The 57,671-nt window shown below is 43.0% G+C and carries 49 protein-coding genes, 1 tRNA gene and 1 pseudogene (1 of these 51 running past the window's edge); 20 read left to right on the forward strand and 31 right to left on the reverse strand.

The window, feature by feature from the left end:
* The 15 genes and pseudogenes from IEY09_RS04765 to IEY09_RS04835 all read right to left on the reverse strand — a co-directional run.
* Window positions 1-94 (reverse strand): annotated as a pseudogene (locus tag IEY09_RS04765) (flagellin FliC); the annotation flags it as partial.
* 459 nt (window positions 95-553) lie between these two features.
* A complete protein-coding gene (locus tag IEY09_RS04770) occupies window positions 554-1,372 on the reverse strand; it encodes a flagellin N-terminal helical domain-containing protein (RefSeq protein ID WP_188870094.1) in 819 nt (272 codons plus the stop codon).
* 94 nt (window positions 1,373-1,466) lie between these two features.
* Complete coding sequence (gene flgL, locus IEY09_RS04775) at window positions 1,467-2,678, reverse strand: flagellar hook-associated protein FlgL (RefSeq protein ID WP_188870096.1); 1,212 nt, start codon at window positions 2,676-2,678, stop codon at window positions 1,467-1,469.
* An 11-nt stretch (window positions 2,679-2,689) separates the two neighbouring features.
* Window positions 2,690-4,615 (reverse strand): flagellar hook-associated protein FlgK, encoded by a 1,926-nt coding sequence (gene flgK / locus IEY09_RS04780; protein WP_047539506.1) that lies wholly within the window; start codon window positions 4,613-4,615, stop codon window positions 2,690-2,692.
* A 40-nt stretch (window positions 4,616-4,655) separates the two neighbouring features.
* Complete coding sequence (flgJ, locus tag IEY09_RS04785; RefSeq protein WP_188870098.1) at window positions 4,656-5,810, reverse strand: flagellar assembly peptidoglycan hydrolase FlgJ; 1,155 nt, start codon at window positions 5,808-5,810, stop codon at window positions 4,656-4,658.
* A gap of 17 nt (window positions 5,811-5,827) precedes the next feature.
* Window positions 5,828-6,919 (reverse strand): flagellar basal body P-ring protein FlgI, encoded by a 1,092-nt coding sequence (locus IEY09_RS04790; RefSeq protein ID WP_037420597.1) that lies wholly within the window; start codon window positions 6,917-6,919, stop codon window positions 5,828-5,830.
* Between the two features lie 11 nt (window positions 6,920-6,930).
* The gene (gene flgH, locus IEY09_RS04795; protein ID WP_011716401.1) at window positions 6,931-7,605 is read right to left on the reverse strand and encodes a flagellar basal body L-ring protein FlgH; all 675 of its coding nucleotides are present in this window, start codon (window positions 7,603-7,605) and stop codon (window positions 6,931-6,933) included.
* Window positions 7,606-7,617: 12 nt separating this feature from the next.
* A complete protein-coding gene (flgG, locus tag IEY09_RS04800; RefSeq protein WP_011716400.1) occupies window positions 7,618-8,406 on the reverse strand; it encodes a flagellar basal-body rod protein FlgG in 789 nt (262 codons plus the stop codon).
* 10 nt (window positions 8,407-8,416) lie between these two features.
* Window positions 8,417-9,160: a flagellar basal-body rod protein FlgF gene (gene flgF / locus IEY09_RS04805; RefSeq protein WP_011716399.1), complete on the reverse strand. Its 744-nt coding sequence runs from the start codon at window positions 9,158-9,160 to the stop codon at window positions 8,417-8,419.
* A 171-nt stretch (window positions 9,161-9,331) separates the two neighbouring features.
* Window positions 9,332-10,693, reverse strand: coding sequence for a flagellar hook protein FlgE (gene flgE / locus IEY09_RS04810; RefSeq protein WP_188870100.1), 1,362 nt, complete (start codon window positions 10,691-10,693; stop codon window positions 9,332-9,334).
* Window positions 10,694-10,762: 69 nt separating this feature from the next.
* The gene (gene flgD, locus IEY09_RS04815; protein WP_037420602.1) at window positions 10,763-11,542 is read right to left on the reverse strand and encodes a flagellar hook assembly protein FlgD; all 780 of its coding nucleotides are present in this window, start codon (window positions 11,540-11,542) and stop codon (window positions 10,763-10,765) included.
* A gap of 24 nt (window positions 11,543-11,566) precedes the next feature.
* The gene (flgC, locus tag IEY09_RS04820; RefSeq protein ID WP_011716396.1) at window positions 11,567-11,983 is read right to left on the reverse strand and encodes a flagellar basal body rod protein FlgC; all 417 of its coding nucleotides are present in this window, start codon (window positions 11,981-11,983) and stop codon (window positions 11,567-11,569) included.
* A gap of 2 nt (window positions 11,984-11,985) precedes the next feature.
* On the reverse strand, window positions 11,986-12,390 hold the full coding sequence (gene flgB / locus IEY09_RS04825) for a flagellar basal body rod protein FlgB (protein ID WP_037424822.1): 405 nt from the start codon (window positions 12,388-12,390) through the stop codon (window positions 11,986-11,988).
* A gap of 143 nt (window positions 12,391-12,533) precedes the next feature.
* Window positions 12,534-13,373 carry a CheR family methyltransferase gene (locus tag IEY09_RS04830; RefSeq protein ID WP_037420607.1) on the reverse strand — a complete coding sequence of 280 codons (840 nt, stop codon included), beginning with the start codon at window positions 13,371-13,373 and terminating at the stop codon, window positions 12,534-12,536.
* A 102-nt stretch (window positions 13,374-13,475) separates the two neighbouring features.
* On the reverse strand, window positions 13,476-14,396 hold the full coding sequence (locus IEY09_RS04835) for a chemotaxis protein CheV (RefSeq protein WP_037420608.1): 921 nt from the start codon (window positions 14,394-14,396) through the stop codon (window positions 13,476-13,478).
* Between the two features lie 205 nt (window positions 14,397-14,601).
* On the opposite strand from IEY09_RS04835, the gene flgA reads away from it, so the two are divergent.
* The 3 genes from flgA to IEY09_RS04850 all read left to right on the forward strand — a co-directional run bounded on the left by flgA (window position 14,602) and on the right by IEY09_RS04850 (window position 16,138).
* The gene (gene flgA / locus IEY09_RS04840; RefSeq protein WP_188870102.1) at window positions 14,602-15,309 is read left to right on the forward strand and encodes a flagellar basal body P-ring formation chaperone FlgA; all 708 of its coding nucleotides are present in this window, start codon (window positions 14,602-14,604) and stop codon (window positions 15,307-15,309) included.
* A gap of 74 nt (window positions 15,310-15,383) precedes the next feature.
* Window positions 15,384-15,710 carry a flagellar biosynthesis anti-sigma factor FlgM gene (gene flgM, locus IEY09_RS04845; protein WP_037420613.1) on the forward strand — a complete coding sequence of 109 codons (327 nt, stop codon included), beginning with the start codon at window positions 15,384-15,386 and terminating at the stop codon, window positions 15,708-15,710.
* A 2-nt stretch (window positions 15,711-15,712) separates the two neighbouring features.
* Entirely contained in the window at window positions 15,713-16,138 is a 426-nt protein-coding gene (locus IEY09_RS04850) for a flagella synthesis protein FlgN (protein WP_037424828.1), read from the forward strand.
* Between the two features lie 122 nt (window positions 16,139-16,260).
* Here the strand turns inward: IEY09_RS04850 and IEY09_RS04855 are convergent, their stop codons facing one another.
* Both IEY09_RS04855 and IEY09_RS04860 read right to left on the reverse strand, forming a co-directional pair.
* Window positions 16,261-16,710 (reverse strand): LPP20 family lipoprotein, encoded by a 450-nt coding sequence (locus IEY09_RS04855; protein ID WP_037420620.1) that lies wholly within the window; start codon window positions 16,708-16,710, stop codon window positions 16,261-16,263.
* Window positions 16,707-17,339: a FlgO family outer membrane protein gene (locus IEY09_RS04860; RefSeq protein WP_188870104.1), complete on the reverse strand. Its 633-nt coding sequence runs from the start codon at window positions 17,337-17,339 to the stop codon at window positions 16,707-16,709. The genes IEY09_RS04855 and IEY09_RS04860 overlap by 4 nt, the downstream gene beginning before the upstream one ends.
* A 278-nt stretch (window positions 17,340-17,617) precedes the next feature.
* On the opposite strand from IEY09_RS04860, the gene IEY09_RS04865 reads away from it, so the two are divergent.
* The 11 genes from IEY09_RS04865 to IEY09_RS04915 all read left to right on the forward strand — a co-directional run bounded on the left by IEY09_RS04865 (window position 17,618) and on the right by IEY09_RS04915 (window position 27,579).
* Entirely contained in the window at window positions 17,618-18,793 is a 1,176-nt protein-coding gene (locus tag IEY09_RS04865; protein WP_037420626.1) for a flagellar assembly protein FlgT, read from the forward strand.
* Between the two features lie 55 nt (window positions 18,794-18,848).
* A tRNA-Arg gene (locus IEY09_RS04870) sits at window positions 18,849-18,924 on the forward strand.
* Window positions 18,925-18,972: 48 nt separating this feature from the next.
* Window positions 18,973-20,280, forward strand: coding sequence for a motility associated factor glycosyltransferase family protein (locus IEY09_RS04875; RefSeq protein WP_188870106.1), 1,308 nt, complete (start codon window positions 18,973-18,975; stop codon window positions 20,278-20,280).
* A complete protein-coding gene (locus tag IEY09_RS04880; RefSeq protein WP_188870108.1) occupies window positions 20,277-20,570 on the forward strand; it encodes a hypothetical protein in 294 nt (97 codons plus the stop codon). The genes IEY09_RS04875 and IEY09_RS04880 overlap by 4 nt, the downstream gene beginning before the upstream one ends.
* A 28-nt stretch (window positions 20,571-20,598) precedes the next feature.
* Entirely contained in the window at window positions 20,599-21,579 is a 981-nt protein-coding gene (locus tag IEY09_RS04885) for an NAD-dependent 4,6-dehydratase LegB (RefSeq protein ID WP_188870110.1), read from the forward strand.
* Window positions 21,580-21,596: 17 nt separating this feature from the next.
* Window positions 21,597-22,274: a class I SAM-dependent methyltransferase gene (locus IEY09_RS04890; protein WP_188870112.1), complete on the forward strand. Its 678-nt coding sequence runs from the start codon at window positions 21,597-21,599 to the stop codon at window positions 22,272-22,274.
* 4 nt (window positions 22,275-22,278) lie between these two features.
* The gene (locus IEY09_RS04895; protein WP_188870288.1) at window positions 22,279-23,439 is read left to right on the forward strand and encodes a LegC family aminotransferase; all 1,161 of its coding nucleotides are present in this window, start codon (window positions 22,279-22,281) and stop codon (window positions 23,437-23,439) included.
* A 1-nt stretch (window position 23,440) separates the two neighbouring features.
* A complete protein-coding gene (locus tag IEY09_RS04900) occupies window positions 23,441-24,439 on the forward strand; it encodes a GNAT family N-acetyltransferase (protein WP_188870114.1) in 999 nt (332 codons plus the stop codon).
* Window positions 24,439-25,443 (forward strand): N-acetylneuraminate synthase, encoded by a 1,005-nt coding sequence (gene neuB, locus IEY09_RS04905; protein ID WP_188870116.1) that lies wholly within the window; start codon window positions 24,439-24,441, stop codon window positions 25,441-25,443. The genes IEY09_RS04900 and neuB overlap by 1 nt, the downstream gene beginning before the upstream one ends.
* Window positions 25,440-26,609 carry a UDP-N-acetylglucosamine 2-epimerase gene (neuC, locus tag IEY09_RS04910; protein WP_188870118.1) on the forward strand — a complete coding sequence of 390 codons (1,170 nt, stop codon included), beginning with the start codon at window positions 25,440-25,442 and terminating at the stop codon, window positions 26,607-26,609. Before neuB ends, neuC begins: the two co-directional genes overlap by 4 nt.
* Window positions 26,590-27,579, forward strand: coding sequence for a hypothetical protein (locus IEY09_RS04915; RefSeq protein ID WP_188870120.1), 990 nt, complete (start codon window positions 26,590-26,592; stop codon window positions 27,577-27,579). Before neuC ends, IEY09_RS04915 begins: the two co-directional genes overlap by 20 nt.
* 24 nt (window positions 27,580-27,603) lie before the next feature.
* On the opposite strand, the gene IEY09_RS04920 is transcribed toward IEY09_RS04915, so the two are convergent.
* Genes IEY09_RS04920 through IEY09_RS04930 form a run of 3 tightly spaced genes read right to left on the reverse strand, consistent with a single transcriptional unit; the run spans window position 27,604 to window position 31,855 of the window.
* Window positions 27,604-30,078, reverse strand: coding sequence for a 6-hydroxymethylpterin diphosphokinase MptE-like protein (locus IEY09_RS04920; protein WP_229777702.1), 2,475 nt, complete (start codon window positions 30,076-30,078; stop codon window positions 27,604-27,606).
* A 22-nt stretch (window positions 30,079-30,100) separates the two neighbouring features.
* Window positions 30,101-30,796, reverse strand: a complete 696-nt coding sequence (locus tag IEY09_RS04925) for an acylneuraminate cytidylyltransferase family protein (protein WP_229777704.1) — start codon at window positions 30,794-30,796, stop codon at window positions 30,101-30,103.
* Between the two features lie 6 nt (window positions 30,797-30,802).
* Window positions 30,803-31,855, reverse strand: coding sequence for a nucleotidyltransferase family protein (locus IEY09_RS04930; RefSeq protein WP_188870122.1), 1,053 nt, complete (start codon window positions 31,853-31,855; stop codon window positions 30,803-30,805).
* A 213-nt stretch (window positions 31,856-32,068) separates the two neighbouring features.
* Here IEY09_RS04930 and IEY09_RS04935 point away from each other — a divergent pair, with 213 nt between their 5' ends.
* Both IEY09_RS04935 and IEY09_RS04940 read left to right on the forward strand, forming a co-directional pair.
* Window positions 32,069-32,554 carry a DUF2947 domain-containing protein gene (locus tag IEY09_RS04935; RefSeq protein ID WP_229777706.1) on the forward strand — a complete coding sequence of 162 codons (486 nt, stop codon included), beginning with the start codon at window positions 32,069-32,071 and terminating at the stop codon, window positions 32,552-32,554.
* A 244-nt stretch (window positions 32,555-32,798) separates the two neighbouring features.
* Window positions 32,799-33,359, forward strand: a complete 561-nt coding sequence (locus IEY09_RS04940; protein WP_037424887.1) for a chalcone isomerase family protein — start codon at window positions 32,799-32,801, stop codon at window positions 33,357-33,359.
* Here the strand turns inward: IEY09_RS04940 and IEY09_RS04945 are convergent, their stop codons facing one another.
* A complete protein-coding gene (locus tag IEY09_RS04945) occupies window positions 33,360-34,235 on the reverse strand; it encodes a DUF6268 family outer membrane beta-barrel protein (protein ID WP_229777715.1) in 876 nt (291 codons plus the stop codon).
* A 175-nt stretch (window positions 34,236-34,410) separates the two neighbouring features.
* Window positions 34,411-35,031 (reverse strand): TetR/AcrR family transcriptional regulator, encoded by a 621-nt coding sequence (locus tag IEY09_RS04950; RefSeq protein ID WP_037424895.1) that lies wholly within the window; start codon window positions 35,029-35,031, stop codon window positions 34,411-34,413.
* A 137-nt stretch (window positions 35,032-35,168) separates the two neighbouring features.
* Here IEY09_RS04950 and IEY09_RS04955 point away from each other — a divergent pair, with 137 nt between their 5' ends.
* Window positions 35,169-36,284 (forward strand): efflux RND transporter periplasmic adaptor subunit, encoded by a 1,116-nt coding sequence (locus IEY09_RS04955; protein WP_188870125.1) that lies wholly within the window; start codon window positions 35,169-35,171, stop codon window positions 36,282-36,284.
* A gap of 2 nt (window positions 36,285-36,286) precedes the next feature.
* A complete protein-coding gene (locus IEY09_RS04960) occupies window positions 36,287-39,367 on the forward strand; it encodes an efflux RND transporter permease subunit (protein WP_188870127.1) in 3,081 nt (1,026 codons plus the stop codon).
* Here IEY09_RS04960 and IEY09_RS04965 read toward each other — a convergent pair.
* On the reverse strand, window positions 39,352-39,597 hold the full coding sequence (locus IEY09_RS04965; protein WP_047534029.1) for an HP1242/YdcH family protein: 246 nt from the start codon (window positions 39,595-39,597) through the stop codon (window positions 39,352-39,354). The two genes, IEY09_RS04960 and IEY09_RS04965, sit on opposite strands and share 16 nt — an antisense overlap.
* 270 nt (window positions 39,598-39,867) lie before the next feature.
* Between IEY09_RS04965 and IEY09_RS04970 the strand changes: the two genes are divergently transcribed.
* Window positions 39,868-41,871, forward strand: coding sequence for a methyl-accepting chemotaxis protein (locus tag IEY09_RS04970; RefSeq protein ID WP_037420650.1), 2,004 nt, complete (start codon window positions 39,868-39,870; stop codon window positions 41,869-41,871).
* Between the two features lie 537 nt (window positions 41,872-42,408).
* Here the strand turns inward: IEY09_RS04970 and cydX are convergent.
* From cydX to purL, 4 genes are all read right to left on the reverse strand, one after another.
* Window positions 42,409-42,525: a cytochrome bd-I oxidase subunit CydX gene (gene cydX, locus IEY09_RS04975; RefSeq protein ID WP_011622029.1), complete on the reverse strand. Its 117-nt coding sequence runs from the start codon at window positions 42,523-42,525 to the stop codon at window positions 42,409-42,411.
* Window positions 42,526-42,543: 18 nt separating this feature from the next.
* Complete coding sequence (gene cydB, locus IEY09_RS04980) at window positions 42,544-43,683, reverse strand: cytochrome d ubiquinol oxidase subunit II (RefSeq protein ID WP_037420654.1); 1,140 nt, start codon at window positions 43,681-43,683, stop codon at window positions 42,544-42,546.
* A gap of 15 nt (window positions 43,684-43,698) precedes the next feature.
* On the reverse strand, window positions 43,699-45,255 hold the full coding sequence (locus IEY09_RS04985) for a cytochrome ubiquinol oxidase subunit I (protein WP_037420657.1): 1,557 nt from the start codon (window positions 45,253-45,255) through the stop codon (window positions 43,699-43,701).
* A 1,239-nt stretch (window positions 45,256-46,494) separates the two neighbouring features.
* Window positions 46,495-50,376, reverse strand: coding sequence for a phosphoribosylformylglycinamidine synthase (purL, locus tag IEY09_RS04990; RefSeq protein WP_188870294.1), 3,882 nt, complete (start codon window positions 50,374-50,376; stop codon window positions 46,495-46,497).
* A gap of 278 nt (window positions 50,377-50,654) precedes the next feature.
* On the opposite strand from purL, the gene mltF reads away from it, so the two are divergent.
* Window positions 50,655-52,091: a membrane-bound lytic murein transglycosylase MltF gene (gene mltF / locus IEY09_RS04995; RefSeq protein ID WP_188870129.1), complete on the forward strand. Its 1,437-nt coding sequence runs from the start codon at window positions 50,655-50,657 to the stop codon at window positions 52,089-52,091.
* Between the two features lie 74 nt (window positions 52,092-52,165).
* Here the strand turns inward: mltF and IEY09_RS05000 are convergent, their stop codons facing one another.
* The 4 genes from IEY09_RS05000 to guaA all read right to left on the reverse strand — a co-directional run.
* Complete coding sequence (locus IEY09_RS05000) at window positions 52,166-52,309, reverse strand: hypothetical protein (protein ID WP_188870131.1); 144 nt, start codon at window positions 52,307-52,309, stop codon at window positions 52,166-52,168.
* Between the two features lie 222 nt (window positions 52,310-52,531).
* Window positions 52,532-53,077 (reverse strand): tRNA adenosine(34) deaminase TadA, encoded by a 546-nt coding sequence (gene tadA, locus IEY09_RS05005; RefSeq protein WP_268240568.1) that lies wholly within the window; start codon window positions 53,075-53,077, stop codon window positions 52,532-52,534.
* 424 nt (window positions 53,078-53,501) lie between these two features.
* A complete protein-coding gene (locus IEY09_RS05010) occupies window positions 53,502-56,477 on the reverse strand; it encodes a KAP family NTPase (RefSeq protein ID WP_188870135.1) in 2,976 nt (991 codons plus the stop codon).
* A 239-nt stretch (window positions 56,478-56,716) separates the two neighbouring features.
* A protein-coding gene (guaA, locus tag IEY09_RS05015; RefSeq protein ID WP_188870137.1) for a glutamine-hydrolyzing GMP synthase crosses the window boundary here: on the reverse strand, window positions 56,717-57,671 show its 3' portion. It continues 623 nt past the right edge of the window; only the last 955 of its 1,578 coding nucleotides appear in the window; the start codon falls outside the window, past its right edge; its stop codon occupies window positions 56,717-56,719.

The following is a 57,671-nucleotide window of genomic DNA, read 5'->3' on the forward strand; positions in this document are numbered from 1 at the left end:
AACGCTCCATTGAGGTTGCCAAAGCATTACCCGATGCATTCAAGTTCTTCTGTGCCTTCATTGAAGTCACGTTTGTGTTTACTGTAATTGCCATGATTATACCTCATTAAGCCTGGTTAAGAGCTTGTCCGCATTTTAGGCGAATCAATCTATCTGCCCTAGGTAACGGCAATGGGAATAAAAACTTTAGTCATCTTTTTATTTTTAAGGAGGGCAAATTCATCAGTACTACGTATCATACTGAGAAATAAAGAAATGGTTCTATGCCAGCATGAGGAGTACTATGCTGACAAAAACGTCTTGCCGAAATAATACTTGGTTATTAGGGCGAGAAAACTGACCTTTCGCATAGCAACAATGCTAAACCAAATAAATTAAAGCAGTTAACCCAAAAAACGCTTTAGGCTAAGTTATCTAAACGAGCATGCCTGAAAGGTTAGCTTATCAAGCACAGGAGTTCGAGCTGAGTGGATGCAGAGATATCTTTATGAAAAATAGAGATGCCCATCCTACGCATTCGAGGAATGGGCATTTTAGCTCTTCAAGTGAAAAATTAACCCAACAGAGATAATGCAACTTGTGGCAGCTGATTCGCTTGCGCCAACATTGAACTACCAGTCTGCTGTAGTACTTGATTTTTGGTCATTTGGGCTGTTTCTTTCGCAAAATCGACATCCACAATACGGCTCTTCGCATCGGCTACGTTTGCCTGTGTGTTGGCACTGTTACTGATGTTATGTGCTAGACGGTTTTGAACAGCACCAAGAGTCGCACGTTGTGTATCGATCAGTTTCAATGCCGCATCAATTGCTCCAATCGCAGTTGATGCACCTACATCAGTAGATAATGCAAGGCCACTAATCCCGAGAGTGGTGGCATCTGTTGCAGAAATTGAAATTGAAATATTTTCGCCTTCTTGATGGCCAACTTGGAAGCTCTTAGCTGTAAAACCACCACTGAGCAGTTTAGTATCACCAAATGCCGTTGAAGATGAAATTGCTGTAATTTCAGAAACTAATTGGTCTAGTTCCGCCTGTAACGCTTCCCTGTCACTGGTAGAGTTAGCACCGTTAACCGACTGTACAGATAAATCACGCATACGCTGTAACATGTTGGTTTGCTCTTGCATTGCACCTTCAGCAACTTGTGCAACAGAAATACCATCATTCGCATTTCGCATACCGACTTCTAAGCCTCGAACTTGGCTATTTAAGCGGTTAGAAATCGCTAGACCTGCAGCGTCGTCTTTAGCACTGTTAATACGCAAGCCACTGGATAATCTTTCCATTGATGTAGCTAACGCATTACCAGAGCTATTTAAATTTTTCTGTGCCTTCATTGAAGTCACGTTAGTATTAACGGTAATAGCCATGTTGAGTTCCTCTTCCTAGTTATACTGCCAAGGCTTGGAGCTTGGCTAAATTTTTAACAATTTATCTTACAGAGGGTTAGGTCTTTGCTTTCTGTTAAATAAAGTCAAACAGGGAAACAGAACCCACCTTACTAAACACGTTAGAGACTGCGTTCAATGCAAGCTGCTGCTTTTCAAATTCCGTAATCGCTGACGCATAATCCAGATCTTCCAGAAGTGATAGTGCCGAAGTATTCACCACTTTCTCCTCTGTATGAGTATCCTTGTAACGCTCGACGGTTTTCAGACCATTTCCTGCCACACTTCTGGCTGAACTCATCTGATTGACGCCACTATCGATATTATTCAATAACTGTGCCAACTGAGCTTTTCCTTGGGGAGAATTTGCTGCGTTAGGATCTTCGATCAAAGCGATCGCATTACTGATCGTGTCAAATATACTGACCTCAGCCTGAGGTTCCATGCTGAAACTATCTCCAGCGCTGGGTTTTCCGTCTATCTTGACCTCAATGCCATTAAAACTGACAGGATTCGTCGCATCGAAGTTAGCAACGTTTGCGACTGGATTATTTGCTGAATCAAGCACCTGTAGATTGACGCCGCCAGAACCGTTATCAGAGAAATTAAAGGTATAAGTATCAGCCACATAAGTCGCTTGATCGGCTATTTTGGCTGTATCAACGTTAAATCCACCTTGCTGACTGGCCAAATAATTGACGCTATAATCGCCAAGCCCATTGGGAGCCTTCATAAACGCGAGATCGCCAGGAATATTGGTTCCAATGGCAACACCTGATTGCACTAAGCTATCGCGAACCCCAGAATCGCCGCTGTATACGATCTTGGGTGGAGTGGAATTATCAAAAGAGAAGGGTTGTTTGTCGGTACTAAACCCAGAGAACAGATAATTACCCGATTCATCTTTGCTATTGGCAATAGAGAGTAGTTCTTCAAGACTATCTTTCATCTCATCGGCAATCATTTGCCGCTCTGAGTCAGATAAAGTGCCGTTGACAGCACGCATCAACTGTTCACGAATAGAACCTGTTAAGTCTTCCGCACTGCCCAACTTGCTTTCTGTAACGGCAAGGCGGTTATTGGCATAGTCGATATTCTTCATAAATTGATCGACTAAGGCATTACGTTGATTTAGGTTGTCGATACCTAAAGCCGCAACAGGGTCATCCCCAGAGGTGTTGACCTTTTTGCCAGTACTAAGCTGTTCTAAAATTTTGCTCGTTGCGGTTTGCTTTTGCAGCACGCTAGTAATACTTTGATTAAAGAGCTGCGCGGTTGATAATCGCATCGTCACTTCTCCTAACGCACTGAAGTCAATAGACTGTCAAAAATTTGCTGCGCGGTTGACATAATTCGCGCAGAAGCCTGATAAGCTTGTTGAAAACGCATCAGGTTGGCCGCTTCTTCATCTAAGTTCACGCCTGATTCACTTTCAACTCGGGTATAAGCTTGCTTATAAATGGCTTCTGCAGACCCCACTCGTACTTCAGCTGCTTTTGTTTGACTGCCAATATCCTGTTTGGTCTTTTGAAATACGTCTGCAAGCGTTGACTTACCACCATTCATCACTTTGGTTTCACTCAGTTTTGCCATCGCAACGGCGTTGGTGTTATCGCCCTCTGCAAAAGATAAATCGAAGGTAAATTTGTCACCCGCGGCTGCGCCGCTACTCTCAACTTCAAAGGTAAAACCAAATGCACTGATGCTCGGTGGCGTATAAGGCGCAGCAGCACCGAGTGATGCGCCTGAGGCATCAAAGGCTTCAAAGGTCGGCGGCACGGCAGTTGTATTTAACTGAATAGTCAGCTCCCCCCCTTTTACAGGGAAATTCGCCGCATTACGGTCAGTAATTTGCGTGAGCTTAACTTGAGTGTTACCTGAGTTCGCAGTATCTGCGGTAATTTTGGGTGCCGCGGCAGCGATACCTTTAGGATCGGTCATCACTACTTCAATGCCATTCGCGGCCCCTGCGGTTGGACGAATGGCAAATCTGTCTCCAGAGGCCATGGCGCCAGCTTTAATATCAATAGAAAATCCAGCACCGCCTTCTAACTTAGTGCCGTTTAAAGTAAGCGGCGTTATCGCGCCGGTTTGCGTATCTCTAAGTTGATAGGTCGACGGCGCCGTAAACGACAGCTCATATGAGCCACCCGTTAAGGTACTGGTATCATCAATATTGACGCCTAAGGTCGCGTTACCTGTATTACCAGAAAGACCAGCAACACGGCCTAAGGACATTAGAGGATCGTTAATATCTTTGAACATATTTGCGCCAACTTGACCATTAAGATCAAATCCTTGCGCTTGCAGTTTATTAAAGCTGTCTGCAACCCCTAAGGCCAATTGATCAAGCTCTAAGCTCGCAGGCATCAAGGTTTGGTCACGGTATTCAAACAATGCCCCCAACTGCCCTCCTAACTTGCTAGGATCGGCTTTTACGCTTTGTGAGCCAATGGTCGATACCAATTGCAATTCGTTGGGGAAGGGATCGCCCGTTGTCGTGCTCATCGACATCGCCACTTCCCCCGAAACCAACATGATAGAACCGCCTAACATGATGCTCTTTGCCCCATTATCCAAGGGGATCACATTCACCTGCGCATACTGACTTAACTCTTGCACGAGCGCGTCTTGCTTATCTAATAAAATCGGATCTTGATTAGGCGATTTCATCAACTCAAGATTGAGATTAGCAAGTTCAGTGCTGATCTCATTAATGCGCTTAGTCATCCCAGTGATTTGATCATTGGTTTGATTTAGCTGCCCGTTCAAGGTTGACTGCATTTGATTCAAGCTATTTGCCAGTTGTTTGGCATCATTTAAGGTTGAGCTACGAATACCTAAATCAGCAGGTAAGTCTGCCAAGCTATTTAAGCCTGCAAACAAATCGTTCAAGCTCTGTGGTATCACTTTACCAATTTGGGAGAAAATTTGGTCCAGCTCACTAAGCTTGCCATAGCTAGCCTCAGCCGCACTCAGGGTCGTTTGGCCAATACGCAGTTCGCGCGAGGCATAGTCATTATAAATACGTTTTACATCAGAAACATATGTCCCAGTACCGTAAAAACCATTTCCAAGACGTTGAGAATCTAAGGTGGTTTGGGTTGCCACTTGTCGGTGATAACCCGCGGTATTGGCGTTAGCAATGTTATTACTGGTCACCCCTAGTTGCGACTGAGAAGCGAGCACCCCTGTACGGGCAATGTTTAATAGATCGATAGCCATTAGCCGATACTCCTCAACACTAATGTCTTATGAAGAATGATCATTTGTCTTCTCCTGGCAGTATCGATTTCAGCTCTTCACTGATGGACTGCATGACTTTAATCACTTTTTCAGCATATTTTGGATCGGTAGCGTAACCCGCATCCTGCAATGCACGGATAAACTGAGTCGGTGACGCTGCCACTTTCTTGGCATCTTGATAGCGCTCACCGTCAGCAATAAAGGAAACAAAATCGTTAAAACTATGCTCAAAATCGTTGTAAACCCGGAAATCGGCTTTTTGTCTAACGGCAATACCCTGCTCAAACTCCAAGGTACTCACGTTAGCTTTATCACCCAGCCAACGACGATCCGCTTTAATATTGAATAAGTTATGGCTAGGAGCGCCGTTATTTCCGCGAACAATTTTTTGCCCCCAACCAGTCTCGAGGGCCGATTGAGCCAATAACACTTCAGGTTTAGTGCCAAGGGCTTTAGCGGCTTTTTCTGCATGGGGATATAACGTCGCTAAAAATTCTTCACGGCTACCAAACTTAAGCGTCTTTTGCGTTTCTCTAAATGCCACTGTCGGCAATATTTGGCCGCTGATAACAGGTTCTATCGGTGATAAGGGTTGCTCAGACCAGGTAGGCTTAGGTGTATCTATCGCCAACAAGCGTTCAGGTCGGTCAATGTCTAAGTAAGAAGTGACACCATCGGCCTTTTCAAATTCAACATTTGGACGCGCTATCGATGCAGGTACACCTTGTGCGGCTTGTTCTGAAGTGTTGCTATTTATAGCTTCAGCAGTCGATGGGGCTTGAACAGGAATATTAAACGCTTTAGCGTCATGTTCTAGTTTCATGCCACCATCATTACGTAGCACCGATGCAGGTGTTAGCTGGCTTGACTCAGGAGACAACTGCTGCACCATCATGTCAGCCAGCCCCAGCACACCTTTATCCGATAAGTCGACAGATAATTGCTGATCCCGCATCTGCTCATAAAATTTGGTGTATTGACTATTGAGAGGACTGTCAGACTCAAACACCGCATTAGCATCACGCATGCTCTTCATCAGCATTTGCACAAAAACGCCTTCAAATTGCTGAGCAACTTTTTTCAAAGCGCCCTTTTCATCTTTCTGAGCCTGGGCGCGCAGGTTATCCAGCCCGCCCAGGTCAAGAAAATGTGATGAACTTGAAAGCTTTTCCATGATTTTCCCGACAGAAATTAGATGATGATAAGTTCACCATGCAAAGCACCTGCCACTTTTAACGCTTCCAGAATGGCAAGGACATCTGAAGGGGCTGCACCGACCAAATTCACGGCGCGCACTAATTCATCTAAGGTCGTGCCAGGATTAAACATAAACATCCGGCGATCACTTTCAGTCGCATTTATCGTGCTATTGCTGGTCACTGTTGTTTGGCCATTGGCTAGCGCATTTGGCTGAGACACCTGAGTCGCTTCGGCGATCGTCACAGTCAAACCACCATGAGTCACAGCCGCAGGTAATAACTTGACGTTCTGCCCAACGACTATCGTGCCAGTACGCGAATTCACAATCACTTTGGCAGACTCCTCAGCAGGTTCCACCTCAATATTTTCGAGCGTAGCTAAAAAAGACACCCGTTGTGATACATCCCTTGGCGCACTGACCTGAATCGACGTTGCATCCAATGGGCGCGCCATATCAGGGCCGAGCAGATCATTAATCGCATCGGCCATACGCTGCGCGGTCGAAAAATCCGAGCGACGTAGGTTAAACGTCAAATAATCGCCAGTAGAAAACGGCGTAGCCACACTGCGTTCAACAATTGCGCCGTTAGGAATACGGCCAACCGTTGGCGTGTTTTGAATCACTTTCGAACCATCCAAACCATCGGCACTAAAACCACTTACCACTAAACTGCCTTGGGCAATCGCATATACATTGCCATCAACTCCTTTGAGAAAGGTTTGCAGTAACGTACCACCACGTAAGCTTTTTGCTTCACCTAGGCTTGAAACGGTCACATCCAATTCTTGGCCCGGTTTAATAAACGCTGGCATATCGGCATGTACAGCAACCACGGCTACGTTTTTGATTTTGGGTCTAAAATTTTCAGGCAAATTGATGCCGAAATTTTTAAGCATGGTGGTGAATGTTTGCTCTGTGTAATTGGTTTTCTCACCCGTACCAGGTAACCCCACGACTAAGCCATAACCAATTAACTGGTTATTTCGCACCCCTTGCACATTAGCAATATCTTTAATGCGTTCAGCCTGGCTTGGCATCGAAAACGCCAACATAACAACGGCCAAAATGAGTTTATATTTCATGATATGACTCCTTAGAAGGGCCACCAATCGCTCATAAAGAACTGGCTTAACCAGCCCACTTTTTGCGCTTCGGCGAAAGTACCAGTACCGCTATATTGAATACGCGCATTGGCCATACGGGTTGAATCAATGGTGTTATCTGGCTTGATATCTTGCGAGCGCACAATACCGGTCACGCGGATAAACTCATCACCATTGTTGATTGAAATCCACTTTTCACCGCGCACAACTAAGTTACCGTTATTGAGAACTTGCATAATATTGGCGGAGATACTGCCATCTAAGCTATTGCTTTGATCTGCATCGGATTCACGCTTAGTATTCATGCTGTCTTTGTAGCGTAAATCGAGGGGAATACCGCCTAAAGACACATTGCTCCCGCCAGCATAAATGGGGTCGAGTGTCATATCAGAACCTTTTTTGATCTGATTACCTGCACTCTTTTTCGCCTGAGTCGCTTCTTTCAACACGATAGTGATAATGTCACCGACTTTATGGGCACGAATATCCGAGTAAAGACTCGCCGCTTGGCTATCTTGGTAAATCGACCCCGTTGCAGCAATTTTAGTCGGTGGTGCTTCGGGATAAACTGGGGCATAGAAGGGATCATCCGCAATCGGCTTCTTTGGAGTTGAACTACATGCCGCCAGCAAGAGCGTACTAGCCAATAGTAGATATCTAGCCATGATCATGTGCCTCTACAGATTCTGATTCACATAAGCCAGCATCTGATCGACCGCCGAAATCACTTTGGAGTTCATCTCGTAGATCCGCTGACTTTCAATGAGGTTAACTAGCTCTTCGGTCACGTTCACGTTAGAGGTTTCTAACGCACCTTGACGAATCGCTCCCATACCATCAAGTGATGCAGTGCCTTGAATAGGCGTACCACTCGCACCAGTTTCGGTGTATAGGTTTTGTCCCATAGGATCTAAACCCGACGGGTTAATAAAGTCGGTCATACTTAGCTGCCCAACGACCTGGTTTTCCGCCGCACCTGGTGTTTTTACCGAAACTTCCCCTTCAGCAGAGACCGTAATACTGGTTGCATCCTCAGGAATAGTGATCGCAGGTTGCAACACATAACCCGAACCCGGTGTGACAATTTGCCCAGTATCATCTAAGGTAAATTGACCATTACGGGTATAAGCCGTTGTCCCATCGGGGAGCTGCACTTCGAAAAACCCAGGACCTTCAATCATCAAATCGAGCGAGTTATCCGTGGTCAGCATATTGCCTTGGGTAAACATTTTTTGGGTGGCTACCACCTTGGTACCCGCACCAATGTTCAAACCGTTTGGCAACTTAGTGTTAGAGGCGCTGATCCCACCCGCTTGGTTAACCGTTTGATAAAGTAAGTCTTCAAACACCGCGCGGCTTTTTTTATAGCCCACAGTACTGGCGTTAGCGACGTTGTTTGAAATCACCGCAATATCGGTTTGCTGTGCGTCTAAGCCAGTTTTACTAATCCATAACGCTGGATGCATAATTTATCTCCTAACTAATCCGCATTAATGAGGATGAAGCGCGGTCATTTTCTTCCGCGGTTTTCATCATCTTCACTTGCAATTCAAATTGTCGCTGTAGGTCGATTAAGGACACCATCTCATCCACGGGGTTGACGTTACTGCCCTCTACAGCACCACTTTCTACAAATACACTGGGATCGGCAGGCGCCGGATCACCGGATACTAAACGGAACAACCCATCCTCGCCGCGCATCATTTGTGCATTGCCGGGGTTTACTAACTTTAATCTTCCTACCTCTTCGACGACTTCTGTCGTCGCACCTTGAGGACGAACAGAGATAATCCCATCCTGTGAAATAGTGACCTTTTCAATTGGCAGCGGTAACACAATCGGTCCGGCATCACCCATCACGGGATTACCACGGTCGTTATGCAATAAACCTGTTGAGTCAAAACTGAGACTGCCAGAACGGGTATAAGCTTCACTACCATCCTGTGCTTGCACGGCAAACCAACCGTCACCTTTAATGGCAACGTCAAGATCGCGTCCAGTAGATTTAATCGGGCCCGAACGAAAATTGGCGGAGGGGGTTTCAACCATGGCAAAGACCCTTGTTGGCAATCCTTCACCAAAGGCTTGCATCGATCTGGCTTGCGCCATATCCGACTTAAATCCATCGGTATTTGCGTTGGCTAAGTTGTTGGCACGCAAAGCCAACTCATTCATATTTTGCTTAGCGCCGCTCATGGAGATATAAAGGAATTTGTCCACAGACTGCTCCGTCAAAGTTTCAACCTGACAATAGCAAAGCAAGCATCATGCCAATAAAATAAGCAGCTAGTTAACTGATAAATTAGGAGATTTTAATAAACGAATGAATGCACAACAGAAAGAGGCTAAGTGTTGCCGCTTGCGGCAACACTTAGCAGAGGCAAGATTAACTTAACGAATTTGCAGAACAGTTTGTTGCAGAGTGTTATTCACTTCCAGCGTACGTGAGTTGGCTTGGAAGTTACGTTGTGCCGAAATCAAATCCACCAGCTCAGTCGTCAAGTCAATGTTAGATTGCTCTAACGCTGAAGAACTGAGACTACCAAACGTACCACTGTTAGGCTCACCAGCCAGCGCAGGACCTGACGATAAACTGGCTTTCCACGAGGTATTACCCACTTGTGTCAACCCTTGTTCGTTTGCAAAGCGAACTAAAGCAACGCGGGCTAATGGCACTGTTGAACCATTGGAGTAACTGGCAGTGATCAAACCATCTTCACCAATTTCGACATTGGTTAAACGCCCTACTGTGGTACCGTCCTGTGACAATTCAGTGGCGGCAAAGGGAGCTGAATATTGGGTTGGTGCATTAAATTTAATAGTCACGGCTTGAGTGCCATCAGCACCAGGGCCTAACACGCCAGCGCCGCCAACCCCTAGCACTTCGGTGGCGACGACTGCCGGATCACTCCCAGTATACACACCGACAGAATTAAACTTCAGAACCGATCCCTTCCAGCCGCCAGCCGTTTGAGCTGTGCCAGAGGCATCGGGAGTGCCATCACCATTGGTGTCAGTCTGATATGTACCAGCAGGGCCAGAAATATCAACTTGTTTACCATCAATGGCATAGTATGCAACCCAGTTGTTTTCACCATTATATGAGCCATTATTTGGCTTGACGAAATAGGTCGTCATGATATGTGGCTCACCCAGAGAGTCATAAATCGTCATGGATGTCACACTGTTATAGGTTTTGGAGTCTAAAGGATCAAAAGCAGCAGGATCGAGTGAACCTTCTTTTGCATTTAAATTCATCTGCAAAGTCACGTTTTCAGTTTGAACAGGGCTACCTGCAGTATCAGGAATTTGTACTGGCTTAGCTGTCGTTAAACTGACAGAGGTAGAGTTACCATCTTTATCTACAGGAAAGGTCTGCAAAAAATTCCCTGCTGAGTCAACCATATAATTATTTTTGTCGACTTTGAAAGCACCTGCCCGAGTAAACTGATGATCCAAGGTACCTATCTCGGACGCAGTTACAAAAAAGCCACCGCCTTTAATCGCTAAATCTAACGAGTTATTCGTCAGTTGCAAACTACCTTGGTGGAATTGCTGCGCCACTTGGCTCGTAGCCACACCGCCACCCACAGCGGTTTTTGAGTTTGAGAAAATTGAATTAGCGTAAACATCCGCAAATTCAGCACGCGACTCTTTAAAGCCAATGGTGTTAGCATTCGCGATATTGTTCGCAGTAGTGTTCAAATCTTTCTGCGCAGCAGAAATGCCACTCAATGCAATGTTAAACGACATAATTCACCTCTACATTTGCTCAATTCAATGATGGACAAGTGTGATGTCCATTTACAATCTTGATAACGATTAAACTTCACTAATCGCAAGTACATCCGACAGTTTAAAGGCCATTCCACCCTTGAGATTCAAAATGGCGCCAGTCGCTGCAGTACCTAAAGAAACACTGGTCACATGCGCATAGGTCGATACAGCTAACGCTTGTGATTTATCATTCACCAAACCCGATGCTTTAATCGAGTAATTACCTGCAGCAACGGGTTCTCCTTTATCATTCAAACCATCCCACTTGACATCAGTGTTACCCCCCTTACTACCATCAACAGTAAATGTTCTAACGACTTGCCCCTTATCATCTTCGATTCGAACATTAATGACGGGAATTTTCTCTGAAGTACTGATCACACCATTTAAGCCTGGGCTTTCTGCAGAGATATAACCCGTATCAGTCGGTAACAGCACTTTTCGCCCAACTAATCCCGATGCTTGCAAAGCTTGGCTTGATGTCATCACACTGTTTAAATTAACAATTTGATCATTTAACTTAGAAATGCCATCAACAGTAGAAAAAGATGCCATCTGTGCAATCATCTGGTCGTTATCAACGGGCTTGAAGGGATCCTGCATCGATAACTGCTGGCTGAGTAATGAGAAAAAATCCTCTTGAGTGAGCTGCTGACTCTTAGCCTCTGGAACAGCAGAACTATTCGGCAAACGTAATCCATCCAAAAATGGGTTACCTGTAGAGCTAGTCGAGGTTTTCGTGGTATTGGTTGATACCGTATTCGATTGAGTGTTTGTTTGAGTCAGCTGCGATGAGGTTTGACTCAGTTGGTTAATGAGGCTCACAACGTACCTCCTAAATAACGCATATTATTTACCCATCCCAAGTGTTTGTTGCAGCATAGATTTTGCCGCCTCAGCCACTTGAACATTCATCTGATATGAGCGAGAAGCTGAAATCATGTCAGCCATTTCTTCCATGACATTCACATTTGGTTTGTAAATAAAGCCATCAGCATCCGCCATCGGATGATCCGGCGAATACTCTTTTAATAGGGGCTTATCACTCTCGACTATGCCTTTCACTGTGACACCTTGGGAAGCTTGTTGCTGACTTTGCGCCTTGGCCATTTCGGCTTCGAAAATAGGATGACGAGAACGGTAAGTTTTATCTACACTGCTGGAGACTGAATCTGCGTTAGCAATGTTACTCGCGGTAGTATTTAGCCGCAGAGACTGGGCTGACATGCCAGACCCCGCAACATCGAAGATATTAAATAAACTCATGATTAATCCCCTCTCAGCGCTTTTTTCATACCGCTAAATTTACTGTCTAAAAACCCCAGAGACATTTGATATTCGAGAGCATTTTGCATAAATGCTGATTGCTCTTGTTGAACGTCGACAGTATTGCCATCCCCAGTATCGGGTTGATTCGGCACTCGAAATTTAACGTACTGCCCGGTTAGCTGCGCTAGCCCAAAATGCTGCTCATCAGCGGTCATCTCTAAGCTATTACGCTGTTGTTGCTGGGTTTTAGCAACATTTAAGGCGGCAGAAAAATCGACGTCACGGGCTTTATAATGTGGCGTATCAGCATTTGCGATATTGCTTGAAATCACTTCAGCCCGCTCAGCACGGATCCCCAACGTGAATTGGTGAACACCCAGTGCCTTATCAAAATTAATCGCCATAAAATTGCCTCCATCGTGTCACTCACGGGTACAAAGCAATTCATGTGCCAATACTTTTATGGGAGGTAATAAAGTTTGTGAGGGATATAGCAGATAAAAAAATTACCGAACTATGCCGGTAATTATCGATTAAAATCAAACGCTTAAGTTTTCTTTTGGTAATAAATGCCAGGGTTACAACGAACCATATCAAATTCATCAGTAAGGCCAGCAATGGATTCGGATGCGCCTAAAAAGAGGATACCTTTGGGATTTAACGCGGCAGCAAATTGCCGCAAAATTTTTGCTTTTGCCTCAGGGGCAAAATAGATCAACACATTTCGGCAAAAAATAATGTCAAACTTACCCAACAAAGTGTAACTCTCGAGCAAGTTATGAGCTCGGAAATTGACGAGACGTTTAACGTTATCCTTTATGCGCATGTTGCCAGAAGGCAAAGCATCAAAAAACTGCCGCTTACGTTCTTCAGACAATCCACGTGCTAACGCTAAACTATCATACTCAGCATTTTTACAACGCTCCAACATAGAAGGCGAAAGATCCGTTGCTTGAATCGAGGCACCACCAGGCAGCGCCCCTGGTTTTTTTTGCTGGTACTCTAATATGGTCATTGCTAAAGAATATGGCTCTTGACCCGACGAGCAAGCTGCAGACCATATCTTTAAAGGTCTACCTAACTTACTGTATTCTGGTAATAGCACATTATTAAGCAATTCAAATGGATAACGATCACGAAACCATAAGGTTTCATTAGTGGTCATGGCATCAATAACTTCAGCTCGTAAAGCTCGTTCCGTGGGTTTCATCGAATGCTTTACCACATCGGATAACGAAGGAAGGTTATATTTGCCCATCAATGGCGCGAGACGACTACGTACGAGGTATTGTTTATTTTCACCTAGCACGATGCCGCTATGTTGTTCTAAGAACAACCTAAATTGATTATATTCTGCTTCAGCGAGTGATTTATCAGGCACATTCACGTCCTAGATCCTATAGCAAGCACCAAAATAAGTGCACAACAATCATGTAATAAGGGCTAGATTATAGCGTAAAGCTCAACTAGGCACTAACCCACACTCTCACTACAAACTTAAATGCTTGTTCACTGCCGCAGCTAATTCGTCAGGGTTAAATTTTGCGATAAAGTCATTGGCACCAACCTTTTGTACCATGGCTTGGTTAAAGACACCGCTTAATGAGGTGTGCAGTACCACCTTGATATTTTTAAGCTTAGGATCATCACGGATCTCAGCCGTTAAGGTATAACCATCCATTTCGGGCATCTCAATATCGGAGATAATGAGTGGAATTTCATCGGCAACGTTATTCATTTCACTTGCAATGGCCTTGAGCTTATCAAGTGCCTCACGACCATCTTTTGCCGTGTCAATTTGTAAATTTAACGACTCTAACGACCGAATAATTTGCTTGCGTGCCACCGCAGAATCATCAATCACCATAATATGGTAATGCTGACTTCTATCGAGAGTAAGTTGCTCATTAACCTCTTCACTAATGGCCGTTTTGACAGGTGAGATTTCATCTAAAATCTTTTCAACATCCAAGATTTCAACCAATTCACCTTCAATCTCGGTAACCGCGGTTAAATAGGAATAACGCCCAGCACCTTGCGGTGGCGGCATAATAGCTTCCCAGTTCATGTTGATAATACGTTCAACAGAACTAACCAAGAACCCCTGCACACTACGGTTATATTCCGAAATGATGATAAAGCAATTTTCAGTGCTCGCTAACGGACGCCCTCCCGTTGCCGCACTCAGATCGATAACAGAAATAGTGGTGCCACGAATATGGGCAACTCCTTTGACGTAAGGATTGAGCTTAGGCAATGTCGTTAATGGCGGGCATTGCAAAACCTCTTTCACTTTAAATACGTTTATCCCAAACCGTTGACGACCATTTAACTTAAATAGCAATAGTTCTAGCCGGTTTTGACCTACGAGTTGGGTTCGTTTGTTGACTGAATCAAGAATACTCGACATAACTCTGCCTTGTTGTTCTGTTTATGTACGGCCCTAAAACTCGTTTGAGTATAGGCATATTAATTGCTTACGTCTTGTTATCGATAAACATAGTTGAAACTAAGTCAAACTTCTGACACCAAAAATCTAAGAAAGAAGCATTGAACAGTTTCACGCTTGATAAAAGTATAGGTGTATTCTGGCGTTACAAGCTAGTCTCTTCATTATGAAAGTAAATTTAGTCTATTTTTTGAGTATTTTCGCACTTTTTCTATCCACGGCAGCTAAGGCTGAACCCGTGATACCTAGCGTATCGGCGATATCCGAATTAGCTAAAGCCCTTATTAATGAAAAGATTGCTGTACCTGCAAATGCGAAAGTCGACATTAATCCACAAACGGTCGATAACCGAATGCTGCCAGCACAGTGTACATCACCAATAAGGGTCGAATTAGCTTCAGAACGCGAAATTAGCCGTAATAACACCATAAAAGTTAGTTGTGATACCCCCGATCTCGCCTACCCTTGGCAGATTTTTATGTCTGTTAGAGTAGACATTCTTTTTCCTGTTGTGGTCGCAACCGAAACCTTAGCGCCAGGTGAATTAATCAATCCTTTACAGGTCGAGATCCGCTATGTTGACCAAAATAGTTTGCGTGGCATGCAATTTAGCGATACTAATCAGCTAACAGGCGTGAGAGTTAAACGCCGAGTCGCGAAAAATTATCCTATTTTTGCGAACAACCTTTGCTTTGTCTGTAAAAATGACACAGTGTCGATTTATGTGCGTTCAAATAACTTCGTACTAAAAACTGTGGGAGAGGCGCTGCAAGATGGTAATATCGGCGACCAAATTCGAATCAAAAATAGCAGTTCTAACAAAGAGCTAGATGCCATAATTACGGCGATTGGCGAAGTAGAAGTTAGAATGTAAAATAAGCTAAAGCTTTTCGATAAGCTGCCGATACCCCAGTTAAGAAATCCGTATACATGACGCTGGAGCCTAAAATGGCAATTGATATTAGCAAATTTAACGCCGGAGCGGCCGCACAAGTCCGTTCAAACAGCACTAAACAAAGCAGCGAAAGCGAGAAAACCTCTCAGGTAGCGGCTAAATCAACTCAACTAAAAGGTGACTCTGTTGTCATTACGGCTCAAGCTCAACAGTTACAAGGAGCTCAAACCAAAATGGCCAGTCTACCTGAAGTCGACCAAAAGAAGGTGGCCGAAATAAAACAAGCCATTGCCGAAGGTCGTTATAAAATTGATCCCGAAAAGTTGGCTGCGAATATTGCCAGCTTCGAAGCAGAATTAAATGAGCTTAATAAAGAGTAACTATGACAGAAATAGCTAAACTGGTAGATCAACAACACGCCCATTTGGCTGTTCTTAAACAAATTATTCTTAAGGAAAAAGGCGCTTTGGTTGACCAAAACGCCGATTTGCTTTTGTCGCTTGCTGAGCAAAAATCAACATGTCTACAAGACCTTAAAGCAAATGATGACTTGCTGGCTAGTCACAGCGATAAAGCCTTACTCACAGAGCAAGTTGAGCTATCCGATAAAATGGCAGTGGTTAAAGAGGCTCTAGCAGAATGCAAAGATCTCAACGCACAAAATGCTAGTTTGATCGAGATGAATCTTGCAAGCCTAAACCGCTTTGCTCAAGCCTTGCAGGCGAGCCGAAATGCCACCACGCTGACGTATAACGATAAAGGTAAAACATCAACAATCTCAAGCTTAGGCAATGATCTAAAAGCGTAAGGTGTTATAAGTACAAACGGATTTCAAACAAAAACCGCGCTTAGTAAGCGCGGTTTTTGTTTATCGATTATCCGTACCCAAACCATCTCATGCTTGTCTTCTGGCGGATAGGAGATAACACCTTAAAAGTAAGTGACTTCTTTAATTCTCTGTGGCCGACTCTGCTGCTGATAGATTTGCCATACCTTAGAAAAATCAAGTTCTAACTCAGTAACATAATGCTCACCTGCGGGATAACTTTTAACTACTCTTGCGCCGCGGATCACCCCAGTGACTGAAGCTTTAACATTATCATCGGTTAGCATCCAATCACTGACACTGCTGTTAGCGGTGATCTTTTGACCATATACTTGTTCAGCTAGCTCACGGTAAGCCACAATTTTGGATGCTTGCATCGCCATCAACATTCTTTGAGATTGCTCTTTCGCTGGTTGAGTCGCTAACGGGGCATAACCAATTGCCGTTAGCTTAGGGAAGCTAGATGGAGGAACATCTTCCCACTGCACATACTTGTCTCTAGAGGCACAACTTGTCAGTAGAAGCGCCGCAATCACCAACAGGTAGCGTTTCATTTTCCATCTCCTAATACACGCACTTCATTCATACCGGGAGCCGACTGACGATATAAAATCCCATCGAGGGAGATCACTTGCTCAGAGGGCTGCATATAATTGCTTAATTCTTTTTGTGTAACAAAGGTCTGTGAAGCTGACACCACTCGGTTGTTACTTAAGGTAACGATTCGAGTATTAATCGCTAAGCCATTAGTCGTCGGGCTCATCGTGGATACCACAATATGGTCAACAGGCAAATTAGTAGACAATTTTTGCCAGTCACGCGTCAAAATAAAATCGCCCTCACCAGTAACACGCAGTCCATCGGCGAGATTTAACTCCACCACATTAAATTGAAAACTGTGCAACGATGCCATGAGTCCCTGCTGCAATTGCAGCGCAACCGCATTCGTACTCGTCATGTCGCCCACTAATACTGGTGTAGTTACAACGATAGGTTGATCAGGACGCAATGCATCATTTTGCTTGACTAGCTCGGTCACAATACGCTGCGCTAAATGATTAATCACCGCTGTCGGCGGCAAACCATTGCCATCAACTAGACTAGGTTTTGGCGGCACAACGGGTTTAGTCGCACACCCAATCAGCGCCAAAAGAGCCAGGGGAATGAACGCACGCTTTAGCATGGGAATAACCTCATTATCGATATCAATGCGCCTCAAAGCGAGCCGCAATCTTTAGTCAAAAAGATTGCAAATATTAGACCAAGTCAAAATACAATCCTTGATTCACTCACCAGATTATCGACAACGGTGCCAATAACTTTACCCTCGACACCTATTCAGCAACTTCAGATAGTTTGGGTATATTTCATAAATCAGGCACGGAACTTGCTATTACAGCCAATAAAACCGCCATTAAACTGACTCAACTGATTGGCACAATTGACCTGAAGGGCTTATTAATGAACATACTCAGAAAGCACTTGCTCATCATTAGCAGCCTACTACTGGCCGCACTTCAAGCTAATCAAGCGCAAGCAGAATGGGTCGAAGCCAGTGGTGAAGCAATCATCACTAATGGCAACATCGCCCAAGCGCGGGAAGAAGCCATCAATCAAGCGGTTAGCTATGCCACCCTCAGCACCGGGATCCAAATATCCAGTGAACAACAAACCACCAACGGCAATCTCACGCAAGACAGCTTCGCCATTAATCGTAACGCTCAAGCGATTAGTATTCAGTTAGTAAGTGAACGCATTCAAGGGAATAAAATTTATGTGTCGCTCAGGCTCGATCTGAATGATGACCCAACACAACAATGCCCTACGGGCCAATTAAAAGCCGCGATCCTTATTCCCCAAGCCCAAATAAAAGATCGAGCACAATTACGCTACGGCCAATTATCAGGATTTGAAGAAGTCATATCCGAAAGACTCGGTAATAGTATTGATGGCTACTCATCAACTGGATACAGCCATATCCATGCCAAAGAAAGGCTCGATATCGCACAAGAACTGGTCGATATCCGCGGCTATAGACTTCCGAGTTGGCTGAGTGAAATTACCGATAGCCAATACATTTTATTACCGCAAATTATTGATATTTCAACTGAGCCAGTACAAGCCACCTTTATGGGATGGTGGGATGAAGCGCCACAAAGGCAGTTCCAATTAAAGCTTAGCCTTTATCACGGCATTAGCGGTGAAGAAGTATGGAACAAAACCTACAGCACATCGGCTCGGTGGGAATTTGAGGAACAAGCCATTGTTGCCCCCAATAGTGATAGATTTTGGCGTTCATCCTACGGCAAAAATATCAGCCAACTGCTGCAAGAAGCGACTCGCGATATTGATAACACGCTCAACTGTAGACCACTACTTGGGCAAGTTGTCAGTCGTCAAGGAGACAGGATTATCCTCAACCTAGGCCGAAAACATGGCATTAGAGTTGGCGATAAGTTCCAAGTGGTGTTACAACGCAATTTACCAGATAGACTCAATGAAATGCGTGCCATTGCTACCAAAAGCCGAGCAACAGTGCAAATTGAACAAGTGAGTGAAGAAAGTGCAACAGCCGTACTCGTTGACCAAAATGCGGTTTACAATGTACAGATAAACGACATCGCGCTTAAGATTTAAGCAACTAAATCATAAGCCTTTTAATCAAAGATAAAACCAGTATAATCACCAGCGTCTCTTCATAGCTCAACAGGATAGAGCAGCCGCCTCCTAAGCGGCCGATCGGGGTTCGAGTCCCTGTGGAGAGACCAGATAGTGACGGAACTGGTGCTCGAATAAGCAATCCCCGAGGATGCGGAATGACCAACCTGTTCACATCAAATATTGCTATTATTGAGGTTCGATGGCCTGAAGTCGCTTCTGCGATAAAAAACCAATCTATAGATCATCTTGATGCTCACCTTGTTCAAGGTAAGAACCAAACTATAAGTGTAGATGGTATCCAGTTGAGTAGCCGCCATGACCGTATGGCAGAAGTGCAGCTCAATATCAGCCAACTGCCCCAGCAAAGTCACTCAGTATATTTATATGGTTTAGGGCTAGGCGATTTACCTCGTGAGTTATTACTTCATTATCCGTTAGAAAAACTAACAGTGACTTTGCTTAACTTAGCGGTCACACGGCTAGTGCTAAGCTATACAGATCAAACAGACTGGCTATCGAGTCCTAAATGTGAATTAGAGTTAGCTAAGTTAAAGACCTCATTTTCGACTCCTTTTATCACATCTTCCGCTGAGCTTGTATTAGCCGATGACGATGCCGCATCGCTCAGAAATAAAATATTAATCCATTACCAAACTCATTTTGCAGCAAGAGCACATCAAGCTGAAGACCCTCAAATATTGGAACGTTTCGAGCAAAATGAACAATTAATTCAAGAAGATTCCGATATATCAGAACTTTACTCTAATCCATGCGAACATATAATTATTATTGGTACTGGTCCATCTTTAGAAGCTTCAATACCGCAACTAAAGCGTATTACTGAAAGTAACAAACGAGCACTCGTTATTGCGGTAGATACAGCACTAAAACCAATATTAAAAGAAGGGATTAAACCTGATATCGTGGTAAGTATTGATGCAGACATCAATACGGTACATTTACAGCCAGAAGCATCTAAAGGAATCAAGCTAGTTTATTTCCCAAGACTGGCAAAAGAAACACTTATGTCTTGGCAGGGAAAGCGATTTGTAGCTTACGGGAAACATAAGTTGTACGACAGCCTTAGAAAAGTCAAACACCATGATACTCTCTATACGGGTGGTAGTGTACTACATACTGCTGTTGACCTTGCCGTAAAAATGCTAGCAAAACATGTGTATTTGATCGGCTGCGATTTAAGCTTCCCGAATAATAAGACTCATACTGGTTGGGCTGATGGCGAACTGAACATGCATATTTCGGCGCAAGCATCACATCAATGGGTTCTCAATAATCGAGAAGAGAAGGTAAAAACTAGTCTCAGTTTCATTAGTTACATCGATGCTTTAGAAAGTTATATCAAAATCCATCCTGAAACTCATTTTTACACCACAAGTGAACTAGGAGCTAAAATTGAGGGATGCGCGTATCTAGCTTTGGATAACTTAGGATCAAAGTTATGACTATATGTGTTGACTATATACTCAATGATTTGCGTGCTGCCGCTCGTCATTTTCTACTCGCAGAGGAATCCTTTGGAGCCGAAGCAATGGTAAAGGTAATCGATGGACTCATAGGCTTATCAAGTCAATTAGAGTCACAATCACAAGAGTCGCTAAATCAAATTATTAGTCAAGTTTATGCAGCACAGCGAAGGCATGACTTAATTGGCTTGGCAGATTATCTAAATGTTGAATTATATGAATTTGTTCAACAGTTCGACACTTGCGATTCAAGCAACGCTGGTATTTGATGCCTCTTTTAAAGCGTATGGACATATTATGAAAAAAGTATTAGTTACAGGTGCAGACGGATTTATAGGCTCTCACCTTGTGGAAATGTTAGTAGCCCAAGGTTATCAAGTTAAAGCTCTTAGCCAATACAACTCTTTCAACCATTGGGGATGGCTGGAAAATCTTGCTTGCCTCAATGAAGTTGAAGTTGTTTGTGGCGACATCCGTGATCCACATTTTTGCAAGCACTTGTGTAAAGATGTTGATGTGATTTTCCATCTTGCAGCACTAATTGCGATTCCTTACTCGTACGTAGCCCCTGATAGCTATCTTGATACCAACGCCAAGGGCACTCTCAACATCTGCCAAGCAGCCCTTGAAAACAATGTATCAAGAGTCATTCACACTTCGACAAGTGAGGTCTATGGTACCGCCAAATACGTCCCGATTGATGAACTGCATCCGTTACAGCCTCAATCACCATATAGTGCCTCAAAAATAGCTGCGGATTCTATGGCTATGAGTTTTTACAATAGTTTTGAACTCCCCTTAACTATTGCTCGCCCTTTTAATACATACGGTCCAAGACAATCTGCAAGAGCAGTTATTCCAACAATAATCAGTCAGATTGCAGAGGGCGCGACTCAAATCAAATTAGGTGATCTATCTCCTACACGTGATTTCAATTATGTACTGGACACATGCCGAGGATTTATTGCATTAGCAACACATGATGCTTGTATAGGTGAAACTATCAATATCTCTTCAAATTATGAAATTTCAATTGAAGATACTCTAAAAATCATTAAGCACCAGATGCATAGTAATGTTGAATTCATTACTGACAATGAACGCTTAAGACCTCAGCAATCTGAAGTGTTTAGATTATGGGGGGATAACAGCAAAATCAGAATGTTAACTGGATATCAGCCTCAATTCGATATAGAAATGGGACTAAAGGAAACAATCGCTTGGTTCACTGAACCTGCTAATTTGAGCAAATATAAGTCTACAATTTACAATCGATAATTAGGAATAAAGTCATTATGGCAGCATCATGGGATCCTATCTGGGAAACAGTATTTACCACCCAAGCTTGGGGAAAATATCCTGGCGAAGACTTAATTCGTTTTGTTGCCAGAAACTTCTACAAAGTACCAAACAGGTCAGAAATCGAGCTGCTTGAGATAGGTTTCGGTACTGGAGCCAATTTATGGTTTATGGCCAGAGAAGGTTTTACTGTACATGGTGTGGAGGGCTCCCCTTCAGCACTAAAAATGGCCTTGGACCGTCTCAATGTAGAAGTACCTGACTGGCGAGGTGAGTTACGACAAGGTGATATGCTTAGTCTTGATTATCCTAATAATAGCTTTGATGCCGTCATAGATAATGAAGCTATTTATGCAAATAGTTTTGAACATTCGCAAGCAATGTATAAAGAAGCACATAGAGTATTAAAACCTGGTGGGCTAATGTTTAGCCGAATGTTCACAGATAAAACCACGGGTTATGCAACAGGTCAGCAAGTCGGTCCTCATGCATTTATGGTCGATACTGGCCCTATGGCAGGTAAAGGATACACACGATTTACTACCAGAGAATGCTTAACGACGTTATTTTCGCCATTCAACTTATTAGAATTACAATTGATCAGTCGAGAAAACGAGCTTGGTGAAAAAGTAAGTGAATGGATTGCAATTGGTCAAAAAGCAACGGCTGAATAAAAATATGACATGCTCAATTGAACAGATTATCCAATTCATTCGTGCACTATACGGTGATCCTGAACATTTACCGCTACATGCACCTCATTTCGACAACGATGAAATCGACTTAGTAACAGAAACAATACAGAGTACATTCGTATCTAGTGTAGGAAAATACGTCGATCAGTTTGAGATGCTTATTAAGGAATACACTCAAGCCAATGCTGCTGTTGCAACCGTTAATGGTACGGCGGCGCTGCACACTGCGTTATTTTTAGCCGGTGTCAAACATGGGGACTTAGTAATCAGCCAATCTCTTACATTTGTAGCAACTTGCAATGCAATCCACTATTTAGGAGCGCAACCGCTATTTATAGACGTATCCCTTACACATTTAAGCCTTTGTCCTATTTCGCTCGATAACTATCTAACCGAACATGCTGAAATCACAGATCAAAACGAATGTCGCCATAAGCTAACTGGAAAAATAATCAGAGCTATGGTGCCCATGCATACATTTGGGCATCCTGCAGATCTAGATGCATTAGTTTCAATAAGCAACAAGTGGCATATAACATTAGTAGAAGATGCAGCTGAAAGCCTAGGTTCATTTTACAAAGGGCAACATACAGGTACATTCGGTCAATATGGTTGCATCAGTTTTAACGGTAATAAAATAATTACTACCGGTGGCGGCGGTATGATTTTGTGTAAAACTTCTCATGAAGGTACACGAGCAAAGCATATTACAACAACAGCTAAGCAACCCCACGCTTTTGAATTTTACCATGATGAATCAGCATTTAACTATCGAATGCCTAATTTAAATGCTGCTCTAGGATGTGCACAAATGAAAAAACTCAATCAGTTCCTTATACAAAAAAGAGAGATTGCCAGTCAATATAAAATGTTTTTCGAAAAAACTGACTATCAATTTGTTCAGGAACCATCAGGTTGTCATTCTAATTATTGGCTTAACGCAATTTTGCTACCAGATCCCGCACATAAAAGCACTTTCCTAGAAAAAACAAATCAAGCAGGCGTTATGACTAGACCAGTTTGGCAACTAATGCATACTCTACCGATGTACTCCAATGCGCTAAAAGGACCGCAAAATAATGCAGAATGGTTATCACAGCGTCTGATAAATTTACCTAGTAGCCCTCGAAATATAGCACAATAATATGGATGCAAATACATTAATAAATGATATCTACTTCCAAGATGAATATGCAAAACTTTATCTAAATGAAGATGACCGTATTTATCGATTTGAATATACCAAAGGGGAGAAATGGTTCCGAAGCTTAAGCATTATGCGCCCTATTCCGAATTATTTATATCCTGATTATAGTGAAACACTATTTGATCTCGAAACTCCTTATGGTTATGGAGGGCCAATAACTAACAGTCAGGATATACATTTTATTAATGAAGCAATGCAACTTTATCGAGCAGATTGTGTAACAAAAAATATTGTTTGTGAGTTCATACGCTTTCATCCACATAACCAACTAGCAGCTCATGCTAATCTTTTTGATTTTCATCTACGAGAACGAAGAGTTGTTAGCGTAAATCTGCGAACTGAACAACATGAACGCTGGCAAGGCTACTCAAAAACAACCCGGAATATTATTAGAAAATGCGAAAAAAAATTAACATTTGATGAGAACATTCATCTTGATGAATTTATTAACATTTATCGGCAAACAATGGATAAAAATAATGCTGATCGTTTCTTCTATTTCCCCAAAAAATATTTTGAAAAACTACATACACATAAGAACTGCCAATTACTAGGTATTCGTGCATTTGATGGAGAACTATTATCTGCAGGTTTTTTTTTCCTGTCAGGCCCTCTTGCACACTATCACCTATCAGCTAACAACTTAGAACGACAACATGAAAATGGCAATTACTATTTACTTGAACAAGCCTTTGTTCGAGCAAAAGCTGCAGGATGCAAAAGTATGTTACTCGGAGGTGGGCGAACATCATCGGAAAATGATAGCTTATTTCAATTTAAGGCTAAGTTTTCTAAAGATATTTTACCTTTTTATATCGCTGGGTTAGACTTTAATTCTGTACAACGAAAACAGCTCAATGACTCATGGCAGGCAAATCATTCTGATACAAAAATTCAACGATTTCAGAAGTATCGGATGTCACCTAAGGATATTTAATGGCACAAAAAACCTTCATTATTGCTGAGGCAGGCGTTAATCATAATGGTGATATAAAGCTCGCTAAAGCGCTAATTGACGCAGCCGCTGAAGCAGGAGCTGATTGTGTTAAATTTCAAACTTGGAAAACAGAGCTGCTCGTTACGCCGACAGCAAAAATGGCTCAGTATCAAATTGAGAACACAAGCAACACAACAACACAATTTGAAATGTTAAAATCGCTTGAACTAAGCTACACTGACTTTGTAGAGTTAAAAGACTATTGTGATAATAAAAATATCATCTTCATGTCAACACCAGATGAAACACAAAGTGCAACATTCCTAAATAATCTGCAAAATCAATTTAAAATAGGATCAGGGGAGTTAACTAACCTTCCTTTTCTAAGTCATATAGCTAGCTTTCGAAAACCCATTATATTATCAACGGGAATGAGTAATCTTACAGAAATTGAGTTAGCACTAAATACACTTAAAACGTCAGGTATTACCATTGACATGGTGACGATACTACATGCAACTACACAGTATCCAACACCAATGCAAGAAGTTAACTTATTAGCAATGAATACAATAAAAAATGCATTTCCTGGTGTAAAAGTTGGTTATTCAGATCACACTTTGGGTATAGAAATTCCTATTGCAGCTGTCGCGATGGGGGCAACTATTATTGAAAAACATTTTACGCTAGACAAGAAAATGAGCGGCCCCGATCATAAGGCAAGCCTAAATCCTGTCGAACTATGTGAAATGGTGTCAGCAATACGTAACTTAGAAGTTGCGCTGGGAACAGGTATAAAAGAACCTAGCATAAGTGAATTACAAAATATACCTATCGTCAGAAAAAGTATTGTTGCATCAAAACCTATATCAAAAGGTCAAAAATTAACAGAAGATAATCTTACGATTATGCGTCCAGGCACAGGCATACCACCTAGCCGTTGGAGTGAAATATTAGGAACAACTGCCAATATGGATTATCAACCTGGTGAACTTATAAAATGACGAGAAAAATCTGTGTAGTTACTGCAACTAGAGCTGAGTATGGCCTATTAAAGCCATTATTACATGAAATCGAAAAGGACCAAGACTTAACATTACAATTGGTTACTACAGGTACACATTTATCACCAGAATTTGGTTACACTCTAAAAGAAATTGAAACAGACAAATATCCCATAGCCAAAAAGGTGGAAATCCTACTTTCATCAGATTCATCCATCGGCATAAGTAAAAGTATGGGATTAGCTCAAATTTCATTTTCAGAGGTATACGACGATCTACAGCCAGATATTGTTGTTGTACTAGGGGATAGATATGAACTACTTCCTATTGTCTTAGCCGCAAATGTTGCAAATATTCCAGTTGCACATATTAGTGGAGGAGAGTTAACCGAAGGAGTGCTTGATGAGATGTTCCGTCATGCAATAACTAAGTTATCACACTTGCATTTTACAGCTATTGAATCCTATAGGAATAGAGTTATTCAAATGGGGGAGAGTCCAGAACGGGTATTTACTGTTGGAGAAATAGGATTAGATAATCTTAGAACAATGCAGTTCATGTCAAAAGAAGAATTAGAAATGAACTTGGGACGAAAACTATTTTCAAAAAATTTGTTAGTTACATATCATCCAGACACTACTGATAACTTAGATTCCATTGTGGCTTCATTTAAGACTATTCTTGAAGCACTAGATGAACTCAAAGACACTCTACTAATATTTACTAAGGCAAATAGTGACCGTGGTGGACGAAAAATAAATGATATGATAGATAAATATGTATCGATAAATAAAGATAAATCAATTTCATTTACCTCGCTAGGTCAGAAACGTTATTTATCGCTACTTAACTATATTGATGCCATAATTGGAAACTCGTCAAGTGGTATTGTAGAAACACCATCGTTTAAATTGCCAAGTATTAATATAGGTTATAGACAACAAGGGAGAATTAGAGCCAAAAGTACTATTGATGTGGATTACGAACTCGATTCAATACGCCAATCAATAAAAAAAATATACAGTAGTGAATTTATAGATGAGATTAAAGGTGTAATCAATCCATATGATAAAGGGGGTAGTGGTAAAAAAGTAAAAGATATTCTAAAGGAATATGATTTAAATACTTTGAAGGTTAAAAAATTTTATGACATTCCAAAGAATTAAACCCATCGGAGGGGAAGCTGAGTTTCATGAAAACACTCAAAAAGCCCTAACTCAAAGTGGAAGATTTTCCTTAAAACTCATTTTAGAGAACGAGGAGTTACGAAAGCATCACTTTTTTATACCGGACTATATTTGCTCAACAATTATCTTAATGCTAGAAATGTACAATATTAGATATAGTTTTTATAAAATAAAAGCTGATCTTAAACCTGACTGGACCTCAATAAATCAGGAAATCGATGTACTTTACGTTATAAATTACTTTGGACAATTAACACAACTTCCAAAGAGCATTAATGCTAAAACTATACTTATCATTGATGACGTATTCTTCCCTTATCCTAGAATACCAACAGTCCCAAACCCCTACTTTAGTTTTAATAGTCTGAGAAAAATTACATCTGTCGCTGATGGTAGTATATTGTTGAGTAATAAAAAATTACAACACAAATTAGTAATGCCAGTGGCAGAAACTAATTTTACAAGATTAAAATATCAAGCCAAGAGCAAAAAGTACGAATATATTAACCATAACAATGACTTTAACATACAACTTGAGAAGGATTATTTAGCTGATTTCGAAAGAGCTGAACTCATTTTAGACAATCAAGAAGATATAACCAGCATATCATTAAATAGTCAGATTGGTTTATTTGAGTTTTATATTAAGATTGAAGATGAAAGAAAAAGAAGAAATGAAAATTATTTTATTTTAAAAAACTCCTTATCCGATCATATCGTTAATATCGAATCAGACTTTTATTCCTTTGCCATATTAAAATTACCTAACGCTGAAAAATTAAAATTAAAATTAATGGAATATAAAATCTACCTCCCTAACCACTGGCCAAAAATGAATTTAATAAATAACATTAGTACTCAGTGGCTATCAGTACCTGTTGACTCTCGTTATAACAATGAAGACATGCAGAGAATAGTAAATACCATCAAAATTCTTACCGATGAATAAGTTATAATTATTTACTTTATCGTGCTATTCCAAAGTGGCAATATTTTTTAACATGCCATATGCTATCTTATTAGCTGGCTCAACACTAATAATATACTCACAAGCCACTTTCGCAGAGTCATAAGCTTGGATCTCAAAGAACAATTTAGCTAATGATAGCCAAACTTGAATATCTTCTCCATAAAGGGTTAAATATTTATTATAGCTTTCAATTGCACCTATAACATCCGAAGTCAAGTATTGCAGACGTGCCAACTTTGGTAAAAAACTAGGAGAAAAATCGCTTAATTCTTTCAATCCATCTACGGCTCGATGATAATTTTGGTTCCCGATTGAGATCCCGACAATTTGATTAAGAGCATATATACGATGATTTTCAACAGTTGTATTTTCAAAAAAACTCAATGCTAAATCTAGCTCTTTACGTAATACATTGATATAGCCATTTATCAAAGACTGTAAAGATAGTTTCGAACCATCATCTCCAGGTTGCATCGATAATGATGCGTTTAGCTTTAACAATCCCCCCATATCCCTTTTTGCAAATAATTGAACAACCTTATGTTCTAAGTTATCAATACTCACCTGTTTTTTTATTGTATTGAAGTGCGTAGTGTCATTAGATTTTAACAACTCAGTAAACTTATTCGCCATAATCTTAAAGGAATTTAAAACTCCTTCAGACAATGCACTTGAATTATTATTTAAATAAAAAGTAGCTCTACCATACTGTTTATCGTTATCCCATTGTGCTAAGAGATTTTCAAAGTTTGGATTATCATTCAACTCATCAATTCTAGATTCAGTTCTTTTAATTGCATTATTTATGAGTTTTAAAAGGCCGTTTGCACTATTTATATATGCTTGATAATATAGCCTACCATTTTCTTCCAGCTTTTTATTATCCCAATTTTCTACATTATCAGGAGCCATAAACTCAACAAAATAACTTAATCCATAAGCTTTAAGTAACTTTCCTAAATAGCTATACTTCTTATCTAAAATTTGTTGTTTTTTTTGCAACTTATCTGCTAGATCAATAGTTCCCTTCAAATAGAATTTTGCATTAATTTCTATACACTCATTTGCAAGTGACACAATTGTCGATAAATCTCGCTTTACCTTAAGTAGTTCTTGAAAAGCTTCCTTATATGCATCATTTTTTTTAGAAGATGTCAAAGTACTACAATATTGAGATAGTATATTTCTGGCACTGTCAGAAACTCCATTCAATTCAATATCAATAATATCTTGATAAATTGTACCTTTTATCTTTGCACCATTACGAGCCAAATTGATAACTGAAACAGGTTTATCCATTTCTTCTAAAGCCTGTTCAATTTTTTCCTTTGCTGTTACTAGTGGAAAAGATGTTTCAGCTTTTTGTCCATTGTTTGTTTCAACCCATAAACCATCTGCAGTTAAGCTAGGCCCAAAGGATGCTTCTATACTACCTTTTGCATGTGTATAACCATCCGATGAGAAGCATAAATCAACGCCTGCAAAAAGAATTTGTGAAAAACCTACACCTAAGGCAAACGATAGAGCAGAATTTGTGACTGTCGGTCCAGCTGATAAGATATTCTCAAGGTTACACTTACTCCCCCATGGAAATCTTGACCCAAGATAAATGTTAGGTCCATTCCATTGAGAGACTAATGAAGAAACAACGTGATAAGAGTTAACTAAAATTACATGAGATGGGAAAAGTAGAGCTTCTTTACTGACATCAAAACTGTCATCAAAAGGATCAACAGACACAACTATATCAGGTATTAACCCTACATCTTGAAGTCGTTTCGCTATTCTTGAAACAGCTATAATTACCATTGATTCTTTATTATGAATAACCCATGGTAAAACATCATCCAATGAAGGTCCACCCCCTAAAATTATGCATGATGCCCCATCAAAACACCCTTTTAAAGGCATAACAGGAAGAATGTTTTCGCATACATTTTGTAATTGCCTTATTATAAAATTCTCACTACCTAATGTAACGCGATTCAAAAATGATAACCGTTCTAAAAATGCATGCGCCTTAAATTTAATGCCGTGGTAGATATCAAGATAGTCATAACATGCACCTAGCGACTCAAAAAATCTTAACTTATTTTTGTATATATACTGAGCTATGTTACTATTATTAATTATGCCTTCCAAATCTTCATAATTTAGTAGAAAAACATTTTCGCTTTCAATACTATTAACATCTTTATTCAAAAATTCTATTACATCTTGATGCTCAACGAAATAATATACGGAATTATCATCATTCCTAAAATTAACAATGTAATCAATCAACAAACCTGAGTCTGTACCGATGACAACATTAAAAGTGTCTTTTTCGAATATTTCATCTTTGAAATGAGATTTGAAAACCATTTTTGACTCGAAGCGATCAAATGTGATTTGATTTATTGCATGAATAACTTTCTCACCAAATTTATTGGATGAAAAAAACAATCCGCTGCTTTCATTTTTTTCTTTATTAATCACATTAAATCCTTCATATTATTAATCAAACATTTTTAGAAGCAATAAACTCTGCAAAATCAAAGTCTAACTTATTATCAATATCAATTGAGCGTTCGTTTGGCATAACATAAGCATAGACATTTGGAGAGTAAAAAAATGATTCTCGCCTCTTCAATTCCTTAACTGAATACAAATAAATTGCGCCATTTAATCTATAATAGGTAGGTAAATCTTGACTTCTTCTATTTATAATGTTATCAGATATAAAGTTATCTAACTGCATACTTTCAGGTAAAACATTTGACCATAACGGGCTGTGTTCACATTCAGTAACAGAAATAACACCATCAGCATTTTTATTTTTATATTGTTTTATTGCCAGAGCAATATCTTCTACCGTTCTTAACGGTGATGTTGGTTGAAGTAATAATAAGAGATCATAGTTTTCGCCTTGTTTTTCCAAAAAGTTAATAGCATGAAGAACAACATCTAATGACGATGCTTTATCCGTAGAGAGCTCTGCAGGACGAAGAAAAGGGACTGATGCACCATATTTCCTTGCAACTTCAGCAATATCTTCTGTATCAGTACTAACAACAACAGATGTGACCAAAGGGCATGCTTTGGCTACTTCAACACTTTGTGCTATCAAAGGTTTCCCTAAAAAGGGTAAAATATTTTTCCCTTTTAATCTTTTGCTACCACCTCTGGCAGGAATCAAGGCAAGTATTTTACTCATAATTCACTATATTCCTAACCTTACGATATCTGCTTGAGCCCGGTCAAAATCATCTAATCTACCGATATCTAACCAATATTCATGAATTGGAAACATTAAAACTTCTTTTTTTTCTTCAATAACGTTTTGTAACAATGTTGGCATATCTATTCTCGTGTTAGCTTCAACTTTTCTGACTAACTCAGGAGTTAACACATAAATTCCAGCATTAACAAAAAAACGTTGAACAGGTTTTTCTTCCATAGACAAAATATGATGCCCATCACCAGTAATGACACCATAAGGGACCTGATACTCATAATCTCTAACACACATGGTCGCCATTGCACTATTATCATTATGAAATTCTAATAATCGTTCAAAATCTACATTTGTCAGAATATCACCATTCATCATGACCAATGGTAATTCAGGTAAATTTTTCGGCAATAGACTTAAGGCACCACCAGTCCCCAATGGCTGATTTTCTTCTATGTATTGTATATTTACTCCCCATTTCGAGCCATCACCAAAATGCTCTCGAATCAGTTCAGGCTTATAAAATACAGAGATATAGAAATTGACAAATCCAGCTCTAATGAAACTGAGTAAAATTGTTTCTAGTATCGGACGACCACCCACATTGAGTAATGGCTTGGGGTAGTTATCTGTCAATGGTCTAAGGCGTGTACCAAATCCACCAGCCATCAGAAAAACAGGATTTAGATGCTCGAACTTTTTAGAAACAGAACTTAATGTCTGTAAATCTACAACTTTTCCATTTTCGATGAGTGGAATTGAAGTGATTGCCTTGTCATGCATCATTTTAGCAAGTATTTTTTTACTCGTGCCAAGTGGCGCAGTAACAGGTGTAGTGAACATGATCTCTGACACACTTGAAGCTAAACTTACCCCTCTTAAAATACCGCGCCTGATATCTCCATCCGTGATAGTGCCAAGTAATCTACTTTCATCATCAACAACTAAGACTACTTTAATTATCTCATTGTTTAATACTTCGATAGCCTTAAGAATGGAATCATTTGCGGTGAGAAGAGACCTTAACCAACTGTTATTCATATTGAACCACCCATGCTCATAAAAAGTACAAGCTTCGATATCACTGATTATTGACGAATCTATCACTAGGTTACACACAAGCAAAATATAAGCCAAAACAACAAGTCATGCCATGTATCTGTCTCAAAGGATAATTATCGACTCTATTACTGTGTGCCTGGGCTGAAAATGGTATATTACATCTCAATTTTTAACTTGTAGAAGATGGGTCTCTTGAATAGTAAATTTTCCTATATCCCTTTGAATGATTATCGCCGTAAGTGGATTTTTAACCACAAAGATTTACCTGTAAGCGATGAGGACAAGACTGTCATTCTGCCGCTAACGGATAAAAGCGCCATGCTGGTGTGGAATCAGTGGATTAGCAATAAAAGTAGCCGCGCCGAACAGTTTACTAAAGGGGATTGGGCCGCCAAAGCCAACGCATGGGTCAAAACAGATCATTGGCAGAGTGCGTGGGACAGTGAAGATAACAGTCTACCTGAGATGTTAGCCGAGTTTATTCAGTGGCCAGAGGATACTCAGGTCTATTTTTGCTACGAAAAATATCAAGTGATTGAGACTCGTTGGGATGTGTTTGTCCGCAATTGGAAGTGCTTTCTGTTTTTTGATGATGGCCCAATCCTGATCTCCCCTAAGCAAAAACAAGCGGTGATGTTTGAGCAAAATGGCCAATATAAATTAGGCGTTCGTGGCTGACCCTGTCAGCTAATAAACTAAACAGGTCGAATATTTCTTCACACATATCGCTTTTTTAATGCGCTCGACAAGGAAAAGTCGTCTTGTTTTGCCTAAGTCACCAGCGATAGCTTGCACAGATTAGGCTATCGCTCCTCTTGGGTTTCGATTAGTATCGCTTCGCAATCTACAGATAAATCACCGTTCGAGTCACTCAGATGATTGATACACTCAACGGCCATAACTAAAAAATATGAGGTGTATAATGAAGTTACTCTCAACCTTAACGCTCACTACTGCTTTGCTTTTTCCACTATTTACCCAAGCTAAAGAAGTGTCAGGTGTTCAAGTCGCCGACAGCATTACGCTCGATGCTCAGGCGCTGCAATTAAATGGCGCCGGTGTCCGCAGCAAATTCTTTATGGATTTGTATGTCGGTAGTCTGTACGTGCCCACTCCCAGCAAAACCACCGCCGAGGTGATCAATGCTCCGATAGCCGCGATTCGCCTTAATATTACGTCTGGAATGATTACGTCTGAGAAAATGCGTGATGCGATAACCGAAGGTTTTGAGCATGCAACCGCCGATAATACGACTGATATTCAGCCACAAATTGATGCGTTTATGGCGCTATTTAAGGATGAAATTAAACAAGGTGACCAATTTACCTTAGTCGCCAACAAAAGCCGTGGTGTGACCGCCTATAAAAATGGCCAAGAACAAGCCACGATTGAAGGTGAAATGTTCCGTCAAGCCTTACTCAAGATTTGGTTAGGTGAAAAACCAGCCCAGACAAGCCTCAAAGAAGCCATGCTGGGCCAGTAATTAAAATCGAAACTCGAGATCCAAGGCCGCTGCGCCTTGGTTATCGAGATCAAGCGCGGCCTCATCGGTCACTTCTAATTCACCGTTAAAGTAATAGCCCGCGTAGAGATTTAACGCGATTGCTGGTGTCATACGCCAACCAGCTCGTAGATAGCTCACCCATTCATTGGTTTCGACTACCGTTTCATCATCAGCAATTAAAAATCGCTCCGTGCGGCGCGAATTACCCAAGCCCACGTTCCAAGCGGGATTGAACTGATAGCTAAGTTCCAATCCTGCTGGCCCACTAAAGCCCGCTTGGAAAGGGTTTGCTAGACGCCAGCGATCATTAATCTGCCAGCTCACAGCAAGGTAAGGCAAAGTACGCACTTCATCTATGTCATTCAAGTAGGCCACACCAAAGCCCAGCATGTTTCCCGACTCAAAAGCATACATGGCCGAGGCAACCACACCATAACTTTGAGCATTACTGGCGGACGCGGTATCGGCATAAGCATATTGGATTTGTGGCGAAAGCATAAATGACCAATGCTTATCCATCCGATAATTAACAGATAGGCTCGCACGGTAGCGATCGATATTTTCCCAGGTTTCACCCACATCACTAAACAATGCTGCCGTATTATTGGCGCCTGTTAAACGAATATTACGCCAATCGTAGTCAAGTCTGTCGTAGCCAAGTCTCATCCCAACGGACCATTGTTGACTCAAGGGCATAGTCACGCCAGCGTTAAGTAACAGGCTATCCCGCTGCAACTCAGTTTCACCATTAGCAACGTTGGCACTCTGGGTACTAATTTGCGATACGCTGACCTTAAAAGGCTTATATTCTTGGCGAGGCTCAGCTGCGAAAACGGAGTAACTCAACAAAGGCATCAACCCTATGAACACTATGCTGGGGTTAATATTGACTGGTGAATGAAGTGGTTTAGCCACGCCTGCTCCTTGCATTACTGGTTGATGATATGTTGCGTATAATACGTGTTACCCAAGACAAAAGTTCATTCTTAATCGAAGAATGATACAAACTGATACCTTAACGCCACTTTAGTTAAACACAATAAGCTTTTAGGAACATCTCGGCACAACCCCGAATATACTGCTCACGTTCCCCCAATAAACTCTCGGTTTCTAGCCCCAACTCTAACCTGAGCTTCAATTCACCAAACAGCATTAAACATAAACGAACCGCACAGTGATGCGGTTGTGGAAATCGATACAATCCAAGCGCCTCAACCGCCACTAAATATTTTGTCAGCATCGCAAGCATATGTTGTGGGCCCGCCTCAAAAAATAAGCGTGAGACTTCAGGGTGGCTTTCCGATTGCGCCACACAGGCTTTAAAGACGGTAATAGCCTCAGGGCTGACAATCATTTCACCAAATTGCAACGCAAACTCGGTGATAGTGGCTTCGGGTTGGCTTGGATCACTCAGCAAGTCGTCATGTAAATTGTGACCCACGCATTTTGACTCAATCGCAGCCACAAACAGGTCATCTTTACTGCCATAGTGAGAATAAACGGTTTGCTTAGAAACACCCGCCAATTTAGCGACTTCATCCATACTGGTATGGGGAAAACCCTGGCGGCAAAACAAGTCAATGGCCGCCACTAGCACTTGCTGTTTCTTTTGTTCACTGCGGCTCATCGGGATCTCGGTGGACTGAGTCATATCTTCACTCAAGGTAGCAACATAATTAATTCGTATTAGTTAAGCATAAAATAGACTAGACAGTCCAGTTCCGCACAACTAGACTAGCAAGTCTAGTTACATAAAATTAACCTTAAGCTTACAACGGAAGGATTCAAATGGATCAAGCGGCCCGATGTTTTTGGCGTGTATTTTGCGTTTGCGTGATTGCCGTCACCACCTTAACGGCCTGTCAAAAGGAAGTGACAGAGCATGCCAATACTGCGCAATTACAAACCGTGACGACGGCACCGCTGCGCTTGTCGACTAGCTATCAGAGTGAGCAAGTATTCACTGGCACAATCCGTGCGGGCAATACCACGGGCGTCGGATTTGAATTACCGGGTAAGCTCAGTGAGTTAACTGTCGATAGCGGCGCTAAGGTGACTCAGGGGCAAGTATTGGCCAAACTGGATACCCGCTTGCTTGAAGCCGAGCGCCAAGAAATCCAAGCAAGCTTAGCGCAAACCCAAGCCGATGTTGACCTTGCCACCAGCACTCTCAAACGGAATCTAGAACTGAAGAAGTCCGGTTATGTCTCTGAACAATTGCTCGATGAAACTCGAACTCAACTCACCAGCCTAGAGGCGGCTAAACAACGCCTGCTCGCCTCGCAACATGCCAATCAACTCAAACTCGACAAATCACACTTACTCGCCCCCTTTGATGGCATCATCAGTCAGCGCCAACATAATTTGGGGGAAGTCGTTGCAGCGGGTAACCCCGTCTTTACCTTAGTTGGTAGCATCAATACCGAGGCCTATATCGGTGTCCCAGTTGCCATTGCTAACCAATTCACTACCGGACAAGAAGTAAAGGTTAGTGTCCAGAATCAACTATTTATGGCTAAAGTCGCAGGGATCAGTGCCGAGGTCAACCCCATTAGCCGCACGGTACAACTGCGGATTAGCCTACCAGCACAGGCTAAGGTGATAAATGGAGAAATAGCCTATTTACATCAACAACAAACCGTTGAACAAGCAGGCTACTGGGTGCCAATTTCAGCACTGATTGATGGTATTCGAGGACGCTGGAATATCTATGTTACGGCGCAACAAACAGCTGATAGCGCTTCAACTCAAATAGAACGTCGCGATGTCGATATTCTCTACACCACGCAGGATATGGCTTATATCCAAGGAGCGATTAAAGCCGACGAACAATATGTGACTCAAGGTTTGCATAAATTAGTCGTTGGCCAAGCCGTTTCCACAACAATAGCAACGACGAGGTAATCATGATTAAAGCCTTCGTCGAAAATGGTCGCTTAGTCAGCCTAGTGATCGCCCTACTACTGGTCGCGGGATTTGGCGCGATGTCCAGTTTGCCTCGCACCGAAGATCCACATATCACCAACCGCTTTGCCTCTGTCATCACTCCTTATCCCGGCGCTTCCGCCGAGCGGGTCGAGGCGCTTGTCACCGAAGTATTAGAAAATCAATTACGTCGCCTTGAGGAAATAAAGCTGATTCAATCCACCTCAAGACCCGGTATCTCGGTGATCCAGTTAGAGCTCAAAGACACAGTGACAGATACTGCGCCTGTGTGGTCAAGGGCGAGAGATCTGCTGGCCGATGCCAGAAACACCCTCCCCGATGACATACAGACACCGACCTTAGACGATCAAGTCGGCTACGCCTACACCGCGATTTTAAGCCTAGTGTGGAACGATAACAGTCAACCTAGGGTGGATATGCTCAACCGCTATGCCAAGGAATTACAAAGCAGGCTCAGACTCTTATCCGGCACCGATTTCGTTAAACTCTACGGCGCACCCGAGGAAGAAATCCTAGTCCAGCTCGATGGCTATAAGATGAGCCAGTTGCAATTAACGCCGGGTACCATAGCGAAAATCTTAAGCAGCGCCGACAGTAAAATTGCCGCAGGCGAGATCAATAACAATCACTTTCGCGCCCTTGTCGAAGTCTCGGGTGAGCTCGATTCGCAGAACCGTATTCGCCAAGTACCACTTAAAGTCGATAACGATGGGCAAATCATTCGTCTAGGCGATATTGCGACTATCAGCCGCCAAGCTAAAAAACCAGCAGATAGCATCGCTCTCGTTGACGGCGAGCAAAGCGTGTTTGTCGCAGCGCGAATGTTGAATAACACCCGTGTTGATATCTGGCAAGGACAAGTCAAGCAACTGGTCGATGAGCTCAACAACGAGCTTCCCGCAAATATCAAAGTGCAATGGTTATTTGAGCAAAACAGTTACACCAGTGACCGGCTTGGCGGACTCGTTATCAACCTAATACAAGGGTTTGTGATTATTCTCACCGTCTTACTGCTGACCTTGGGCTTAAGAAACGCGATTATCGTTGCCCTGTCGCTTCCCTTAACCGCCCTGTTTACCTTAGCCTGCATGAAATATATCGGCCTACCCATTCATCAAATGTCGGTCACAGGTCTAGTCGTCGCCCTTGGGATCATGGTGGACAATGCCATTGTAATTGTTGATGCCATTTCCCAGCGCCGCCAACAGGGTATGAGTCGCTTAAACGCTGTGACTGAGACCTTACATCACCTGTGGTTGCCTTTGGCGGGCTCAACGATTACCACTATTCTAGCCTTTGCGCCGATCGTATTAATGCCCGGCGCAGCCGGAGAGTTTGTGAGTGGCATCGCTATATCGGTAATGTTTGCACTCTTTGGCTCCTATGTAATTTCCCATACTTTGATCGCCGGTCTTGCGGGACGCTTTAGCCTCGAAGGTAAACATCCTGTCTGGTATCAGCATGGTATCAATGTGCCTTTAGTAAGCGGTTACTTTCAAGCAAGCCTAAGATTTGCGCTCAATCGCCCACTACTGAGCGCTACGCTTATCGGGATAATACCGCTGTTAGGTTTTTACGCTTCAGGCAAGATGACTGAGCAGTTTTTCCCGCCATCGGATCGGGATATGTTCCAAATTGAGCTGTATCTCGCCCCCCATGTCAGCCTCGAAAACACCTTAAACCAAGTGCTATTGATGGATAAGCAGTTGCATCAAATCGAGGGTATCAGCCAAGTCGATTGGGTTGTGGGTGGCAATACCCCTTCGTTTTATTACAACTTAACTCAGCGCCAACAGGGGGCCACTAACTATGCCCAAGCTATGGTGAAAGCCAGCGACTTTGAGCGCGCCAACGCCCTTATCCCAGAGTTGCAGCAAAGCTTGGATAAAGACTTTCCAGAAGCGCAGGTGCTGGTGCGTAAACTGGAGCAAGGCCCGCCCTTTAATGCCCCGGTCGAGTTGATGATTTTTGGCCCTAATCTGGAAACATTACGCACCTTGGGTGATGAAATCCGTCATATTTTGGCTGCAACGCCCGATGTGATCCACACCCGCGCAACCTTGAGTGCAGGGTCACCAAAGGTATGGCTACAGGTCAATGAAGATGCGAGCTTAATCAGCGGATTAAGCCTGACGGATATTGCTAGACAAGTCCAAATGTCTACAACTGGAGTGATTGGCGGCAGCGTGTTAGAACAAACCGAGTCACTTCCTATACGCGTGCGTCTAGGTGAGAGTAGCCGCGAGCAGGCGAGCCGTATTGCGGAAATCCAGCTCATGACCCCTTCGGGCACTGCCGTTCCTTTATCTGCACTGTCCCACAACGAGGTGCAAGTCAGTCGCGGGGCGATCCCTAGGCGTAATGGTCAACGCGTCAACACGATCGAAGCCTATATCGTCAGCGGGGTATTACCTGCCCAAGTTTTAAATGATGTAAAAGATAAAGTGGCCGCAATCAAACTACCGGCAGGTTATCGGATTGAAATTGGCGGCGAAAGCGCTAAACGCAATGAAGCGGTAGGTAATCTACTGTCTAATATCATTTTAGTGGTTACCTTATTGCTGGCCACAGTTGTCTTGTCCTTTAACTCCTTTAGGCTAACAGCGATTATTTTACTGAGCGCATTACAGTCGGCGGGGCTTGGGCTACTTGCGGTCTATGTTTTTGGTTATCCCTTTGGCTTCCCTGTGATCATCGCGCTACTCGGCCTAATGGGGCTTGCGATCAACGCGGCGATTGTGATTTTGGCTGAGCTGGAAGATACACCAAATGGCAGAGCGGGAGATAAAGCTGTAATTATCAATATTGTCAGCGGCTGTGGTCGGCATATCAGCTCAACCACAATCACGACGGTGGGGGGATTTATTCCGCTGATTATTGCAGGTGGCGGATTTTGGCCGCCCTTTGCCATCGCTATCGCGGGAGGCACCTTGCTAACAACCTTACTATCACTCGTTTGGGTGCCAACCATGTATCTACTACTAATGAAAAACCGCAATAGGTTAGATACATCGCCGTTGTCGCCTCAAATAGCATCATGAACCAGATATTGATACAACTTATCTTTAAGGTGAAGCCGTTCTAATTTTAAGGCCACAAAGTGCTCATCATTGGTGGGCACTTTGGTTAACTCTAGAGCACGAATTTTATGGTCTAACTCATGGTAACGCTGCGCCATGGTCGCGAAAATTGCATTGTTTTTTTTAAGATGATGAATATGGTCAGCAAAATCTGGAAACTCATAAATTAACGCATGATTTTCACCCAACATAGTGTCACTCCTTGTCGTCTTGTATTGGTTCGATTGCGATAAGCCATGGGAAGTCATCCATTTACCCCAAAACTTATCACTCTAGACCGCATTCCCCATCGCAAAGTGCTATATTCCTATCCGCTAAAATAAAGCAAAGTTATCGTGGTAGGAATTGGCAATATGTCAGCGAACTATCTATAAATAATAGAAAATCTTAGACCCATATCAAGACCATGACGTAAAAGTTAGGTTACATTAGCGTTAACCTTTACCCTATAGGATCGCAGAATGAACTATAAAAATTGGCCTATTGCAAAACAGATCGGTGCTCTCGCGTTTGCCCTTACCCTTATTATTTTCTGTATACTCAGTACTCTTTCCTATAAATCCGCTTCAAATGTGCTCGAGGACAAAGGCATTAGTGCCATGAAAGCCGAAATGCACGCTGTATCCGATATGCTTGAGCTTCAATACGATAGCTTGTTGCAACTAGCAAGACGCAATGCCGATGTATTTAAAGAAATGTATCCTGGTCAATTCAGTATCTTGGATAAAACGGTCAATGTACTTGGCGTAAACACGCCTGCATTGCTACATGAAAAAGAACAAATCAACTCTTCAAAGAGTAAAGTTGACCGTTTTGCTAACCTCACAGGTGGCACCGCTACGGTCTTTGCTCTCGCTGGAGATGATTTTGTTCGTATTGCAACCTCCCTTAAAAAACCCGATGGCAGCCGCGCCTTAGGTACCTTTTTAGGTAAAACCCATCCAGGTTATCCGACCTTAATCAAGGGCGAGGTTTATGAAGGTTACGCCAAACTTTTTGGTAAAGACTACATGACCGTCTATCGACCCATTAAGGATCTCCAAGGAAAAGTGATTGGGATCTTATATATCGGTTTTGAAATCACGCAATCCTTAACTCAATTACAAGATGCGGTGAATAAAATCACTCTAGAAGAAACTGGCCATTTCCTATTAATGCGTAAGATAGACAACGTTCTCGTCGCTCATCCCAAATTTAATACTGGCGAACCTGTGACAGAGTCTATGCTTGATGGCTTAACCCTCAGCCAAGCCACCCAAGATCAAGCTGAATGGCGTTATAGCAACAGCAAAAACCAACCGATGTTTGCTTACAGTCAAAGTGTTAACGGTTGGAACTGGATGCTGATTGGTCAAGTTAACGCAAATGAATTAAATGAAGAAAGCCTTCTCTTATTGACGATTAATGCCATTGTGGCCGTCTCAGGCATAGTGTTAATTACCGTACTACTGTCCTTAGTGCTACTGCGCTCACTCAAGCCTTTGCACACACTCCAACACCATATGGAAATCTTAGGTTCAGGAGACTTTAGTCACCACCTCCCCGCATCAGCTTTAGGTAGTCAAAACGAAGTCGATAAGATCACCACAAGTGTTTCCACTATGTCATCGGAACTGCGTCAATTAATCAGTGCCTTGCAAGCTTCGGTGCAGAGTATTGAACAGCAGGCATCAAAAGCGCAGCGTATTGCCAAACAAAATGGCGAAGAAGCTCAAGCGTTGATGCAGCAAACGGATCAAATTGCTACGGCAATTGAGGAAATGTCCACTTCAATCCGCGATGTAGCAAATCACGCTCAAGAGGGTGCAACTCAAAGCCAACAGGTCGATATCGCCGCGAAAGAAGGTCAACAACAACAAGTACGCTTAGTACAAGACCTACTTAAATTAAGCCAACAGCTTAGTCAAAGTCACCAAGCCGTAGAGAAAGTTAGCCAAGAAAGTGAAGCGATCAGCAAAGTCACAGAAGTGATTAACAGTATTGCCGAGCAAACCAACCTACTTGCTCTCAACGCAGCCATTGAAGCGGCCAGAGCTGGTGAACAAGGGCGTGGTTTTGCCGTGGTCGCAGATGAAGTCCGCACTTTAGCTCAACGGACGCAATCATCGATTTTGGAAATTGGTCAAACAATCGATAAGCTTCAAAGCCAAGTTAAAACGACAACAAACCAAATGTCGCAAAGCCATCAACTGGGTATTGCATCGGCAAATCAAGGGGAAGAAACAGGCAAACAACTTGAGGAAATTACCCGCAGGATTGGAGAACTTGCGATTAGCTCGCGCAATATTGCTTCTGCGACGGAGCAGCAAAGCAGTGTTGCCCAAGAGATCACCCATAATCTGCATCAAATTAGTGAACTTGCCAATGAAGGAGAGCATAGAGCGGCTGAAACAGTAAACTCGGCAAATGAGTTATCTTCCCTCGCCGTCGCGCTTAAGCAGCAAATTAGCCAATTTAAGGCTTAACCAATACTACTAAAATTAAGCCCCAAACTCTAAATGCCGCCCAACTGGGCGGTATTTTTTATCACTTTATCAAAGCCTAGTTGATGTATTGAGGCAAGATGTTGTTCGCTCTAGCCATTTCGACCTCGTAAAACGCGCAGCAATGTGCCGTAACTCTCCTCACACAGCAAGTGACAAATAGCGAACGAGCCAGACGCCTGTTTGACTAGCGTTTCTGCGGCATTATCGTTCGTTTAGGTAACATCAAACTCCGACATTACCTAGCATCCCTCCAACCGCTGATCCCCTAACACATCAGCACGCAATAGAAACTTTGCCTCTCATGTTGTTACGATTGATTTAACCATTTTCAACGGCACAGACTTATCCCCTGCTATCGATAATTTCAGTCATAATCTTCCCTCCTTAAACAGGCTTATTGTCTATGCATGCGAATAAGCAGCGTGTTTAGGATTAGCGTACTGGTATTTTTTTATTCCAATAAAAAACCCTGCAGATGCAGGGTTTTAGATGATTTACGCTGTTGGAGTTTAGCGATTACTCAGCGTCATCGCTTGAGCGGTCCATATTCTCAGTGTTTTCAAGCCACAGGGCGTTGATCACACCAAAGGAACAGGCTAACAAAACCCCTAATATCCACGTGAAATACCACATAGTAGATGCTCCTTAATTCTAATAGAGTGAGGCTTTGTTATCTTCAATATGTTTGCGGTTTAAACGACCAAACATCTTGAAGTAAGTCCATACAGTGTAACTTAACACGATTGGAACGAAGATAATCGCCGCCCAAGTCATCACAGTTAATGTCATTTCACTCGCAGTCGCATCCCACATGGTTAAGCTCACGTTAGGATCTAATGAAGATGGCATAACGAATGGGAACATTGCTGCACCACAAGTTAAGATCACCATCGCCACAGTCAGCGAGCTAAATAAGAATGCGAAACCTGAACGATTTAAGCGACTCACCACAATCACTAACAGTGGTAATGCCACACCTAATACTGGGAACAGCATAGTAATAGGATACTTATCGTAGTTGGCTAACCAAGCGCCAGACTCAACCGCAACGGTTTTCAGCGTTGGGTTTGACAGTGCATGGTGGTCAAGGGTTGAAGTGATAACATAACCATCAATACCATTGGCTAACCACACACCCGCAGCGGCAAATAATACTGCCACTAACAGTGCACATAGCTGAGTCGCATTCGCGGCACGTACACGCAGCTCACCGTCGGTCTTCATTTGCAGCCAAGCAGCGCCTTGCATCATAAACATGCTCACGCTCACTAAGCCCGCCAGTAAACCGAATGGGTTCAACAGGCCAAATAAACCACCGTGATAAGTCGCACGCAGGAACTCATCGAAATTGAATGGTACACCTTGGAGTAAGTTACCGAAGGCCACACCGATGATCAGCGGTGGAATAAAGCCACCACAGAACAACGCCCAGTCCCACGATTTACGCCATTTTGGATTTTCAATCTTAGAGCGATAGTCAAATCCAACTGGACGGGTATACAAGGCAAACAGCACTAACATCATGGCCACATAGAAGCCAGAGAAAGATACTGCATATACCATAGGCCATGCCGCAAATAAGGCACCACCTGCGGTGATTAACCATACTTGGTTACCATCCCAATGGGGGGCAATAGTGTTGACCATAATACGGCGCTCAGTATCGTCTTTACCGATAATCGGTAATAGTGCACCCACGCCCATGTCAAAACCGTCAGTGACCGCAAATCCGATGAACAGTACGCCGATCAGAGCCCACCAGATAACTCTCAATATTTCATAATCAAACATAATGAAATCCTCTGCTTAGGCTTCTAGTTTCTCGAAGTGATAACGACCAGTCTTTAAGCTGCTAGGGCCAAGACGGGCAAACTTAAGCATCAAGAATATCTCGATCACCAGCAGCACAGTGTAGAACAGTGAAATCGAAATAATACTGAACCACAGATCCCCAGTCGTTAGACTCGAAGCAGACATAAAGGTCGGCAGAACCTCAGAGATGGTCCAAGGTTGACGGCCATATTCAGCCACAAACCAACCACACTCGATCGCAATCCAAGGTAATGGCAAGCTAAAGAGCGCCGCTTTAAGAACCCATTTCTTCTCTTCGATTTGATGACGTGTGCTTTGCCAGAAGGCCGCAGCGAACACAATCAACATCACAAAGCCTAAGCCAACCATCACACGGAAGCTCCAGAAAATCGGTGCCACGTTCGGGATAGAATCCTTCGCAGCCGCTTTGATTTGCTCTTCTGTCGCATCAACTACGTTGTCGGTGTAACGTTTCAGCAGTAAGCCGTAACCTAAGTCAACTTTAGCCGCTTCGAATGCTTCACGTAATTCTGGAGACTTATCACCAGCGCGCAGTTTCACCAGCATCTCATAGGCTTTCATACCGTTGCGGATACGCACTTCGTGTTCTGCCACTAAGTCACGTAAACCAGTCACTTCTTCATCTAAAGAACGTGTTGCCACGATACCCATAGCGTAAGGGATCTTCACCGCGAAATCGGTGTGCATGGTTTCTTGATTTGGGAAACCAACTGCAGTAAAGGCCGCAGGAGCAGGCTCTGTGTGCCACTCAGCTTCGATTGCCGCTAACTTAACGCGCTGCGCCTCACCCACTTTATAACCTGATTCGTCACCCAGAACGATAACAGACAGGATAGATGCCATACCAAAGCTGGCGGCAATCGCAAATGAACGACGGGCAAAAGGTAAGTCACGTTTCTTCAGAATGTAGTAAGAGCTGATCGCTAATACGAACATTGCACCTGTTACATAGCCAGAAGCCACAGTGTGAACAAACTTCACCTGTGCAACAGGGTTGAAGATAACATCAGCAAAGCTGGTCATTTCCATACGCATGGTTTCGTAATTGAACACGCTACCTACAGGGTTTTGCATCCAACCGTTTGCTACCAGAATCCACAATGCGGAGAAGTTGGAACCAAAAGCCACCAACCAAGTTGTCGCTAAATGTTGACGTTTTGAGAAACGATCCCAACCGAAGAAGAACATACCTACGAAGGTCGATTCTAAGAAGAATGCCATTAAACCTTCGATAGCCAGCGGTGCACCAAAGATGTCACCTACATAGTGTGAATAGTAAGACCAGTTAGTACCAAACTGGAATTCCATCGCTAAACCCGTTGATACACCCAAGGCAAAGTTGATACCAAACAACTTACCCCAGAACTTAGTCATATCTTTATAAATTTGTTTATCAGTCATCACATAGAGTGATTCCATGATAGCCAGCAAAAATGCCAACCCCAAGGTTAAGGGAACAAACAGGAAGTGATACATGGCTGTCAGCGCAAACTGTAGCCGCGATAGCTCAACAACCTCTTCAACAATCATCGGTGACTCCTTACGTGGTGCGTCCAATTGCTACGACAACATGAGCCATTCATAGCAAGTGCCTTTGTAGGATAGTGAGTTTTCATTTTGTGTTTATAGCTGAAGCCAGTATAAACCGTTAAATATCATCTTTTTCATTACATCGAGGCAGCAAGGCCTAAAAATCCCCTTTTTCCTTGCATACTGAGACCCTAGTCACACTATCGCTCGGCTTTGAGACTTCCACCTCACCACCCAATCCTACAAATGATCCCATCGATATAAATATCAGATAGTTAAGATATTTAATCGCTTTCATTTGTGAGTATTTTATACCACCCGCCTTTGATTCAAATCAATCAAACTCAGGGGTTTAGATGGGTTTTGCGGCAGGGCACACACTTCACTTTGACACCCTATTGACAGGAAATAAAATATGAAGTAGAGAACAAGATTAAAAGAATTAAAAAATAAACTTTTAAGCACTTTAGTACAAATTACTACCATAACCAGCAAAAACAACAAAAAACAAATAAAAAACAACATTAACACTAATAAAACAATAATCATAAAAAATGCAAACACACAAAATAAACTAATATAAACAATAAGTTAAAAAGACATAAAGGATTGGCAAAAAAAACAAATCAACTAATATTAATTAGTTTTTTTAATGATTAATTGTATTTTTTCTCGTTTGAGAGTGACTGTGAGATTGGTTAATATATCTCCTGTGTTAAGGAGACGGTTTGGTACGACTGGTGAAGTGTCCCAGACAAGCCCAACTCCGCGCACATAGGTCTAACTTTGGTGTGGAGAAAGAGATATGACAAACTTATTCGAACGTCTGGTTAACAGCTATAAGCGTGTTTTTGTTGAACTTTATACAGCGCATGAGCTGTAATCGTTCACCGCTTACTCTGAAATAATACTGATTTGATTTGAAGTTTTGTTAGCGCAAAACGAGCCCCCTTCTCGATGAGTTGGGGGCTTTTTATTTTTATTGTCCGCAGATTGCAGGCATTAAAGCAGTTAAAAAATGGCAATAAGGTTTTGTTTCACTTGTGTGAACTACTTATTAAGAGGTATTTAGATGATTAAGTCGGTATTTTTCAAATTGACTGCATTAGAAAAAAAGCATATAAAGCTAACATATTAAAATATATTATTTTTTTAAAAGATGCGTTTTATATATAAAAAAGGAGCGAAAATTTTCGCTCCTTTTTAGTCACTTAAGTGATGGTTTTATCAATAAAAACCTTAGCCTAAGTTGACTCGCGCATTGCGGAACATCCGCATCCATGGGCTGTCTTCACCCCAGTTATCTGGGTGCCACGAGTTCGCAACCGTTCTAAATACACGCTCAGGGTGTGGCATCATCAAGGTCACACGGCCATCAGTAGTACAGATACCGGTTAACCCGTTTGGCGAGCCGTTCGGGTTTTGTGGGTATTGAGTCGCGATCTCGCCTTTACCATTCACAAAACGCAGCGCAATGGTGCCAGAAGCCTCTGCTAAGGCCAGCGCCTGTGCACTAGCAAACTCAGCATGTCCTTCACCGTGGGATACAGCGATTGGCATACGTGAACCCACCATACCTTGGAAGAACAATGACGGACTTTGCTGCACTTCAACCAAGCTGAAACGTGCTTCAAAACGCTCAGAGCGGTTACGCACGAAACGTGGCCAATGCTCGCTACCAGGAATAATTTCCTTCAGATTTGACAGCATTTGACAGCCGTTACACACGCCGAGCGCAAAGCTTGAGTCACGTTCAAAGAAACGTGAAAACTCATCGCGAGCACGCTCGTTAAACAGAATCGACTTAGCCCAACCTTCACCGGCACCTAATACGTCACCGTAGGAGAAGCCACCACAGGCCACTAGACCTTGGAACTCTTCAAGGCTAATGCGGCCTGACAGAATGTCAGACATATGCACGTCGCGGCTTTCAAACCCTGCGCGATCAAACGCAGCAGCCATTTCGACATGGGAGTTTACGCCCTGCTCACGCAGGATTGCCATTTTAGGTGCAGCACCTTTAAGGATATAAGGCGCAGCAACGTCTTCACTTGGGTCAAAGCTTAACTTAACCGTTAAACCTAAGTCAGTTTCATCCTGCTTAAGCTTAAATTCTTCTAATGCACAGGCTGGGTTATCACGCAGCGCTTGCATACGGTAAGTGGTTTCTGACCACACAGTGCGCAGTGCAACACGGGTTTCACTGAACACTTCACGCTCACCCTCTTTAATGGTGATGCGTTGATCATCGGCTAGCGTTCCGATCACATGGCAAGGTACGCCAGCGATGGCAAACTGAGCGGCGATTTTGGCAGCGTTATCGCGGCTCACTTGCAGCACAGCGCCAAGCTCTTCATTAAAGAGTATTTCTAAATCAGTGCCCTGTAGATCTTCTATATCAATGTCTAAGCCAGTGTTACCCGCAAAGGCCATTTCCACCAAGGTCGTGAATAAACCACCATCGCTACGATCGTGGTAAGCAATCACTAACTTATTAGCCACCAGCTTTTGCATGGTTTCGAAGAAACCACGTAACAGTGCAGCATCGTCTAAGTCTGGTGCGACATCGCCTAACTCACCGTAAACCTGCGCTAAACAAGAACCGCCTAAGCGGTTTTGGCCCGCGCCCAAATCAACTAGCAATAAAGAGGTTTCACCTTTATCGCTGCGCAGCTCTGGCGTCACGGTATTACGAATATCCTGCACCACACCAAAGGCCGTGATAACCAATGACATTGGTGATGTCACGGTTTTATTCACACCATCTTGCTGCCATGCGGTTTTCATCGACATGGAGTCTTTACCGACAGGGATGGTCAGGCTCAGTTCTGGACACAGCTCTTCACCCACGGCCTTAACCGCTTCATAAAGACCCGCATCTTCGCCAGGGTGACCTGCGGCCGACATCCAGTTAGCCGACAGTTTGATACGTTTGAACGAACCAATATCCGCACCCGCGATGTTCATAATCGATTCGGCCACCGCCATACGGGCAGAGGCGCCAAAATCGAGCAGTGCCAGCGGCGTACGTTCACCCAGTGACATGGCTTCACCGGCGTAGGTGTCAAAGCTTGCCGCCGTTACCGAGCAGTCAGCCACTGGCACCTGCCATGGGCCAACCATTTGGTCACGGTTCACTAGACCCGTTACTGTGCGGTCACCAATAGTGATCAGGAAGGTTTTGTCCGCCACTGTTGGCAAGCTAAGAATGCGTTTAACCGCATCTTTAATATCGATATTGCTTTGCTCAAGTGCAGGTGAAACCGCCTTTTTAGACACCACATTACGGCTCATCTTAGGCGCTTTACCTAATAACACCTCGAGTGGTAAATCGATGGGATTGTTATCGAAATGGCTGTCGGCTAGGGTTAAATGCTGCTCTTGCGTCGCCTCGCCCACTACCGCAAACGGTGCGCGCTCACGCTCACAAATTGCAGTAAATAAAGGCAAGTCTTCGGCAGCAACCGAAAGTACATAACGTTCCTGCGATTCGTTACACCAGATCTCCAGCGGGCTCATGCCCGGCTCGTCCGATGGCACATTGCGCAGATTGAAGATACCACCACGGCCGCCATCATTCACTAACTCAGGGAATGCGTTAGATAAACCACCCGCGCCCACATCATGGATAAATTGGATTGGGTTTTTATCGCCTAACTGCCAGCAGCGGTCGATCACTTCCTGACAGCGGCGCTCCATTTCTGGGTTTTCACGCTGTACTGACGCAAAGTCTAAATCTTCGCTCGATTGACCTGACGCCATCGAAGAAGCCGCGCCGCCGCCCAGACCGATATTCATCGCAGGGCCACCGAGTACGATCAGCTTAGCACCGACGGTGATTTCGCCTTTTTGTACATGCTCTTCGCGAATATTACCTAAACCACCCGCTAACATAATGGGCTTATGATAACCACGGACTTCTACGCCGTTGTGGCTAGAGACTTCTTGCTCATAGGTACGGAAGTAACCTAACAGGGCTGGACGACCAAACTCGTTGTTAAACGCGGCGCCGCCTAATGGGCCTTCGGTCATAATATCCAGAGCGCTAACGATGCGATCCGGCTTACCATAATTACCTTCCCAAGGTTGAACAAAACCTGGGATTTTTAAATTCGATACGCTAAAGCCAGTTAAACCCGCTTTAGGCTTAGAGCCACGACCAGTTGCACCTTCGTCACGGATCTCACCACCTGAACCCGTCGCCGCACCAGGGTATGGACTGATTGCCGTAGGATGGTTGTGGGTTTCCACTTTCATCAGTACGTGCATTGGTTCAGTGTGATAGCTATAAACACCGTTTGGATCGGGGAAGAAACGTCCCGCAACCGAACCTTCCATCACAGCAGCATTATCTTTATAGGCAGATAACACGTGGTCGGGTGTGGTTTCAAAGGTATTTTTAATCATTTTGAACAGAGACTTAGGCTGCGCCTCACCATCAATTGTCCAATCTGCGTTAAAAATCTTGTGACGGCAGTGCTCAGAGTTAGCCTGAGCAAACATCATCAGTTCGATATCATTTGGATTGCGGTTCAAACGGACAAAGTTTTCGACTAAATAATCGATTTCATCTTCAGCAAGCGCCAGACCCATTTCGACGTTGGCCACTTCAAGGGCTCGGCGACCTTCAGCCAACACGTTCACACTCTTGAAAGGCGCCGGTTCAGTGCGTTTAAACAGCACATCGGCCTTTGCAAAATCGTCCAGAACCACTTCAACCATACGGTCGTGCAATAACCCTTTAAGGGTTTGTTGCTGCTCGGCAGTCAAAGTGTCTGACTCCACATAATAGGCAACACCACGTTCCAAACGCTTTACCTTACCTAGACCACAATTGTGGGCAATATCAGTAGCTTTTGAAGACCATGGGGAAATTGTGCCGGGGCGGGGAGTAACAAACAGGAGTGAACCTTGGGGGGTATGGGCTTCGATAGCAGGTCCATAGGTGAGAATTTTTTCAAGTTGCTTGCGCTCATTGGTCTCAAGCAACTCGCTCAAATCCGCTAAATGAACATACTCAGCATAGATTTGGCGTACCGGAAGCGCAGCGTTTACGCAGGCCTCCATTAGCTTTTGCACTCTAAACGTCGAGAGTGCTGGGGCTCCGCGGATGATCTCCATCACGTCAATTCACCTTATATTTATAATTGCAGGGGTCAGAGATGGCGCTATTATAGGGAAATGTCTGTCACAAATCACCTGTGACCTTACGCAAAACAGTGTTTCCTATAAGATAAAAAGCAAACCTTTTTTCTTGGTTCGCACCCCATTCGATACGATTTTTTTACGTAATCGGTGACAAACGGATATAATCACAGCAACGTCAGCTAGTTTATCTTAGTTACCTCACTGACCTTCTACTATTCATCTTTTTGATTTTATTTAATAAAGTGTACTTAATGGCTCGATTTCTGTTCTTGACTATCTTGGGTTTCTTACTGACTGCCTGTCAGCAAGTTACCGTGGAAGAAACAGAATACGTCCCCCATAAACTCACCGAATTAAGAGTCGGCACGCTCTATGGCCCACAAATTTATATGACCTCGGGCCAAGGCAACAGCGGTTTCGATTATGATATGGCTGTGCTCTTTGCCGAATACCTCGATGTTCCCTTAAAAATGGTGCCCTATACCAGTCGTGTAGAGCTCTATGAAGCACTGAAAAAAAACGAGATTGATATCATCGCCGCAGGGATGACAGAAACCCCAACACGGCGCGAGCAATTCCGTTTAGGCCCGCCACTTTATCGGGTTAATCAAGTATTGGTTTACCGTGAAGGTATGCCTACCCCAAAAGATATTACTGATTTAAAAGGTAAAATTACTGTTATTGCCGACTCAGCATTTGTCGAAACCTTGACTCAATTGCAGAAACGCCATCCGACGCTGGTATGGGATCAAGTGACAGATAAAGACAGCGAAGAACTGCTGGCAATGATCGCCAATAAAGAAATTGACTACACCATAGCCGACTCCAGTAGCGTACAAATAAACCGCCGCTACTTACCCGATCTCCGCGCTGGATTAGTACTTGAAGAGAAGCTCGATGTAGTCTGGTTATTACCCGCCAATCATAGCGATGGTTTGATGAGTCAACTGCTAGCATTTTGGCACCAAGAGAAATTAGCTGGCACACTCGATCACCTAAACGAAAAATATTTTGGCCATGTTAAACGTTTCGATTATATCGACACCCGCGCCTTCCTACGCGCTATCGAAACTGTGTTACCACGCTACCGCCAGTTATTTGAAACCCACGCCGGTGACTTAGATTGGCGAAAATTAGCAGCAACCAGTTATCAAGAGTCCCATTGGAATCCCAATGCCCGCTCACCGACTGGCGTGCGCGGTATGATGATGTTGACACAACCGACCGCCAAAGAAATTGGCATCACCAACCGACTCGATGCGGAAGAAAGTATCCGCGGCGGCGCCGCCTATTTACGGGATATGATCAACCGTTTACCCGAGTCGATTCCCGAGAGTCAACGCATGTGGTTTGCACTGGCATCTTACAATATCGGTTATGCCCATGTGGAAGACGCCCGTAAACTTGCTGAATCTATGGAGTTAAATCCCAACGCGTGGCGAGATCTTAAAAAGGTGTTACCACTGCTGCAAAAGCGCAAATACTACCAAAAGACCCGCTACGGTTATGCCCGCGGTAGTGAAGCCGTGCATTATGTGGATAGCATTCGTCGCTACTACGACACCTTAGTCTGGGTCGATAATCAATCTAAACAACAAAATAGCGATGAGGAAGAGCCGAGCGACCTCGCCTCGGAAGATGGCCCAGCGCCAGTGCCCGGCACCCTCAGCCCAGATAAGCCGAAATAGCCCTAACCGCTTCCCCCCTCAATAACTTGACTTACGCCGCAGCCTTGCTTTTTTACGGCCATCAAACCACGATTTTAATCTTCGATTAAGCCAATACAGGCTAAAGTGAGCTCGCTTTGGGCTAAAAACGCTGCTTTATAGAGCAGATGCATCGAGGGGGATTGCCGCCTGAGATCTCTGCTGATACTGTCATAGTGACAGGTCAATATAATCATCATTGCGCGTTAACCCATAGCCGTTAACCAAAGCAAAATAGCCTTAACCTAGACAATAACAAGATTGAAAACGGGGTCTATATGAGAAGAAAAACCATCAATAACAGCGCATCACGCCGTCGCACCACACTGAAAATTCGCCATCGCCGGGTGCTCAATCGCCACAAACTGTTTTTTACGTTTCTCCAAGCCCAAGACTAACGCTTAAGCGAGTCCCCAAACTCCTTAGGATAGCGTCCCCTGCTGCGCCTTTTGAGCCTGTTTTAAAGCCTTCTTTTCCTCCCTGCGACGTTTAAAAAAGCGGCTCAATTGGTCAGCACATTCCTGCGCTAACACCCCTGACGTCACCTCAACTTGATGATTAAAGGCTGGATGCTGCAAGAGGTTAAGCACGGTCCCTGCGGCGCCCGTCTTCTCATCCTTTGCCCCAAATACCACGCGGGCAATCCGGCTATGCACCATGGCACCGGCGCACATTGCACAAGGCTCGAGGGTAACGTAAAGAGTGGTATCGAGAAGTCGATAGTTTTCAACGGTTTGCCCAGCGGCACGCAAACAGAGGATCTCAGCATGGGCGCAAGGATCATGCTGACTGATGGACAAGTTATATCCAGCAGCAATTTGCTGGCCATCCTTTACTAACACCGCCCCCACTGGCACCTCGCCTTCAGCCTCAGCCTTCTCAGCCATGGCCATCGCAATCCGCATCCAATGTTCATCAATTCGAGCTTGTTCAACATCCGCTTGATTGAGACAAGTTGGCTCGCCAATTAGCACATTACCACTAGCTTCATCACAACCAAGTTCATCAGCGCTGAGCGTCTTCGCATGCAAGGTTTTTGGGTTCAGTTTTGTCTGCTCCACTTAAGGATTCTCTTCAATCAACAATTTGGGCAATTATACCCATAACCAATAAAAAAGGCGCACTTGGCGCCTTATCAATAATTAATCACGTAATAAATTAATGATATTATTCCCATCCCAACAGAAAAATATCAATAATTTAAAAAAGCTAAGTATATAAAGTTGTGGACATATCGTTTGCAAAATTTCCTAGCTATTTTGCTTACTGCATGACTGGTAACGCGAGTATTCTACTCTACCTTCAACCACATTACGCCTACAAGCTGAAGCATCTAAATTACAAATTACTCACCTTTAAGCCAAGCATGATATAGGTACTAGCGAAGTTTACTTAAGTTAAATCGGTATTAAGAGTCGAGCAATATTCATTTGCTAGCTCGTCAAGAACTTCATACACGCCATTAAGATCTTCACTATAAGAAGCTATGTAGTTTGAAGTAAAGACACGCCTCTCATTCTCACTCGTAACATAACCACGGATAAACTCACCATTTAACCGCCAATAACATCCCATAGCTTTCGGCTCCAAACCTCCGGCAAGTGTTGATTTGTGAGCGATGTAACCATCCTCATCACTACCCGAAAAGTATGAACTGCTTAAATTTGATAAGCAGTAGTCAAGAAAGAAGAATACGTTCTTTTCATCAATTTGCGGGTTAAAGCAGATACCGAAAACGTATTCGTTCATAATTTCTGCAATACCTTTCCCATCCTTGCTTCCAACATCATCATAAATACCGCAGCCGACACCAGAACCATTGGGTTGATTCGTATTGCTTAACTGATAAATAACGAACGACTTTACGTTATCACGCACTGTTGCAACTTGTCGATAAAGGTTGTTGTTATGGCCTTCAAGCTCTGATTCTGGTGGTACTTGACCAATGCGGCTAGCATTAGCCTCACCAAGAAATTCACAATCAGGCAAATCATCTACATCAGCAAAGAAGTTCCGCTGAGTATCAATGTACGTTCGTTTAAACAGTGCAAACACCTGCTGTGATAATACCCTCATCCCCATTAAAGCTAATTTACTGACCAGCCCATCTGTTGGAGCTGATTTATCTTGATGTGCAATAAGAGCCCTGTGTAAGTTGTACAGCTGTCCCCCACGGTCAGCGGAACACTGTAATCTGAACAACATGAGGTCATTCCATCCAAGAACGCCACGCTCAGAACTCACAAAACGTTGAAGTAAGCCATTACCATGATAGGTATCCTCACCAAACAACCGCCAAGCAATCTCCAGAACATTCTCTACAGTGTTCGGAAGGCGTTGCCCGGAAGTCTTCCCCCAACCAGCACGATCTAACAATCTCAACAGGGTGTAAATTGATCGCTGACGTAACCCCCGATCATCATCTCTTAATGAAGAATAGCGTGGCAAATAATCAATAAGCGTATCTATCGCTTCGTTAGCTTGCGAGCTGGTGAAATCATAGGACTGTTCGACCAATATGCGCCAAAACTCATCATGAGCATTTTCTCCTTTAGACAACTCAAAGTTCGCAGAAGCGAGCACTGAAGCGATAGATTCTCCCTTCAGGAACCGTGCAATAGCTCCTTGATACATAACGAATGTTTCCTGGGGCAGTGGTGTTTCAAATCGAACAATCAGTTTAAGGTAGGCTTCCAGGTTCCTGTAGCCAGATTTATTGAAGCAAGCCCGAGATCGAAAAACCTGCTCTTCGATGTGGTTTAAAATTCCAATTTGCAGAGTCTCAACATCAAACAATTGCTCCAACAAAAAACGTGCTGAAGGTTCTTGCTCGTTCTTCATCTGTTCGAAACCCTCTACGTTTTTTAATTCTTGATTATTATTTTCACGTACCAATGTGAAGATACTGCTTCGTCCGTCGGTCTCCTCCGCATAGATACGCCTGAAAAGTCCCGGATAGTTCAAATGCAAGAGAATAAGATTGATGAGATCCTGTTTATTAAAATCAGTTCTGCCCAAATTCGTTTTCTCAATCTGCATAAGCAGAATTGCGTTAACAAAACGCTTAACCTTACGGAGATTACCAACAAGAGGCATATAGTTAGCAGCAAACTTTCCATCCAGAAGATTTGCAAGCTCATTAAGAATAGATCCGAGTTTAATCATGGTGTCTGATGGAACCGAAGCAAGCTGGAGATCACTATGAGACCAATTGCGTCGCAAGAAGTCTCGAAGGCTTGAACTGTCGATAAATAAGCCCAATTTAGCTGTCACAAACTTTTCTAGAAACTCACGCGCTCTCACTCCATCCTCTGTACTATCAGCAAGAACTTCGGTGTCATAACAAAGTACATACGTAGCCTGAGATAATTTGAATGTACGCTTTGTAGCGAACAATACATTATTGGTAGTTTTAGCATCCAGACGGTCTAGGTCATCAATAACAATTATGACTTTACGACCAATTCTTCGAAGAACTTCGTCTATATCTTCAAGAAGTTCATCTACAGTCTCTTGAGAAGGTTCTAGAGAGAGTTTGAAACCAAAGAATGATATGTCAGCCTTTCCTTTGATAAGTCTTGAGTATCGAGATACCGCAGGCCTGAATTCTGGAACAAAAACCTTAGTCTGAATAGTGGCCGATAAATCACGAATCAATCGGTCCGCAAGATCAGGTTCAGACGCGTAACGAAGTGGCTCAAATCGACAAACGATAACCTTATCGCCAGATTTCTCCCATATTCGCTCAGCCATATTAATGAAACTGGTCTTTCCAACGCCCCAAGGGCCATCCACACCAAAGACCAACCCAGAATGGCCCCCGCAGGCAAGGACTGTATCTGCGAACGACTTTGCCTGAACTTCATTTGCAAGCAAATCATCTGTTGTATTTTCAATCTCTTCATCCGCAATAAAGTATGGTGACGAAGGAGACTTATCTATTTTTGTCCTAAAATGCTGAAGAAGAGGTGAAAGCAATACTAGACACAAAAAGATTAAAAATAACTCTGCTAAATGCGGATCAGCAGACTTAAATGCAATATGTACCTTTTCAAGCCAAGGTGAAACAAGTTGGTTTAAACAAAATCCGATAATTAACATCCACAGCAAATCAAACCGCAGGCTCTTAGCTATTAGCCAAACGCTCAAAAGTGCATTTCTTTTGAGTACGTACGCAAAGCAAATGGAGAGCACTAAAATAAAGCAAGATGCCTTTATAAAAAATCCAAGATCTGCATATTTTTGAGCAATGATAGCTCCAAGGTAGAAGGACAATCGAAAAGCCTCTGAGACGACAAAGCCAATAAAGAACATTTTGGCAAATATCAGAAGTTCGGGCATCTTCATAGATGGAGTCTTGGCAGTCATCAACACGCCTCATTCAAAAGACAATTAATTGAAAGATATGTAATTTACACCATACATTATGCTAAGAATAGTGTTCTATTCAATTACTTACGTCATCACTCTAAAGTCACTTTTGGTAGATGATATCCAGTCAAAGGATTATTGTGAAAACATAAAGTTTTGATAGGAATAATCTAATCGTAATAAAAAAGGCGCACTGGGCGCCTTTCGTTAATTCATCATGTCATCAAGACAAGCCATTATTCCCATTCGATGGTTGCGGGTGGCTTACCTGAAATATCGTAAACCACGCGGGAGATACCGTCGATTTCGTTGATGATGCGGTTTGATACGCGGCCAAGGAAATCATATGGCAAATGTGCCCAATGCGCGGTCATAAAGTCGATGGTTTCAACGGCGCGCAGTGACACCACCCAATCGTATTTACGGCCATCGCCCATCACACCCACAGAGCGAACCGGTAAGAACACAGTAAATGCTTGGCTGACTTTGTTATAAAGATCAGCTTTGTGCAGTTCTTCGATGAAAATCGCATCAGCGCGGCGCAGCAAATCACAGTATTCTTTCTTCACTTCGCCAAGTACTCGTACGCCTAAGCCTGGGCCAGGGAACGGGTGGCGGTAAAGCATGTTGTATGGCAGACCTAACTCGAGACCAATCTTACGCACTTCGTCTTTAAAGAGTTCGCGCAGTGGCTCAACCAGACCTAACTCCATATCGTCTGGCAGACCGCCAACGTTATGGTGCGACTTAATCACATGGGCTTTACCAGTTGCACTACCTGCAGATTCAATCACGTCTGGATAGATAGTGCCTTGGGCTAACCATTTAGCGTTAACGCATTTCTTGGCTTCTTCGTCGAAAATTTCAACGAATACACGGCCGATAATTTTACGTTTCGCTTCTGGATCGGCTTCGCCTTTCAGCGCGTCAAGGAAGCGGTTTTCCGCATCCACATGGACAATATTGAGACCGAAGTGGTCGCCAAACATGTCCATCACTTGCTTCGCTTCGTTTAAACGCAGTAAGCCGTTATCAACAAATACGCAGGTCAGCTTCTTACCAATTGCGCGGTGCAGCAGCATGGCCACGACAGATGAATCCACACCACCAGACAGACCTAAAATCACTTCATCGTCACCCACTTGCTTTTTCAAGCGCTCGATGGCGTCTTCGATGATTGAAGAAGGTTTC

Source organism: Shewanella xiamenensis, assembly GCF_014647135.1.
Taxonomy (GTDB): domain Bacteria; phylum Pseudomonadota; class Gammaproteobacteria; order Enterobacterales; family Shewanellaceae; genus Shewanella; species Shewanella xiamenensis.

What these genes read in the sequence shown, in the direction of transcription:
- IEY09_RS04770 (WP_188870094.1), bottom strand. Translation starts at nt 1,372, where the DNA reads ATGGCTATTACCGTTAATACTAACGTGACTTCAATGAAGGCACAGAAA.
- flgL (WP_188870096.1), bottom strand. Translation starts at nt 2,678, where the DNA reads ATGCGATTATCAACCGCGCAGCTCTTTAATCAAAGTATTACTAGCGTG.
- flgK (WP_047539506.1), bottom strand. Translation starts at nt 4,615, where the DNA reads ATGGCTATCGATCTATTAAACATTGCCCGTACAGGGGTGCTCGCTTCT.
- flgJ (WP_188870098.1), bottom strand. Translation starts at nt 5,810, where the DNA reads ATGGAAAAGCTTTCAAGTTCATCACATTTTCTTGACCTGGGCGGGCTG.
- IEY09_RS04790 (WP_037420597.1), bottom strand. Translation starts at nt 6,919, where the DNA reads ATGAAATATAAACTCATTTTGGCCGTTGTTATGTTGGCGTTTTCGATG.
- flgH (WP_011716401.1), bottom strand. Translation starts at nt 7,605, where the DNA reads ATGGCTAGATATCTACTATTGGCTAGTACGCTCTTGCTGGCGGCATGT.
- flgG (WP_011716400.1), bottom strand. Translation starts at nt 8,406, where the DNA reads ATGCATCCAGCGTTATGGATTAGTAAAACTGGCTTAGACGCACAGCAA.
- flgE (WP_188870100.1), bottom strand. Translation starts at nt 10,693, where the DNA reads ATGTCGTTTAACATTGCATTGAGTGGCATTTCTGCTGCGCAGAAAGAT.
- flgC (WP_011716396.1), bottom strand. Translation starts at nt 11,983, where the DNA reads ATGAGTTTATTTAATATCTTCGATGTTGCGGGGTCTGGCATGTCAGCC.
- flgB (WP_037424822.1), bottom strand. Translation starts at nt 12,390, where the DNA reads ATGGCGATTAATTTTGATAAGGCACTGGGTGTTCACCAATTCACGTTG.
- IEY09_RS04835 (WP_037420608.1), bottom strand. Translation starts at nt 14,396, where the DNA reads ATGTCGAGTATTCTTGATTCAGTCAACAAACGAACCCAACTCGTAGGT.
- flgA (WP_188870102.1), top strand. Translation starts at nt 14,602, where the DNA reads ATGAAAGTAAATTTAGTCTATTTTTTGAGTATTTTCGCACTTTTTCTA.
- flgM (WP_037420613.1), top strand. Translation starts at nt 15,384, where the DNA reads ATGGCAATTGATATTAGCAAATTTAACGCCGGAGCGGCCGCACAAGTC.
- IEY09_RS04850 (WP_037424828.1), top strand. Translation starts at nt 15,713, where the DNA reads ATGACAGAAATAGCTAAACTGGTAGATCAACAACACGCCCATTTGGCT.
- IEY09_RS04855 (WP_037420620.1), bottom strand. Translation starts at nt 16,710, where the DNA reads ATGAAACGCTACCTGTTGGTGATTGCGGCGCTTCTACTGACAAGTTGT.
- IEY09_RS04860 (WP_188870104.1), bottom strand. Translation starts at nt 17,339, where the DNA reads ATGCTAAAGCGTGCGTTCATTCCCCTGGCTCTTTTGGCGCTGATTGGG.
- IEY09_RS04865 (WP_037420626.1), top strand. Translation starts at nt 17,618, where the DNA reads ATGAACATACTCAGAAAGCACTTGCTCATCATTAGCAGCCTACTACTG.
- IEY09_RS04875 (WP_188870106.1), top strand. Translation starts at nt 18,973, where the DNA reads ATGACCAACCTGTTCACATCAAATATTGCTATTATTGAGGTTCGATGG.
- IEY09_RS04880 (WP_188870108.1), top strand. Translation starts at nt 20,277, where the DNA reads ATGACTATATGTGTTGACTATATACTCAATGATTTGCGTGCTGCCGCT.
- IEY09_RS04885 (WP_188870110.1), top strand. Translation starts at nt 20,599, where the DNA reads ATGAAAAAAGTATTAGTTACAGGTGCAGACGGATTTATAGGCTCTCAC.
- IEY09_RS04890 (WP_188870112.1), top strand. Translation starts at nt 21,597, where the DNA reads ATGGCAGCATCATGGGATCCTATCTGGGAAACAGTATTTACCACCCAA.
- IEY09_RS04895 (WP_188870288.1), top strand. Translation starts at nt 22,279, where the DNA reads ATGACATGCTCAATTGAACAGATTATCCAATTCATTCGTGCACTATAC.
- IEY09_RS04900 (WP_188870114.1), top strand. Translation starts at nt 23,441, where the DNA reads ATGGATGCAAATACATTAATAAATGATATCTACTTCCAAGATGAATAT.
- neuB (WP_188870116.1), top strand. Translation starts at nt 24,439, where the DNA reads ATGGCACAAAAAACCTTCATTATTGCTGAGGCAGGCGTTAATCATAAT.
- neuC (WP_188870118.1), top strand. Translation starts at nt 25,440, where the DNA reads ATGACGAGAAAAATCTGTGTAGTTACTGCAACTAGAGCTGAGTATGGC.
- IEY09_RS04915 (WP_188870120.1), top strand. Translation starts at nt 26,590, where the DNA reads ATGACATTCCAAAGAATTAAACCCATCGGAGGGGAAGCTGAGTTTCAT.
- IEY09_RS04925 (WP_229777704.1), bottom strand. Translation starts at nt 30,796, where the DNA reads ATGAGTAAAATACTTGCCTTGATTCCTGCCAGAGGTGGTAGCAAAAGA.
- IEY09_RS04930 (WP_188870122.1), bottom strand. Translation starts at nt 31,855, where the DNA reads ATGAATAACAGTTGGTTAAGGTCTCTTCTCACCGCAAATGATTCCATT.
- IEY09_RS04940 (WP_037424887.1), top strand. Translation starts at nt 32,799, where the DNA reads ATGAAGTTACTCTCAACCTTAACGCTCACTACTGCTTTGCTTTTTCCA.
- IEY09_RS04945 (WP_229777715.1), bottom strand. Translation starts at nt 34,235, where the DNA reads ATGCCTTTGTTGAGTTACTCCGTTTTCGCAGCTGAGCCTCGCCAAGAA.
- IEY09_RS04950 (WP_037424895.1), bottom strand. Translation starts at nt 35,031, where the DNA reads ATGACTCAGTCCACCGAGATCCCGATGAGCCGCAGTGAACAAAAGAAA.
- IEY09_RS04955 (WP_188870125.1), top strand. Translation starts at nt 35,169, where the DNA reads ATGGATCAAGCGGCCCGATGTTTTTGGCGTGTATTTTGCGTTTGCGTG.
- IEY09_RS04960 (WP_188870127.1), top strand. Translation starts at nt 36,287, where the DNA reads ATGATTAAAGCCTTCGTCGAAAATGGTCGCTTAGTCAGCCTAGTGATC.
- IEY09_RS04965 (WP_047534029.1), bottom strand. Translation starts at nt 39,597, where the DNA reads ATGTTGGGTGAAAATCATGCGTTAATTTATGAGTTTCCAGATTTTGCT.
- IEY09_RS04970 (WP_037420650.1), top strand. Translation starts at nt 39,868, where the DNA reads ATGAACTATAAAAATTGGCCTATTGCAAAACAGATCGGTGCTCTCGCG.
- cydX (WP_011622029.1), bottom strand. Translation starts at nt 42,525, where the DNA reads ATGTGGTATTTCACGTGGATATTAGGGGTTTTGTTAGCCTGTTCCTTT.
- cydB (WP_037420654.1), bottom strand. Translation starts at nt 43,683, where the DNA reads ATGTTTGATTATGAAATATTGAGAGTTATCTGGTGGGCTCTGATCGGC.
- IEY09_RS04985 (WP_037420657.1), bottom strand. Translation starts at nt 45,255, where the DNA reads ATGATTGTTGAAGAGGTTGTTGAGCTATCGCGGCTACAGTTTGCGCTG.
- purL (WP_188870294.1), bottom strand. Translation starts at nt 50,376, where the DNA reads ATGGAGATCATCCGCGGAGCCCCAGCACTCTCGACGTTTAGAGTGCAA.
- mltF (WP_188870129.1), top strand. Translation starts at nt 50,655, where the DNA reads ATGGCTCGATTTCTGTTCTTGACTATCTTGGGTTTCTTACTGACTGCC.
- IEY09_RS05000 (WP_188870131.1), bottom strand. Translation starts at nt 52,309, where the DNA reads ATGATGATTATATTGACCTGTCACTATGACAGTATCAGCAGAGATCTC.
- IEY09_RS05010 (WP_188870135.1), bottom strand. Translation starts at nt 56,477, where the DNA reads ATGACTGCCAAGACTCCATCTATGAAGATGCCCGAACTTCTGATATTT.